This window comes from Flammeovirga pacifica, assembly GCF_000807855.2.
GTDB lineage: Bacteria > Bacteroidota > Bacteroidia > Cytophagales > Flammeovirgaceae > Flammeovirga > Flammeovirga pacifica.
On sequence record NZ_JRYR02000001.1, the window covers coordinates 2,224,039 to 2,281,709 of the forward strand.

42 protein-coding genes (2 of these 42 only partly in view) are annotated in these 57,671 nt (G+C 33.1%); 25 read left to right on the forward strand and 17 right to left on the reverse strand.

The annotated features are described in order from the left end of the window. Together NH26_RS08870 and NH26_RS08875 are read left to right on the forward strand one after the other, a co-directional pair. Window positions 1-363, forward strand: the end of a protein-coding gene (locus NH26_RS08870) for a diacylglycerol/lipid kinase family protein (protein ID WP_052431930.1). 528 nt of this gene lie to the left of the window's left edge; the window shows 363 of its 891 coding nt (coding positions 529-891); its start codon lies off the left edge, out of view; the stop codon is at window positions 361-363. A gap of 65 nt (window positions 364-428) precedes the next feature. Continuing rightward, window positions 429-1,073 (forward strand): phosphatase PAP2 family protein, encoded by a 645-nt coding sequence (locus tag NH26_RS08875; RefSeq protein WP_044221660.1) that lies wholly within the window; start codon window positions 429-431, stop codon window positions 1,071-1,073. Window positions 1,074-1,100: 27 nt separating this feature from the next. On the opposite strand, the gene NH26_RS08880 is transcribed toward NH26_RS08875, so the two are convergent. From NH26_RS08880 to NH26_RS08890, 3 genes are read right to left on the reverse strand one after another with little or no spacing between them, the layout of a single operon-like run. Beyond that, window positions 1,101-2,117: a transglutaminase domain-containing protein gene (locus tag NH26_RS08880; RefSeq protein ID WP_044221656.1), complete on the reverse strand. Its 1,017-nt coding sequence runs from the start codon at window positions 2,115-2,117 to the stop codon at window positions 1,101-1,103. Then, a complete protein-coding gene (locus NH26_RS08885) occupies window positions 2,117-2,812 on the reverse strand; it encodes a carboxypeptidase-like regulatory domain-containing protein (protein WP_044221653.1) in 696 nt (231 codons plus the stop codon). The genes NH26_RS08880 and NH26_RS08885 overlap by 1 nt, the downstream gene beginning before the upstream one ends. 53 nt (window positions 2,813-2,865) lie before the next feature. Beyond that, the gene (locus NH26_RS08890; protein WP_158021909.1) at window positions 2,866-4,740 is read right to left on the reverse strand and encodes an LTA synthase family protein; all 1,875 of its coding nucleotides are present in this window, start codon (window positions 4,738-4,740) and stop codon (window positions 2,866-2,868) included. A 197-nt stretch (window positions 4,741-4,937) separates the two neighbouring features. On the opposite strand from NH26_RS08890, the gene mfd reads away from it, so the two are divergent. The 6 genes from mfd to NH26_RS08920 all read left to right on the forward strand — a co-directional run bounded on the left by mfd (window position 4,938) and on the right by NH26_RS08920 (window position 15,704). Then, window positions 4,938-8,303 carry a transcription-repair coupling factor gene (gene mfd / locus NH26_RS08895; protein ID WP_084812111.1) on the forward strand — a complete coding sequence of 1,122 codons (3,366 nt, stop codon included), beginning with the start codon at window positions 4,938-4,940 and terminating at the stop codon, window positions 8,301-8,303. A gap of 155 nt (window positions 8,304-8,458) precedes the next feature. After that, a complete protein-coding gene (gene gldJ / locus NH26_RS08900; protein WP_044221647.1) occupies window positions 8,459-9,688 on the forward strand; it encodes a gliding motility lipoprotein GldJ in 1,230 nt (409 codons plus the stop codon). Window positions 9,689-9,916: 228 nt separating this feature from the next. Beyond that, on the forward strand, window positions 9,917-12,208 hold the full coding sequence (locus tag NH26_RS08905) for a Tex family protein (protein ID WP_044221644.1): 2,292 nt from the start codon (window positions 9,917-9,919) through the stop codon (window positions 12,206-12,208). Window positions 12,209-12,270: 62 nt separating this feature from the next. Further along, window positions 12,271-13,095, forward strand: coding sequence for a purine-nucleoside phosphorylase (locus tag NH26_RS08910; RefSeq protein ID WP_044221641.1), 825 nt, complete (start codon window positions 12,271-12,273; stop codon window positions 13,093-13,095). 132 nt (window positions 13,096-13,227) lie between these two features. Continuing rightward, window positions 13,228-14,151: a universal stress protein gene (locus tag NH26_RS08915; protein ID WP_044221639.1), complete on the forward strand. Its 924-nt coding sequence runs from the start codon at window positions 13,228-13,230 to the stop codon at window positions 14,149-14,151. Between the two features lie 236 nt (window positions 14,152-14,387). Next, complete coding sequence (locus NH26_RS08920) at window positions 14,388-15,704, forward strand: LruC domain-containing protein (RefSeq protein ID WP_044221636.1); 1,317 nt, start codon at window positions 14,388-14,390, stop codon at window positions 15,702-15,704. Between the two features lie 59 nt (window positions 15,705-15,763). On the opposite strand, the gene frr is transcribed toward NH26_RS08920, so the two are convergent. Beyond that, window positions 15,764-16,327, reverse strand: a complete 564-nt coding sequence (frr, locus tag NH26_RS08925; RefSeq protein ID WP_044221634.1) for a ribosome recycling factor — start codon at window positions 16,325-16,327, stop codon at window positions 15,764-15,766. Between the two features lie 85 nt (window positions 16,328-16,412). Then, a complete protein-coding gene (gene pyrH, locus NH26_RS08930; protein WP_044221631.1) occupies window positions 16,413-17,120 on the reverse strand; it encodes a UMP kinase in 708 nt (235 codons plus the stop codon). Window positions 17,121-17,252: 132 nt separating this feature from the next. Here pyrH and NH26_RS08935 point away from each other — a divergent pair, with 132 nt between their 5' ends. Then, window positions 17,253-18,902, forward strand: a complete 1,650-nt coding sequence (locus tag NH26_RS08935) for a M43 family zinc metalloprotease (RefSeq protein WP_044221627.1) — start codon at window positions 17,253-17,255, stop codon at window positions 18,900-18,902. 69 nt (window positions 18,903-18,971) lie between these two features. Here NH26_RS08935 and NH26_RS08940 read toward each other — a convergent pair whose 3' ends face one another. Continuing rightward, window positions 18,972-20,459 (reverse strand): MFS transporter, encoded by a 1,488-nt coding sequence (locus NH26_RS08940; RefSeq protein WP_044221624.1) that lies wholly within the window; start codon window positions 20,457-20,459, stop codon window positions 18,972-18,974. A 253-nt stretch (window positions 20,460-20,712) separates the two neighbouring features. Here NH26_RS08940 and NH26_RS08945 point away from each other — a divergent pair, with 253 nt between their 5' ends. The 4 genes from NH26_RS08945 (at window position 20,713) to ppk2 (ending at window position 26,655) form a co-directional block, all read left to right on the forward strand. Then, complete coding sequence (locus tag NH26_RS08945; RefSeq protein WP_044221621.1) at window positions 20,713-23,673, forward strand: sensor histidine kinase; 2,961 nt, start codon at window positions 20,713-20,715, stop codon at window positions 23,671-23,673. A gap of 186 nt (window positions 23,674-23,859) precedes the next feature. Next, complete coding sequence (locus NH26_RS08950) at window positions 23,860-24,480, forward strand: response regulator transcription factor (RefSeq protein ID WP_044221618.1); 621 nt, start codon at window positions 23,860-23,862, stop codon at window positions 24,478-24,480. Window positions 24,481-25,137: 657 nt separating this feature from the next. Continuing rightward, window positions 25,138-25,785 carry a ribonuclease H1 domain-containing protein gene (locus NH26_RS08955; protein ID WP_044221615.1) on the forward strand — a complete coding sequence of 216 codons (648 nt, stop codon included), beginning with the start codon at window positions 25,138-25,140 and terminating at the stop codon, window positions 25,783-25,785. A 66-nt stretch (window positions 25,786-25,851) separates the two neighbouring features. After that, on the forward strand, window positions 25,852-26,655 hold the full coding sequence (gene ppk2 / locus NH26_RS08960) for a polyphosphate kinase 2 (protein WP_044221612.1): 804 nt from the start codon (window positions 25,852-25,854) through the stop codon (window positions 26,653-26,655). A 109-nt stretch (window positions 26,656-26,764) separates the two neighbouring features. On the opposite strand, the gene NH26_RS08965 is transcribed toward ppk2, so the two are convergent. Next, window positions 26,765-27,967, reverse strand: coding sequence for a tetratricopeptide repeat protein (locus NH26_RS08965; protein WP_052431929.1), 1,203 nt, complete (start codon window positions 27,965-27,967; stop codon window positions 26,765-26,767). Between the two features lie 153 nt (window positions 27,968-28,120). Continuing rightward, complete coding sequence (locus NH26_RS08970; protein ID WP_044221609.1) at window positions 28,121-31,165, reverse strand: PD-(D/E)XK nuclease family protein; 3,045 nt, start codon at window positions 31,163-31,165, stop codon at window positions 28,121-28,123. Window positions 31,166-31,855: 690 nt separating this feature from the next. Between NH26_RS08970 and glgP the strand changes: the two genes are divergently transcribed. Together glgP and NH26_RS08980 are read left to right on the forward strand one after the other, a co-directional pair. Then, window positions 31,856-33,514: an alpha-glucan family phosphorylase gene (glgP, locus tag NH26_RS08975; protein WP_044221606.1), complete on the forward strand. Its 1,659-nt coding sequence runs from the start codon at window positions 31,856-31,858 to the stop codon at window positions 33,512-33,514. 104 nt (window positions 33,515-33,618) lie between these two features. Further along, window positions 33,619-33,966, forward strand: a complete 348-nt coding sequence (locus NH26_RS08980; protein ID WP_044221603.1) for a hypothetical protein — start codon at window positions 33,619-33,621, stop codon at window positions 33,964-33,966. Window positions 33,967-33,977: 11 nt separating this feature from the next. Here the strand turns inward: NH26_RS08980 and NH26_RS08985 are convergent, their stop codons facing one another. The 4 genes from NH26_RS08985 to NH26_RS09000 form a co-directional block, all read right to left on the reverse strand. Further along, window positions 33,978-34,919 (reverse strand): hypothetical protein, encoded by a 942-nt coding sequence (locus tag NH26_RS08985; RefSeq protein ID WP_044221600.1) that lies wholly within the window; start codon window positions 34,917-34,919, stop codon window positions 33,978-33,980. A 97-nt stretch (window positions 34,920-35,016) separates the two neighbouring features. Next, window positions 35,017-35,487, reverse strand: coding sequence for a peptidylprolyl isomerase (locus NH26_RS08990; RefSeq protein WP_044221597.1), 471 nt, complete (start codon window positions 35,485-35,487; stop codon window positions 35,017-35,019). 57 nt (window positions 35,488-35,544) lie between these two features. After that, window positions 35,545-38,787, reverse strand: coding sequence for a PAS domain-containing protein (locus NH26_RS08995; RefSeq protein WP_084812112.1), 3,243 nt, complete (start codon window positions 38,785-38,787; stop codon window positions 35,545-35,547). 62 nt (window positions 38,788-38,849) lie between these two features. Then, the gene (locus NH26_RS09000; RefSeq protein WP_044221594.1) at window positions 38,850-39,452 is read right to left on the reverse strand and encodes a thymidine kinase; all 603 of its coding nucleotides are present in this window, start codon (window positions 39,450-39,452) and stop codon (window positions 38,850-38,852) included. 252 nt (window positions 39,453-39,704) lie between these two features. On the opposite strand from NH26_RS09000, the gene miaA reads away from it, so the two are divergent. From miaA to NH26_RS09045, 9 genes are all read left to right on the forward strand, one after another. Then, window positions 39,705-40,616, forward strand: coding sequence for a tRNA (adenosine(37)-N6)-dimethylallyltransferase MiaA (gene miaA, locus NH26_RS09005; RefSeq protein ID WP_044221591.1), 912 nt, complete (start codon window positions 39,705-39,707; stop codon window positions 40,614-40,616). After that, window positions 40,600-42,123 carry a PAS domain-containing sensor histidine kinase gene (locus NH26_RS09010; RefSeq protein WP_044221589.1) on the forward strand — a complete coding sequence of 508 codons (1,524 nt, stop codon included), beginning with the start codon at window positions 40,600-40,602 and terminating at the stop codon, window positions 42,121-42,123. Before miaA ends, NH26_RS09010 begins: the two co-directional genes overlap by 17 nt. A 39-nt stretch (window positions 42,124-42,162) precedes the next feature. After that, window positions 42,163-42,447 (forward strand): response regulator, encoded by a 285-nt coding sequence (locus tag NH26_RS25735; RefSeq protein ID WP_242427313.1) that lies wholly within the window; start codon window positions 42,163-42,165, stop codon window positions 42,445-42,447. 152 nt (window positions 42,448-42,599) lie between these two features. Then, window positions 42,600-44,255: a sensor histidine kinase gene (locus NH26_RS09020; protein WP_044221586.1), complete on the forward strand. Its 1,656-nt coding sequence runs from the start codon at window positions 42,600-42,602 to the stop codon at window positions 44,253-44,255. A gap of 9 nt (window positions 44,256-44,264) precedes the next feature. After that, entirely contained in the window at window positions 44,265-45,317 is a 1,053-nt protein-coding gene (locus NH26_RS09025) for a response regulator (RefSeq protein ID WP_044221583.1), read from the forward strand. A 302-nt stretch (window positions 45,318-45,619) separates the two neighbouring features. Continuing rightward, a complete protein-coding gene (gene recQ / locus NH26_RS09030; RefSeq protein ID WP_044221581.1) occupies window positions 45,620-47,794 on the forward strand; it encodes a DNA helicase RecQ in 2,175 nt (724 codons plus the stop codon). A gap of 233 nt (window positions 47,795-48,027) precedes the next feature. Continuing rightward, window positions 48,028-48,762, forward strand: a complete 735-nt coding sequence (locus NH26_RS09035) for a hypothetical protein (protein ID WP_139262956.1) — start codon at window positions 48,028-48,030, stop codon at window positions 48,760-48,762. Between the two features lie 8 nt (window positions 48,763-48,770). Further along, complete coding sequence (locus NH26_RS09040) at window positions 48,771-49,895, forward strand: SPFH domain-containing protein (RefSeq protein ID WP_044221576.1); 1,125 nt, start codon at window positions 48,771-48,773, stop codon at window positions 49,893-49,895. 82 nt (window positions 49,896-49,977) lie between these two features. Then, complete coding sequence (locus tag NH26_RS09045) at window positions 49,978-50,349, forward strand: hypothetical protein (protein WP_139262958.1); 372 nt, start codon at window positions 49,978-49,980, stop codon at window positions 50,347-50,349. A gap of 149 nt (window positions 50,350-50,498) precedes the next feature. Here NH26_RS09045 and NH26_RS09050 read toward each other — a convergent pair whose 3' ends face one another. From NH26_RS09050 to NH26_RS09070, 5 genes are all read right to left on the reverse strand, one after another. Further along, the gene (locus NH26_RS09050) at window positions 50,499-52,628 is read right to left on the reverse strand and encodes a M3 family metallopeptidase (RefSeq protein WP_052431927.1); all 2,130 of its coding nucleotides are present in this window, start codon (window positions 52,626-52,628) and stop codon (window positions 50,499-50,501) included. Between the two features lie 40 nt (window positions 52,629-52,668). After that, window positions 52,669-53,565: an NAD kinase gene (locus tag NH26_RS09055; protein ID WP_044221570.1), complete on the reverse strand. Its 897-nt coding sequence runs from the start codon at window positions 53,563-53,565 to the stop codon at window positions 52,669-52,671. 2 nt (window positions 53,566-53,567) lie between these two features. Further along, window positions 53,568-54,239, reverse strand: coding sequence for a CBS domain-containing protein (locus NH26_RS09060; RefSeq protein ID WP_044221568.1), 672 nt, complete (start codon window positions 54,237-54,239; stop codon window positions 53,568-53,570). A 169-nt stretch (window positions 54,240-54,408) separates the two neighbouring features. Then, entirely contained in the window at window positions 54,409-55,164 is a 756-nt protein-coding gene (locus NH26_RS09065; protein ID WP_044221565.1) for an alpha/beta fold hydrolase, read from the reverse strand. A 109-nt stretch (window positions 55,165-55,273) separates the two neighbouring features. Next, the gene (locus tag NH26_RS09070) at window positions 55,274-57,202 is read right to left on the reverse strand and encodes a DUF885 family protein (protein WP_084812113.1); all 1,929 of its coding nucleotides are present in this window, start codon (window positions 57,200-57,202) and stop codon (window positions 55,274-55,276) included. Window positions 57,203-57,368: 166 nt separating this feature from the next. Between NH26_RS09070 and NH26_RS09075 the strand changes: the two genes are divergently transcribed. Continuing rightward, window positions 57,369-57,671: the 5' portion of a chorismate-binding protein gene (locus tag NH26_RS09075; RefSeq protein ID WP_052431926.1), read on the forward strand. 900 nt of this gene lie beyond the right edge of the window; the window shows 303 of its 1,203 coding nt (coding positions 1-303); the start codon lies at window positions 57,369-57,371; its stop codon lies beyond the right edge, outside the window.

The window sequence follows — 57,671 nt, forward strand, 5'->3', positions numbered from 1 at the left end:
GATGATTCATCCTCTGTAAATCAAAAAGCATTTGTACTTACTGTAGGCAATGCTGCACAATATGGAAATGAAGCTGTAATTGCACCAAATGCAAGAATAGGTGATGGAACTTTAGAATTAACCGCATTACCTCAACCTAATCTAATTAGAGGAGCAATATGGGGCATTCGATTATTCATGAAAAATATAGATAAAGATTCCTCTGTAAATACTTTTAGAGGAAAGGAAATCAAAATCAATAATACAGCTCAATCCGTGGACGGACATAGAGATGGAGAGCCTGATACGTGGGAATATCCTCTCCTATTTCAAGTGAAACAAGAAAATCAAATTACTGTTATCGCCAATTCTACATTGGTTTAACTGATTTTTTGACAAAAGATCGAAAAAGATAAATAACTTTGTTATCTAAATTGAACCCTATCAGTATGCAAGAAAATAAAGAATCAAAACTACTGCTCCTATCTGCCGCGGCAATGTTGATCCCTTTCATCCTATCCATTGTAACAAATGAGACTGCTACAGCTTGGTGTGTTCATTTCTTCAATGATATCAACACTCCATTTTGGAATAACTTTTTTGCCTATGCCACCCACCTTGGTGATGGTTTGGTATTGATTCCTTTGTTATTCATTCTACTTTGGCTTAAGAAAGAATATTGGACAGTATTAGTCATGGCTTCGGCAATACATGGTATTATTGTCTATCTCGTAAAAGAACAAATACTTAAAGGAACAGATTTCGCTCTTCGCCCTGCTGGGTTACACGGTTCTGAAGCCTTTAATCAAATATTAGAACATCATTTACATACCATAGACACGTTCCCATCAGGACACACAACTACTGCTTTTGTAGTAGGCGGTATGTTTATTCTGATGCTACCAAATTGGAAAGGTATCCTAATCGGGTTAGGGTTTGGTATCACAATAGCTATATCGAGAATGTATTTAGCACAACATTTCTTAGTAGATGTTTCTGCGGGTGCTATTGTCGGTCTGCTTACCGTTTGGTTCTCTTGGACGATCGCCAAAAAGAAAAATTGGCTAAGGTTAAAGCCTTGGGAAAAAGCTTAACGCAAAAGAAAAGCGTGGTTAGATAAACTAATCACGCTTTTGTTTTTTAGATGACTTGTAGTTTAATGTAGCTACAATCTCTTCTCCATAAAAAACATGAACATCATAATACCCCTTAAAAGGTAATTTTGATTTAATTATGATGTTATTCTTTGATGATGCTATAATTTCTGCTTTTAACAGATTCAATTCTTTACCATATCTTAAAGTCAGCTTCTCTGAGTTAATATTATCGCTAACTTTTAGAGTAATGTTAAACTCTTCGTTTTTCATCACTTGATTACTAAAAATAGAAGGACTTTCCACAAAGATCTGATTTGAAAAAGCAAAATGGTAATGTAAAGCCCTTTGGGTAAAATCATCAAATGTCAAATACTTATCTAAAAGTTGCCATTGTTGATCCATTGGAAAATGTGTTAATATAAATTGTTCTGGAGAAGACAAAAAGTATCCTTCATTGAATTTGAAAGTGAAAGTATACTCTTTGTTCTTAAAGTATCCACTTGCCCAAGTTGGATCAGATAAATACCATTGACCATCAAGTTTAACGGCGCTCCAAGAATGATTAGGAAGATTATCTTTAGTAAAAAAAACAGATTGAATACTTCTTCCAAAGCCATCAACGATAACACATTCAATATTTACCATCTGACACATTGATCTTAGTAAATAAGCATAACCTGTACAAACTGTTTTATTTTCATCTACTAAAATTTTGAATACTTTTTTCGCAAAACTATTATTCCATTCTATCAGCTTCTCTTCATCTTTAGAATACTTCATCCGCATCTGCTGATTTTTAGAATTACTAAAACGATCTCCCTCTATATTCGTACATATCCAATAAAAAATACTCCTATATTTATCTTTATCAGAGGATAAATCTTTGGTAAGATTTTGTGTAAGAGTGTAAAGTTCCGTCAGTTTACTTCCTTTATAGCTTAATGCAATACTATCTGCTTTATGATAATCGTTTAATTTACTATAAGTGGTTTGTGCATGAACTGAAAAAGAAAGAAAAAAGAATAAGATAAATATCCTCATTAAAAAATTGATTTGATTCTTTGCCAAAATGTTTTCGTGTTAGATGTATATATATCATCTACTGCTACATTACCCATTAAAACGCATGAATCCTCCTTCATTACAATTTGTAAATCATGTTTGAATGTTCGGGTTATTTTCTCTGTTTTAGTTTCATATCCAATGTATAGAAAAGATATAACATCTCCCTCTTTTAAAAAATCAATTTTAAATTTCCCATCAAGATTGGTTACTGCTCCCATTTTAGATCCTTCTTTGACAATGGTCACCCAAGGTATTGGTGCTCCACTTTCATCTTTCACAATTCCATTGACGAGTATATCATTTTTATTATTCTGACTAGTTTCAATATCCTTGTGTTCCGTTTTTTCTATGGGGACATCCGTTTGAGCTTTTGCGTCATACATAGGTAAAAGAGAAAGTAATGATATCACAGCCACTCCAGGAAACCATTTCTTTTTTGGAGATAATGGATCAATAAGAGAATAACTTTTTAGTTGATCCTCTTTAAAACGACCACAAACATTTCCTTCAGATTGTTCTAAATACTGAACTACCTGTTTGTCGGTCATACTAGTAAAATTCACTACTTCTTTTTGGCAATGACTACAAAAACCACCTTTCTTAGTCGGTTTAAAATTGGTTGGATCCTCGTGACAAGGAGTGTTGATAGTTAGCTTTATTCCTGTTTTCATAGTTCAATATAAATTAAAAAATAAGAAACTAGAAACCAGACAATATATTGTAACTATTTCCCGCCTGCTGTCATCCTATTATCAATCGCTCTCTCCGAGAACTCCTGCATAATGCCCTTTGCCAAATCTGCAAGTTGTTTTTCCTCTGTCAACCCTGTTCCTTTAAGATCATGCTCTTGCATACGATCCGTTTTAAAATTGTACATAAAGGTTACCTTTCCTCCATCAAAACCTAAAGTATAATCTCCTTCTGTTACCTGGAAAGTACCCGGATCTAAGAAGTTTACAGCAAAGTGTTTTCCGGTAGAATCAATAGATGAAGATCCGAAAGAAATATAATCTTGTTTTACTCCCAAGTAATCAATAATAGTAGGAAAAATATCAATTTGCTGGGTGATGGTAGAATCTATCCCTACAAAATTTTCATCGCCAGGGGTGTAATATATGATAGGAACTTTAAACAGACCAAGGCTTGTGGTATACTCCGGGTAATATACTTGATTGGTATGATCGGCAGTAATCACAAAAATAGTATTCTTAAACCAAGGCATTTTTGATGCGGTCTCGAAAAAACGTTTCAAAGCATAATCTGTATACTGCGTCCCTCTATTTAAAGGAAGTGGACCACCTTTGAAAGTATCTTCATATTGTTCTGGAATTTTAAAAGGATGATGAGACGACAAAGTAAATAAAGAACTTAAGAAAGGCTCTTCAAAAGTATTCATTGTCTCTGCATAATATTGCAGGAAAGGTTCATCCCAAATCCCCCAAGTACCATCAAAATCGTCATCATTATTGTACTCTGTCATTCCATAGTAGTCGTCATACCCTGCCACATTCATGAAGGCTTCAAATCCCATCGATCCATTAGGCGCTCCGTGAAAGAAAGCCGAATAATATCCTTCTTTTTTTAACACTGAAGCGATACTATTGATCGAATTAGTAGAATAATGTGATAATACAAAAGGCGAATAAAAGTTAGGAATACTAGCAATTACTGAAGGTAGAGCAGAAATTGATTTTCGACCATTGGCAAATGCATTTACATAAGCTTTAGAATGTTGGATCAAAGAGTCTGTGAACGGTGTATAACCAACATAATTTGGATCTAACGGATCTTGATTCATGGCTCCCACATACTCTCGACCAAAACTTTCAATCACAATAGTGACTACATTCATTCTTTTCTGAGCGGTACTATCATTAGGGTGATGGTACGCTGAATATATATTAGCCAATTCCTCTTTCGAGAAGAAGGTATGTTTATGAGCTGTTTTCTTATTGATTGTTCTCAGCATGGCAAAAGGAGTGTTCAAAACTACCGACATTTCAAGTGGCTTTTTGACAAACTCCCCAGCATTATTTAATGAGATTGGACGGGTTGTTCCATCAAAACCACCCCTTGCAGCACCTCCTAATAATGCAGCACTCACTAAAAATATAACTGTATGAATCATCGTATATCGTAAAACAGGTTGCTTTACTTTTGGTTTTTCTAACACCACGTTATTATAGGCAATAACAAAAAGAACCATTTGAATCACCCATAGTACAGTCATGTACCAATAATCCACAAAAAGGAAACGGACAAATAACGTCATCCCATTTCCCTCATTAGAGAACTCTTGAAAGATAGATGCTGTTGTCCTTTTAGAAGTAAATGTAAAGAAAATAGTATCGGCCAAATTCATTGCTAAAGTGATCGCATTCACTATAATCACAAAGTATTTGATCACCTTTTGATACGTATCATTATATCTTATTTGTGATGGAAAAAGACTCATTAGCACAAAAACAGCATTGGTGTAAATAGCTGCAGGTAAATCAAATTTAATTCCTCCAAGAAATAAAGTTTTGATATCTGCACCAGGAAAGTAAGTGCTATTAAAGAAGTAAAATATAAATCGTGCTGCAGAATAAAGGCTCAATATTAAAATGAACCTATAAAGGTTAACAAATAAAATACTACTTGTTTTAGTTTTTTGAGACATAATGTTGACTTAATCCAATCATATTAATGAACAATCAAAGTTAAAAAAAAAGAAATGAGAAAATCATACATTTTCTAAAACAACTCTTCTATTTTTGTCTTTACTGATAGTAATGTTGTTTTTATTTAATTTTCATGGGAGAATCACAAGACCTACATCAAATAGAATTAAAAGATTTAATTAAAGCTTATCAATCGGATAGTACAACTGGAATTTTACTTAATCAATTAAAAACTCCAGGTAGTGCATCTTATTTAAAAGGACTTAGTGGAAGTTTAGATGCCATCATCGCTTCTACGGTTTATAATAAGCTCAAAGGTTGTCATGTCTTCGTGATGCACGACGTTGAAGAGGCTATGTATTTTCTCAACGATTTACAGAACCTCCTTCCTAATAGCGATGTTCTATATTTCCCCTCTTCTTACAAAAGAGCTTTTGAGTTTACAGAAGTTGAAAATGCAAACATCCTGCAAAGGGCAGAAACGCTGAGTACGCTTAATGAAAAGAAAAACAAGGGAGCATTATTAGTTACTCACCCTCCAGCATTAACGGAGAAAGTGATTAACAAAAAATCATTAGTAGAAAACACTTACGTAGCTAGAGTTGGTGAAGACATCGATCAGAATTTTATTCGTGAATTACTTATCGAATATGGTTTTGAACCTACTGATTTTGTGTATGAGGCTGGTCAATTCGCAATTAGAGGCGGTATCATTGATATTTACTCTTTTGCTAACGAATTACCATTCCGTATCGAATTATTTGGTGATGAGATCGAAAGCATTAGAACCTTCGATCCAGTAACACAGTTATCTCAAGAAGATAAAGATGTAGCGCCTATTGTGCCGAATGTACATAATAAGCTGATGCAGGAAGTGAGAGAATCTTTACTCGACTTCCTTCCTGATGCCACTGTGTGGATCAAAGACTATGAATTATTGACAGATACAATCGAGCAATCTTTTGAGAAAGCATCTTCTAAATTTGAAGAAATATTAGAAGTTAGTGGTGGCACACAAGTCATCAACTCTCCTGAAGAATTATTCGAAACAAAGAAAGGGTTTGTCAAGAAGTTGTCTACATTAAATAGAATCCTATTTGGTAATAGAAAAGGCATAAGAAATGCAGAAACCATAACATTTGATGCCAAACCTCAGCCTAGTTTAAATAAAAACTTCCACCTATTAAGCGAAACGTTAGAGAAACAGCAATTAAGTGGTATTAGAAATATTATCGTATCAGATTTACCAAAGCAACTCGAACGTATTCAAACCATTTTTGATGAAATAAAACCCGACCTATTTGTTCAAGAACTAAACTTGAGCTTAAGAGGTGGTTTTATTGATTATCAAATGAATATCGCCTGCTTTACAGACCATCAGATTTTTGAGAGATTCCATGTAGCTAAATCAAAGAAAAAATTCTCCAAATCTAAATCAATGACCTTAAAAGAATTAAGGGAGTTGAAAGCAGGAGATTTTGTGGTACACATGGATCATGGTGTAGGGCGTTTTGCTGGTATGGAAAAAATTAAAGCCGGAGACAAAGAACAAGAAAGTATTCGATTGGTCTACCGTGACAATGATTTACTCTACTTAAGTTTACATGCTCTTCATAAAATATCAAAGTACTCCGGACAAGAAGGAAGGCAACCTACAGTTAGTAAACTAGGATCACCCGAATGGGAAAACAAAAAGAAAAAAGCCAAGAAAAGAGTTAAAGATATTGCAGCAGAACTTATCAGTTTATATGCCAAAAGAAGAGAATCTAAAGGCTATAAATTTGATGAAGACGGCTATTTACAAGCTGAGTTAGAATCATCTTTCCTCTATGAAGATACTCCCGATCAAGCAAAAGCAACGCAAGAAGTGAAAGAGGATATGGAAAAACCTTATCCAATGGATCGTTTAGTTTGTGGTGATGTAGGATTTGGTAAAACAGAAGTGGCTGTTCGTGCTGCTTTTAAAGCCGTTTGTGATAGTAAACAAGTCGCAATCTTGGTTCCTACGACCATTTTAGCCATGCAACATTACAAGACTTTTGTGCAAAGAATGGGAGACTTGCCTTGTAATGTAGATTATATCAATCGATTCAGAACAACGAAACAGATTAAAGAAACCCTCAAAAATGTAAAAGAGGGTAAAGTAGATATATTAATAGGTACTCATCGAATAACAAGTAAAGACGTTCAGTTTAAAGACTTGGGATTGATGATTATCGATGAAGAACAAAAGTTTGGTGTAAAAACGAAGGAGAAGTTGAAAGAAATGAGAGTAAATGTAGATGCTCTAACACTTACTGCTACTCCAATTCCTAGAACTTTACACTTTTCTTTGATGGGAGCTAGAGATTTATCAATAATTGAAACGCCCCCACCCAACCGTCAGCCTGTAACTACAAAGATTTCTACCTACAGTGATGAAATTATCAGAGATGCTGTACATAATGAGATAATGAGAGGTGGACAAGCATTTTTTGTACATAATAGAGTTGCCGATATTGAGCACTTTGCGAATAATATTATGCGATTGGTACCCGATGCCAGAGTCACTTATGCGCATGGACAAATGGACGGTCCTACTTTAGAAAAGATTATGCTTCGCTTTATACAAGGTGAATATGATGTTTTAATTTCTACTAATATCATTGAGTCGGGGTTAGATATTCCAAATGCCAATACCATTATTGTCAATCAAGCACACATGTTTGGCTTATCAGATTTACATCAAATGAGAGGGCGTGTTGGTCGATCAAATAAAAAAGCCTACTGTTATTTATTGACTCCTCCAACGATTGGTTTATCTACAGATGCTAGAAAAAGGTTATCAACATTAGAAGAATTTTCTGATTTAGGCGATGGCTTTAAAGTTGCTATGAGAGACCTTGATATTCGAGGAGCAGGTGATTTACTTGGCGGTGAACAATCAGGATTTATCAATGATCTTGGGTTTGATACTTTCAATCAAATTCTAGAAGAAGCGGTACAAGAAATTAAAGAAACTCAGTTTGCTGATTTATTTAAAGAAGAATTAGCAAACAAATCAGTAAAAGTAAATACGGTAATAGAAACTGATTTTGAAATTTTAATTCCTGACAACTATGTAAGTAGTATTTCAGAAAGATTGAATTTATACATGAGGGCAGATAAGCTCAAAAATGAAAAAGAGTTAGAAAAATTCATCAAAGACCTTCAAGATAGATTTGGTAGTATGCCACAACCGGTAAAAGATCTCTTAGAAACAGTACGTATGAGATGGACCGCCTCTAAGTTAGGCATGGAAAAACTGATCTTAAAAAATGAAAGTTTAAAAGCCTATTTATTAGAACATACACAAGCCGCTTATTATCAATCTGAAGAGTTTGGGAAAATTTTAATCTACGTTCAAACTCACCCTAAAAATTGTCAAATAAAAGAGACCAAAAAGCGTGTAATCATCAATATTGATGGAATAAGCAGTATAAATAACGCATTGCAACTTTTACAAAAATTAGACGAGTAACCACTTTTTTTTCAAAAAAATCTCAATGATCTGTTTTTTGGGTACAATTATTGAATCATGGTTTTCCGTAGACGTTTCATTTACATTTAGAAACGATTTTTAGGAACAACAATTACACCTTATTGGTGTGAAATAAAAATAGAGAATTATATATCATGAGCAAAAAGAATCTTCTTTACTTAGCTTCTGTGTTGATATCCGCACTACTAGTTTCGGGTTGTGCTAAGAGCTCCAAGCCTGACGCGAACAATCCAGGAGGCTACAGTACAATGACTGGTCAAGAGTACAATGGAAAAGCAGACAATACTTTTTCTGTAAGAGATTATAAGGGCATGCCTGAAGTACCTAACATGCGTTACATTGAGGGTGGTCGTTTTGTATTAGGTTCGTACGAGGAAGATTTAATGAAATCTCGTGACAATGTAGAAAGAACTGTATCAGTAGCTTCTTTCTGGATGGATGAAACAGAAGTTGCAAACGTTCACTGGTTAGAATACTTACACTACGTAAGCACTGACTCATCAGTATCAGGTATTTCTTATGAAGAAGCATTGCCAGATACAACAGTTTGGGCAGAGCAATTGGCATTCAATGATCAATACGTAGATCACTACTTACGTTACCCAGGTTTCCGTTTCCACCCAGTTGTTGGTGTGACATGGGCTCAAGCACAAAATTTCTGTGCATGGCGTACTACAGTAGTAAATAAAAACTTAGCCTTACAAAACGGTACTGACGAGGAAGCTGAGGCAGCTGAAAATGGCGAGCCTATTCCATTAGAGTCAGGTGTTGTTCTTCCAGCATTCCGTCTTCCAACAGAAGCAGAATGGGATTACGCAGCACAAGCATTGATCGGTCTTCAAGATATCGACGAAAACTATTCAGAGCGTCGTATTTACCCTTGGTCAGGTCACTCAGTTCGTAACCCTTACGGTGAGCACATGGGTGATATGATGGCAAACTTTAAACGTGGTCGTGGTGACTACGCTGGTATCGGTGGTAAATTAAATGATGGAGCAATGATTACATCATGGATTTATGACAACCCTCCAAACGACTTCGGTCTTTATAACATGGCGGGTAACGTATCAGAGTGGGTAGAAGATATTTACCGTCCTTTATCATATGGTGATATGGATGATTTAAACCCAGTTCGTAAGAATGACTATTTAGATGGTCCTGAACATGGTTATAACTATCAATCATATGGATATGTACGTCAGTACAACACGTTCATCTCGAACTCTATCCGTGTATATAAAGGTGGCTCTTGGAAAGATGTTGCCTATTGGATGGCAGCAGGTACTCGTCGTTTCTTAGATCAAGATTCAGCAACAGCAACTATCGGTTTCCGTTGTGCGATGATTAACCCAGGTGAAAATTAGAATTTACTCCTTTAAGGATTAACATAAAAAACCTCATTTCTTTAAAATAAGAAATGAGGTTTTTTTTATTCCTCAATCCAAACACTTATTTTTGATTGCTTACTGAAAAGCATAATTATACCTATTTTATGTATTTCGGTGCCTTCCGCCGAATCAAACTTTTTTGATATCAGCGACCCGATTCAAACCAAAAATTGGTGATTTTTTAAATAACACTTACCGTTTAAAATGGTGAACATTATACAAAAAGTAGCTCAATTATTGAGCATACCAGAAAGACAAGTAAATGCAACTCTTGAATTGTTGGACGATGGAGCAACAGTTCCATTTATCTCTCGATATAGAAAAGAAGTAACAGGTAGCCTAGATGAAGTACAAGTTGCTGACATCAGAGATAAAGCTCAAGCATTAAGAGAGCTTGAAAAAAGAAGAGAGGCTATTCTTAAAAGTATTGACGATCAAGGTAAACTTACTGATGATCTTAAAAATAAAGTTCTTGCAGCCGAAACAATGTCTGTTTTAGAAGATATTTATCTTCCTTATAAGCCTAAAAGAAAAACTAGAGCAAGTATTGCCAGAGAAAGAGGTCTTGAGCCTTTGGCAGATGTTATACTTTCTCCAGATTTAGGAGCAGATATAGAAGCTGAAGCTAAAAAATACATCAATCCAGAAAAAGAAGTGGAAGATGTAGACAAAGCATTAGCTGGAGCAAGAGATATTATTGCAGAACGCTTAAATGAAGATCAAGAAACTCGTGCAGAAATGCGTGAGCTCTTCATGAAAAAAGGTGCCTTTAAAGCTAGGGTTATTCCAGGTAAAGAAGAAGAAGGTGCAAAATATAAAGACTACTTCGATTGGACAGAATCTGTAGGAAGAGCCCCTTCTCATAGAGTATTAGCCATGAGAAGAGCAGAAAAGGAAATGATTATTTCTCTTGACTGTTCTCCAGAAGAAGAAGAGGCATTATTCCTTTTAGAAGATATACATATTGATAGAAGACTACCTTCTGCAGATCAAATTCAATTGGCTGTAAAAGATGCTTATAAGCGTTTATTAAAGCCATCGATGGAAAGTGAGTCAAGACTTACTTCAAAAAAATCTGCTGATGAAGATGCAATTGGTGTATTTGCTGAAAACTTAAGACAATTACTTCTTTCTGCTCCTTTAGGACAAAAAAGGGTTTTGGCTTTAGACCCTGGTTTTAGAACAGGTTGTAAAGTAGTTTGCTTAGACCGCCAAGGTAAATTATTAGAAGATGGTGTAATCTACCCGAATGAGCCTCAGAAACAAGTCGCTAAGTCGGCTTCTATGATTCAACATTTAGTAGAAAAACACAACATTGAAGCTATTGCTATCGGTAATGGTACTGCAAGTAGAGAAACAGAATCTTTTGCCAGAAACCTTGGTTTAAGTAATGTTCAGATTGTTGTAGTCAATGAAAGTGGTGCATCTATCTATTCTGCTTCTGAAGTAGCTAGAAATGAATTCCCTGATAAAGACGTTACCGTAAGAGGTGCCGTTTCTATTGGTAGACGTTTGATGGACCCTCTTGCAGAATTAGTGAAAATTGATGCTAAATCTATTGGAGTAGGTCAATACCAACACGATGTAGATCAAACCGCTTTAAAAGCTAGTTTAGATGATGTTGTGATGAGCTGTGTAAACGCAGTGGGTGTGGAAGTGAACACTGCCAGTAAAGAACTTCTTTCTTATGTTTCTGGTTTAGGACCAAGCATTGCTAAAAACATTGTTGATTTTAGAAATGAAAACGGGGCATTTACATCAAGAGCTCAATTGAAAAAAGTACCTCGATTAGGACCAAAAGCTTTTGAACAGTGTGCAGGTTTCCTTAGAATTAGAGATGCGAAAAATCCTTTAGATTCAAGTGCTGTTCACCCTGAAAGTTATGATATAGTTAAGAAAATGGCTGAAACTCTTGGCGTAAAAGTCAAAGATTTGATGTCGAATGATAAAATACATAACCAAATTAAATTAGACGATTATGTAACTGATTCTGTTGGTATCCCTACCCTAACCGACATTTTAAAAGAATTAGCAAAACCAGGTCGTGACCCTCGTGAACAATTTGAAGCTTTTGAATTTAAAGAAGGTGTAGAAAAGATTTCTGACTTAACTGTAGGCATGAAATTACCAGGTATTGTTACTAATATCACAAACTTTGGTGCTTTTGTAGATGTCGGGGTACATCAAGATGGATTAGTTCACCTTAGTCAAATGGCTGATCGTTACATTACAGATCCTAATGAAGTAGTTAAGGTACATCAAAAAGTACAAGTTGTTGTAACTGATGTAGATATTGCAAGAAAGAGAATTGCTTTATCTATGAAAGGACTTGATGGAGCAGGTGGTTCTTCACAACAAAGAAAACCACAATCTTCTTCCAATAGAAAACCTCAAGGAGGAGGCAATAACCGTCGTCCTCAACAACAAAAAGAAGAAAATTCAGAAAACTTATCTATGGCTGATAAATTAGCCATGTTAAAAAATAAGTTTAACTAATAAATCATTCACCCACGTCTTAATGGCGTGGGCTTTTTTCATCCTAAAAAAATATTCACTCCATGAGTTCATATAAAGAAAAAGTGGAAGGTTGTGTTCAACAAATCCAAACATTAATTGATGGTTTTCAGCCAGAAGTTGGAATTGTTTTAGGTACAGGTCTTGGCGGATTAGTCGATGAGTTTGACATTAAATATGATCTACCTTATGAGAAGTTGACAAATTTCCCTTTATCAACTGTTGAATCACATAAAGGTCGTTTGATATTCGGATATTTTAAAGGACGAAAAATTGTCGCAATGCAAGGTCGTTTTCATTACTATGAAGGCTATGATATGAAAACAGTCACCTTCCCTATCCGAGTAATGAAACTATTGGGTATAAAAGCATTGGTCATTTCAAATGCTGCAGGAGGTATCAACCCTAGCTTCAATAAAAGTGATTTGATGATACTGAATGACCATATCAACCTCATGCCTGAAAATCCTTTAACAGGACACAATGAAGCCGATTGGGGAGATAGATTCCCTGATATGTTTGAACCATATGATCCTAAATTAAGGGAATTGGCTCAAGAGGTAATCAAAGAACAACAATTACCCGTACATGAGGGTGTTTATGCTTCTGTAACTGGCCCTAACTTAGAAACTAAAGCCGAATATAAATACTTAGGTATTATTGGTGCGGATGTTGTAGGAATGTCAACGGTTCCTGAAGTGATTGTAGCTGTTCACATGAACTTACCTGTATTTGCTGTTTCTGTAGTAACTGATTTATGTTATGAAGGAGCATTAAAACCTGTCGAATTAGCTGAGATATTAGAGAATGCAAAAAATGCAGAACCTCATTTGTCTAAATTAATTGGAGGATTGATACAGAAAGTTTAACAATTTTGTGAATATTTACAAATAAGCATGTAAATTGCGAGAAACCTAATATTCAATTTTAAAGCATTACAGTAAATTAAGAAGTTCATCACCTATAATTCTTCTTTACTACTTATACCATAATCGTAAATCATGGATAAGACACAGACGGCACTTTTACCGCTAGACCTTACATATATTGATGATGCAATCATCAGTTATTCACTTAAAGCATCTCCTTTGTCTCAAGTGAAAAAGATTATCTTAATGCATGTGCTAAAAGATAATACTGAAAAAGACGAAGTAGAATACAAAGGAAAATTGCTATCACGTCATGATATGGCAGAAGCTAAAATGCGTGATCTAGTTGAAAAACATAAAGATTTAAACGATAGAAATATCGTTTTCGAAATTCATGTATCAGCTTCCAATGATCCTACATCAAAAATTCTTAAGTACTCCAAAAAGAAAAAAGTAGAGTTAATAATTGCAGGTAAGAAAAATATTGCTGAAGGTAGTGGTACTATTGCCCGACTTTTAACAAGATATGCTTTCTGTACTGTTCTCACTGTTTCTGAGAATCCTCAAGTTCCTATCAAAAAAGCTATTATTCCAATAGATTTTTCTGAAATGTCTAAAAGAGCAATGTCTGAAGGAATTGATGTGGCTAAGAAAAATAACATGGAATTAGTCATTCTTCATGTTTATGCGCTTCCAACTGGATATACCGCTTCAGGAAAAACACCTCAAGAATATGCTTCGGTACTTCAATTACATGCTGAGAAAAGATGTAAGAATTTCTTGAAACAATTTGACTTAGATGGTGTAAAATACAAAGAAAGGTTACATTTTGATTTGTATGGAAACAATGAAGCTAAAATTATTTCAAATATTTCTTTAGTGGAAGATGCTGACCTGATTGTTATGGGTTCAAGAGGACGATCAGCGCTAGCTGCTACATTTATAGGTAGTACTACGGAAAGCTTGATGAAACAACATAATACAACAGTTTCTACTTTAGTTGTTAAAGATAGAGTTAGAAACTTAGGCCTATTTGGTGCATTATTAGAAATGTAATAATAAAAGAGCATTGTGAGTAATATATAAACACAATGCTCTTTATATAATCCAATAAATTAATAATATCTTTTCATTAGGATATTATTTTTTTTATTTATACCCTTTTTTTCTTACATACCATTTAAAAAACAAATATTTGTAAAACTAATTCAAAAATATCTGTGTTGGGAAATTAGAAAAACCTTACGCATTATTTATAAACCGATGCCCGAAAATTATTAACCTAATAACCCATGATGAAATTTAGAATCTCAACTCTTTTATTCTTTTCTGTTTTCATATTTTTTGGAACTAGCTGTACCGAAACTATAGATGGCGGGGATACTCCTGATAACCAAAATTCTGGAGACACAGAAACTAGTTTCAGTGAAACGTCAATTCCAGAAGGATTTACATTTAAAACATCACAAGAATTAGTTTTACATGCTGATTTTGAAGGTATAGACGAGCAAGTATTATATGAATACATGTATGTTCTACCAAGCGGCGAAACAAGACATGTAGGTAAAATGATTAGTAACGATCAATCTTCTATGTCTTATGATATCAGATTACCAATTCATGTAAAAAATATACATGTTATAGCAAGAACATCTAATGGTGCTTATAAAATGCAAACAGGTATTACTGGTAATAATGTCTATGTCAACTTCAATTCTGAATCACCTACTTATTCTGACGCTAATTCTAATCAACGTGCAGCCGCTGTTGCTACTACAGATACAGATAACGATGGTGTAATAGATTCGAATGATGCTTACCCTAATGATGCTAACAAAGCATTTGATTCATACTACCCTGCCTATGATACAAAAGCTTCTTATGCATTTGAAGATTTATATCCCAACAAAGGAGATTATGATTTTAATGATGTTATAGTTGATTATAACTACCACTTCATTAGCAATGCAGCAGGAAATGTTGTTGAAATTATTATTGATTGTAATGGAGTACAAGTAGAGGCCGGTTTAGTTCACGGAGCAGCTATTGTTACACCATACCCTGAATCATATATATCAAGTGTAAGTGGTTATTACACCACAAATACTGTAGTAAATTTACATTCGAATGGATATGAAACTGGAAACGATCCTAATAACGCAGTAATATTATTATTTGATAATATGAATGATAGACTACAAGGTACATCTGGAGACATTACCATGACAGATGATATAGTTGTAACCATTGAATTATCTACTCCTGCAGATCCAAATGTACATTGGAACTTCAATCCGTTCATTTTCAGAACAAGTGATAGGTCAAAAGAAGTACATTTAGCGGGTCAAGATTACACAGACCATTTTGATACAGATTTACTTAATAGAAATGATGCTGACAATGGTTTCACAAACGATAGTAATCATCCTTGGGCTTTAGATATTCCTGAAGTATTTGAACCACCATTAGAAGGAATCGATATTACAAATGCCTATTTAAATTTCCAAGCATTTGCAGAATCAGGTGGAGCAACAAATACAGACTGGTATTTAGATGTTGACGGTTATAGAAACGACAGTGATATTTCAAACAGTGTAAACCTAGAATAAAAAAAACACCCATTCATAAATAATGAATGGGTGTTTTTTTTTTAGAAAATTTTCATTGACTATACAGTCATGATATCTTTTTCTTTATTTACAAAGATTTCATCAATCTTCTTAGTATAAGCATTGATTAAATCTTGTACAGAACCCTCAGCATCTTTAACAGCATCTTCAGAAGCACCGTCTTTTAATAGCTTTTTCAAGCCATCGTTAGTGTCCTTACGAGCATTTCTAAGACTGATTTTTCCTTTTTCAATTTCGCCTTTTACTTTCTTTACAAGCTCACGTCTTCTGTCCTCAGTTAATGGAGGCATGTTAATTCTAACTTGCTCACCATCGTTTACAGGATTAACACCAAGATCAGAATCACGAATAGATTTTTCGATTATAGCAAGCATATTTTTCTCCCATGGCTTGATCACTACTGAATAAGCATCAGGAGTAGAAGTAGAAGCCACTTGACTGATAGGAGTTGGAGAACCATAGTAATCTACAGTTAAACCGTCTAACATAGATGCAGAAGCTTTACCAGCTCGAATTTTAGACAATTCATATTCAGTGTGCTTGATTGCATTGTCCATCATTTCTTTAGCATCTTCAAGATACATTCCTATTTCTTCTTCCATTTTTTTATTTTTTTGATTAAAGATTAATCTGTTATTCAAATATAATGTGCATAGTGAAGATATCACTATGTTTAAGGTCTTTTAATTATAAGGAAACAATTGTTCCTACATCTTCTCCAGACATTAATTGATATAAATTATTTGGTTTATTCATATCAAAAACTACGATTGGTAAATCATTTTCTTTACATAGCGTAAATGCTGTAAGGTCCATGATTTTCAAATTTTTGCTTAATGCTTCATCAAACGTTAATTCGTCAATTTTAGTAGCAGTAGGATCTTTTTCTGGATCGGCTGTATAAATACCATCCACACGAGTACCTTTTAATACTACATCAGCATCAATTTCAATTGCTCTTAAAGAAGCTGCAGAATCTGTGGTAAAATAAGGATTACCTGTTCCAGCACCAAAAATAACTACACGTCCTTTTTCTAAATGGCGTACAGCTCTTCTTCTTATAAATGGTTCACAAACTTGATCCATTTGTATACCAGACATCAATCTTGTATATACCCCTTCGCCTTCTAAAGCACTTTGTAGGGCCATACCGTTGATTACTGTAGCTAACATTCCCATGTGATCACCTTGTACTCGATCGATACCCATTCTCCCAGCTTGCATGCCACGGAAAATGTTACCAGCACCAATTACAATGGCAACTTCCACTTTTTCGTCTACTACTTTTTTAATCTCTTTTGCGTATTGTTCCAGACGTGAAGGATCAATACCGTATTGTTGCTCGCCCATCAAGGCTTCACCACTTAATTTCAGCAGTACTCTGTTATATTTCATATATGGCTAATTGAAGTTTTGCAAATATATAAAAGTCAAAGAAATGATGGAATAAAATGTGTACTATATCTAAAAACTTATCATATTGCAATACAGAAATATAGCATTTTTTAATTGATTTAACGTTGAGATATGTTATCAAAAAATAAATTCATACTGACAATCATTGTCATTTTACTTCAAATTAACTTTAGTACGGCTCAAGAAAAGACCACATTTAGACGTTGTGGTAATTACTTAGCCAATCCTAATCATGACCCTGCTTTACCTAAGATTGCCTCTGCATTGAGATATCAAAATGTGAGTAGAACAGAGAAATCTAATCTACCTGCAATTGTTCATGTTATTTATACCAATCCTAATTATTCAATTGGTGTAGGTAATAATATAAGTTATGAGCAAATCGCTTCACAGTTTATGGCTTCTAATATTGATCTTATCAAAAAAAATAAAAATAGATCACAAACTTTAGAAGAATTTATTTGGGATGCATCTAGTTTAGATGTTGAAATCAAAAGAGCATTGTACGATCCTAATGGTAACGTACTTAACGAAGAAGGAGTTCATCGTTTTTATCGAGACCCTGGTGCTAAAGGATACTTTTCTACTTCTGAAGTTGAAACTATCATTGCAAATAATATTTGGGATCCTACAAAATACTTAAACATATGGGTAACCGCTTTACCGGATGGTTACTTAGGTTATGCATTTTTTCCTAATATCCTTTCTTTAAGTGGACTAGATGAAGTAAATACATCTGAAATTGCTACTAGTGAAAAAGATGGTGTTGTCATAGATTACCGTTATTTTGGTGCAGATGGTATAGATGAATTTAATGGTAGATATTCTATGAATAAACCTTATCATCTTGGAAGAACATTAACGCACGAGTTAGGCCATTATTTAGGAATTTTACATCCTTGGGGAGTAGGTAGTGCAAGTGCTAATTGTTCTAAAACTGATTATTGTGATGATACCCCCAAAGTAAGTGGCACCCATCAAGACCCTGAAAATTTCAGTTATTGTGATGAGAATAGTGAGTTTCACACAAAGTATTTATGCGATACAGCCAATTATTCTTCAGCTCAGTACCAAAACTTCATGGATTATACTAATGATTCTTGTATGACGATGTTTACTTTTGATCAAAAAGCAAGAGTAGATACCGTATTAGTTGCTGCAGTTTCTAGAAGTACATTAAATGCCAACGCTCCTAATGCAGAAGTTCATATTGATGATAATGACGTTATTGCAGGAAGTGATGGTGTAAATAAAATAGTATGGACAGTACCATCTGAAGGTACACAAGAAATTACAGGTTATATTCTAGAAAGGTCTGTTGATGATCAAGGATTTAATTATGTTAGTCCTATTTTGGCTTCTACTACAAGAAGCTATTCAGACTTTCTACCTAGTTTAGAATACTTAAATAAAAAAGTATCTTACAGGGTGTATGCAGTCAATAAAAATGGTTTTTCAAGAGAATCTAATATAATAGTTATAGAAGGAGGCATTGTTGGAATAAAACCTATTAAAAAAGCCTCGTTTGTTGTATATCCTAACCCCACAAAAGGAGTTTTCACGATGGATATAACAGACTTTGTTAGTGCATCTGCAGTGATAGAGATTTATAATACCTCTGGTAGTTTAGTAAAATCTATAAACCTTGACAAAGGATTACAATCTATCGAAATACATTTAGACAATATGCCTAACGGCACTTACTTTATTCGATTAAGTAGTGATTTAGGAGTTTTTAATCAGAGAATAATCAAACAATAGAAATTATCTGATGTAACAAAAAAGGGAAGTAACCGAAATTACTTCCCTTTTTTGATGTTATACTATATATTAATGATGACCTCCGCCTGTATTTGCTGAAGTGGCATTATCATTCCCCTTCTTTTCTCTTACAGTCAACCATAAAATAGTTGAAACAAGTAATGTTATTGTACAAATAAGGAATAGTATACCTTTATCGTCATATGAATTAACTAGTTGCCCAATTTTAAAACTGGAAACTAACTGGGGAGCAACAACAGACAAATTAAAGATGCCCATGTATAATCCCATTTTTGATTTATCCACTCTTTCAGACATGATGGCAAATGAAATTGAAATAATTGAAGCCCAACCTACTCCAATCACAACCATAAAGAAATACAGCAAGTATTCACTATCTTTTCCTACTAAACTATAAACTCCAAAATACCCTAATGTCATTATTGCTAAAGAAATCGTATGAGTTTTTACCTGACCTATTTTTTTAACTAGTGGATTGATGATTAAGGACGGAAAAATTGCCCCTACAAGGTTTAACACTAGAAAAGATACAGCTACAATTTTACCAATATTATTTTTTAATACTTCTGCTACTTCCTGGTCCATTTCAAAGCCCATTACATTAACTTTTGCAAAAGCCAACATATAAACAAACATTGATTGAACACCTATCCAAGTAAACGAATGTGCAAATAATATTTTTTGAAATTCAAGCTTGTCTTTTTCAACATTTCTAGAAGCTAATATTACTTGAATTCCTGCTACGAGAGTAATTACCAAACACCCTATCTCAATATAAATATTGGATGGAGGTAAGTCTAATACTTTTGCTACAATAACATAAAAAGCATAAATCAGGAATCCATAGAGTGGCTTAATCACATCCATAATTTCTAAGAAAGATGCTTTAGATTGTTCTTCTCCATCATTCGTAGAAGTTAATTTTTTGGGTTCTTCAATAAAGAATAATGGAAAAACAGAAAATGCAAACACTATAAAAATACCAGAATAAATTAACACATAGTTGTCAAAAAATGCACCTATAGCATATGCTAAAACACCAAATGTACCGGAGATTGTTTGCATCCAAGTATATCCATTTGTTCTTTTTTCTCCTTCTGGAGTAACGTCAGCAATGATTGATCTTGTAGGGTTAAAACTTACATTTATGGCTAAATCAAATGTTAAAGCGATAGCAATAGCGATACCAACAGTAGCACCTTCCTGCCCCAATGCCTTACCAATTATATCCATATTAGGAATTGCTAGTAACATGATTGATGTCAAAACACCTCCTATTAAAATGAAAGGCCTTCTTCGCCCTCCCCAAAACCATACTTTATCAGATAATAATCCTGCTATTGGTTGTGCTATTATTCCTGCTAATGGGCCTGCTGCCCAAACAATACCAATTTCTTCAAGGTGAAATCCATATTTCTCACTTAGAATCCAACTCAAAGCAGAAATTTGGATAGAAAGTGCAAACCCCATAGCAGTAGCGGGTAAACTTAAGATAGTATAAAATGAGGACTTTAGTTTCTTTTGAATTTCCAGCATACTTATAGTGATTTAATCGTTTATTTCATTTTCATTTTTAACTTTATAATTCGCTTGATTTCTTAGAAAATCATTACTCTACTTGATCAAAAGATAGTAGCAATTTTTTAAATTTTAAATCAAGACACAGACAAATATATACGAGTTAAGGTATGATTTAGGTGATTTTTAGCACTTAATAAATTTTAAATCAATAAATTTATTCCTCAACGGGTTGCAGACTTAATGTTCTACAAAAAAAAATGTTGGTAGCATGCCAAATAAATATAAATTTCACTTCTTACTTCTTTCACTTCTAATTACTTATCAAGTTTTTGGACAAAAACCTAATGTGCACCATTGGACGACAAAAGATGGACTTCCTCATAACTTTCTTTACCATATGATCGAAAAGGATAATAAGATATGGATAGGTACAGATGATGGAATGAGCGTATTTAATGGTAAGACTTTCAAAACTTATAGTACAAAAGATGGTCTACAATCACCTTATGTGATAGGCTTTAATACTACACCTTCGGATTCGTTATATATTTTTACGTGGAAAGGCGGAATACATGTTTTGAATCAAGAAAACGACAGTATTTTTACTTACCCTCACCTTCAGAATGTCGGTGCTAATAAACTTCACCGAGGAATTGTTCACAATACTAATATCTATGGATGGCAATGGAATATTGGCTATTATATAGATGATATAACAAGGAAAGGATATGAACTAAAACCTTATTCAAAACAAAAAAATGGAAGGAAGGAATTATTCCTTGCAGTAAATAAAAAACTACCTAGTTATTTAATTCCAACCAACTACCATTCTCCGATAAGTTTTGGGTGCTACAAAGACAAAGTGTTGGTGATGGGAATGAGTACTCAAGGATTAAGGTTGATAGAAGGTACTAAAATAAAGGGGGATTTATTTAAAAAGACATTAGGCAAAGAATATATTTCTTGTATTAAAGAAACATATGATGGAGGGTTATTAGTTGGTTGTAAAGGGAAAATTTTAAAATTATCTGAAAAGGGAAAATTATTAGAGACCTACCCCGTAGAAAAAGATAGTTTTGTCTCAAATCTTTATGGGTTAAAAAATGGAGATATAGTATGTTCCACAAATAAATCTCTTAATCATCAAGTGGGTGTCTATATTGATAAGTCTACTAAAAAAAGTATCAACTTAGATAAATATGTAGAATCTAAATCTTCGAACTCTTCTATTTTTGTCGATTCAAGTGATAGAATTTGGATTGGTACTCAGGGTGATGGATTATTTATGGTGAATAATATTGATTTTAAATTCATAGGTATTGAGGATCTCTCCATTCCACATATATTATCTATCAATCAAAAAAATGATTCTATTCTAATGTTTTCTACGACCAACCAAGTCATAGAATACAACATGAATACTGATCATCTTTTTGAAAAATTAAGCAACATCAGAGCTATTATTAATAAGATAAATAACCGTACATTATATAGTTATTCTAGAGGGTCATACTTTGAAAATAAGGATTCTATCAATATAGGTTACAGTAAATATGAAGGAGAGAACTATAGTGGTTTGTGGTTTAGTGAAGAAGATACTATTAAAGTTTTTGATAAGTCATTTAATCTAAAAAGAGCATTTCATAAGTTCCCTGAAGGAAAAATAACACAACCTAAAATTGTTAAAGCGATTGTTTCTGATTCTATTTTATGGGTAGCTACAAAAGGTGCTTTAAGTCTTTATGAACATGATGACAATACTAAACTTACCAAAAAGAAGGTTTGGGTAGATGAATTTGCCTCAGGGGAAAGAATACAAGACATCTTATTAGACAAACCCAATAATTGTATTTGGATTGCAACCAATTATAATTTACACTCTCTCCAATTAAATGATGTATTTAATCGTACTATTAAGGTTTTTGATGGTATGGAAAATGTGAGGTGCACAAAAATATTTAAAGATCATTTCAGTCAACTATGGGTAGGAACATCTGAAGGCTTAAGTTTGATATCAGATAATAAGTTGATTCGAAAATACAATATCTCGTCTGGTTTAATCAGTAACTACATCACAACTATTTTTGAAACGTCAAATAATACCATTTGGATCGGTACCTATCAGGGTATAATGTCTATACCAAATAGACAAAGAAGTACTCCTATTCCTCCGCCTATTATAAAATTTACAGAAGAGGTCTATTATTCACATAGTAAATTCAATAGTATCAAGATTCCAATGGAAGCAGATGTATTAGAAGAAATGGAATCACTAGTATTACAATACAAACTTAGTGAGTCTGGAGATTGGATTGATTTTCAATATACTGAACTTTTAAACATTACGAATAATACGCCAGGAGAATACAAATTATATATAAGAGGTAAAACCATTGGTTCAAATTGGAGTAAAGCAGACGAAGCTACCTTAATTATAAAAGGATATTTTTGGGAACACCTCCTTTTCAAAATTGGAGTAATGGTACTTTTAATAATTGGTATCTCTTACTACTCTTACCTCAGAATTAAAACTGAAAAAGGAAAATCTGATGAATTACAAGAAATTTTAGATTCTAAAAATAAAGCAGAAAAGAAACTACAAATAGTAAGAAAAGAAATTGCCCAAGACTTTCATGATGAAATGGGTAATAAACTTGCATCAATTACGGTTCTAGCTGATTTAGCATCTATGAAATTAAAAGGGAAAGATAAGGATACAGAGAAAATTTTAAATAGAATTGAATCTCAATCTAAATCGCTTTACAATGGAACAAGAGACTTTATATGGTCTATTGATGCTAAAAATGATGTATTAGGAATTGTCTTTGACCACATCAAAGACTTTGGTGATGAATTCTTTGAGGATCTACAAATTAGGTTTCACGCTAAAAAAGATGTTCATCAAAAAATTGAAAAACAAATATTACCCCACTCATGGAGTTTACAAATGATTTTCATTTTTAAAGAAGCGATGACTAACATTGCCAAATATGCTCATCCAGAACATGTTCATTTTTCTCTTATTCAAGATGATAATATTATAAAAATTAGTATCACTGATGATGGAAAAGGTTTTGACATTGAAAACGTTAATTTGGGAAATGGCATCAAAAACATGAAATCAAGAATAAAAAAAATGAAAAATAGTGTGTTAGACATAGACTCCCAAGAAGGCATAGGGACCACAGTATCAATTACTTTTAGTCACAACCTAACCTCCCTACCCTAAAAACTACCCTTATGGGTAGTACGTCATATTGTTAAAACGAGTACTTTTGAAGTAATGAATCGTTAAGCAGTACAAATCCGGACTATAACCCTCAACTGAGTTGGGGAACTCATTCTTATTGTTGAAATTCAAAGAAGAGGTGACAATTATAATTGAATCATCTCTTTTTTTTTTGTACCTAGCATTATGAAGAAGATTATCATCGTAGAAGATAATAAGGATGTTCAAGAAGCATTTCAATTACTTATAGAGACTCAAACTTCTAATTATGAAGTGGTGAATGCCTATGGTACCTGTGAAGATGCTATCAATAACCTTGAAGTAGACTTACCCGACATTGTTCTTATGGATATCGATTTACCAGGAATGAATGGTATTGAAGGTACACGAAATATAAGACAAACCTTACCTAGAACAGATATTTTGATTATTTCAGTACATGAAAATAGTCAATACGTATTTGACGCTCTCTGCGCCGGTGCTACTGGCTATATTACTAAAAACAGTAATCATACTCAATTATTAAGAGCATTAGATGAGGTTTCTGCTGGAGGTGCTCCTATGAGTACTCAAATTGCGAAATTAGTGGTTAAATCTTTTAGACGAGAAAGTGAATCACCCCTTACAAATCGAGAAACAGATGTCTTAAATTTATTAGCTGAAGGTAAATCATATATGGATATAGCCGATCAGATTTCTGTTTCAAAAGATACCGTTAAATTTCATATCAAAAATATCTATCTTAAGCTTCAAGTTTCCAACAAAATTGAAGCTGTTACAAAAGCAAAAAGTGAAGGTTTTATTTAAACCAAAAAAAATAAAGCAATAAAAAAAGTCTAGAGTTTCGATTCTAGACTTTTTTTAACTTGTAGTAAATCAAATTACTTAGCTGCGAATTCAGCTTTGATTGCTTCAACATCAACTTTTTTGATTACTGGCTTAGCGCTTAAACGTTGGATAGTTGTAACACGCTGAAGTGCGATCGTCTTGTTTCTTCTAGACTTTCTAATAAGTTTTGTATATCCCATGATTATATTTTATTAAAATCAATTACAATATTAAGGTCACAATCCTTGAATTATGAGCGTGCAAATTTAAGTTATATCTATTTATTCTTCAAGTTTTTTTTAAACTGATATTAAAAATGATGTTCTTTTTTTTATTAATTGATCTAAATAGACACTGTAAATCAACATTTTCTTTAATTTTAATATTTGTTATTCTACTTTTTTCTAATATTTTGGTATCAGAAAACATGAAAAATACTTTCTATTTTTTAGTACTTGAGAACCAAATACGACTATCAAATAGGCTAGTAGAAAATTATAAGTTTGTTCACATTTTGTAATTAAGTCTTGAGTATTGTCTAAATTGATCTATTTTTATTATTAAATCACATCAATCTTATAAATGATTTGTGATCAATAATAGGTTATTCTTAAATTCAAAGATTAATCAAAAATTATGGCAGGAAGTAAGAAGAAAAAATTTTACGTTGTGTGGGCTGGAGGAACTCCCGGAGTATATACAACATGGGCAGAGTGCCAAAAACATGTACAAGGTGTAAAAGGAGCAAAATATAAATCATTTGATTCTTTGAAAGAGGCTGAAGTAGCTTTTAAAGGGAACCCTGCCGAATATATAGTAAAGAAAAAAGCGGGAGAAAAACCGAAAAAAATATATGACCCTTCGGTTGGTTTACCCATCATGAATAATAGCTTAGCAGTAGATGCTGCTTGTTCTGGAGCTAGAGGACCAATGGAATATAGAGGTGTTTGGTTAGAAACTGGTCAACAACTCTTTATTCAAGGACCTTATGAAGATGGTACAAACAATATTGGTGAGTTTTTAGGTATAGTACATGCTTTGGCATATCTAAAACAACATAAATACGATCAAACAATTGTCTATACTGATAGCCGTACTGCTATGAAATGGGTCAGAGATAAAAAGATCAAAACAACACTCGATAAAAACGAAAAAAACGCTCAACTATTTGTTATGATTGATAGAGCAATTAAATGGTTAGAGACAAATACATACATGAACCCCATTAGAAAATGGGAGACCAAACATTGGGGGGAAATCCCTGCCGACTTTGGTAGAAAATAGACTTATCTTTTTCATCACCTTTACAAGGTATAGGTGATCAACTACACCTCAAAAATTAACATAACCATGGACAAAAACGAGAAATACACTAAAAAAGGAAAATTACAAAAAGACTATTATGAAGGAGAATTAGAGCAACTTCAAACCGAATTGGTAAAGATGCAAGAGTGGGTAAAGAAAGAAGGGTTGAAAGTAGTCGTTATTTTTGAAGGTAGAGATGCTGCTGGAAAAGGTGGAGTAATTAAAAGGATTACAGAAAAACTAAATCCGCGTGTAGCTAAAATTGTAGCACTAGGTGTACCTACCGAAAAAGAAAAATCTCAGTGGTATTTCCAAAGGTATGTGCCTCATCTTCCTGCTGCAGGAGAAATTGTTTTATTCGATAGAAGTTGGTACAATAGAGCTGGTGTAGAGCATGTAATGGGATTTTGTACTGACGATCAATATCAAGAATTCTTGAGAACCTGCCCTGAATTTGAAAGAATGTTGATTCGTTCTGGTATTATTCTTATTAAATATTGGTTCTCTGTTTCTGATGAAGAACAAGAAAAACGTTTTGCTGAACGTATCAATTCTTCTATTAAACGCTGGAAGTTCTCCGAAATGGACTTAGAATCAAGAGCAAAGTGGGTCGAGTACTCTAAAGCAAAAGATAATATGTTTGCCTATACAGATACCAAACAATCGCCTTGGTTTGTTGTAAAAGCAGATGATAAGAAAAAAGCTCGATTAAACTGTATTAGCCACTTCTTATCGAAAGTTCCTTATAAAGAAATCAAATATAAAAAGATTGATTTACCTACAATAAACAAAGAAGGATATGTTCGTCCTCCGTTAGATGAGCAAACCTTTGTTGATGACAAATACTAAAATAAGTTGTTATCCAGATATTTTCCATATATAGTAAAAAGAAAGCGTTAAAAGTAGTTGATCTACTCTTAACGCTTTTTAGTGAACCTCTCATTATTTTAATGATAGACTATTTATTTTTTCTATCCTGTTTCTTACGTTTCTTATTTTCCTTTCTAAAAGCTTTTGCTTCAGTTAAAAGATCTTTTCGACCCACAGCATAAAGTTGAATTTTTGAATAATACTCCTCTGCTTTTTCATATTCTTTCTGCTTCTTCGCATCTCTTGCTAAAGCCGCTAATGAATAATGATAATATCCAGATCCAAAGTCCTTGATTTCCTCTACGTATTCTACTGCTTTTTTGAAATAAAACTCTGCGGATTCCCTATCACCTAAATAATCTCTATAATAGGATCCTAAGAAAAATGCAGCATAACGTCCACTCATTTCTTCATACCCTGTCTGTCGCTCTTCTACCCTATCGTATAAAGACTTACATACTGTAAATAACAATGGATAGCGACCACTGTAGTATAACAGGCGAGCATAATACCTGTGGAAATATGGGTTATTAGGGTATTTATTATGAAGATAATCTGCTATTTGTAAAGCTCTAATCATCTTCCCCCCATTGGAAGAATGTACTTTCATTAAATAGTACATTGCTTCTATTCGAGTATAAAAAGCTTCTTTACCGCAGGTTTCTAATTGTTCTATACCTAATTCCTTATCTCCACTATCAAACATCCAGAGAACTGGACGTAACATTTTGTAATTATCCTTAATCCATTCTACATAATAATTGTATAGACCGTCTCCATAAAGTAATTCAGGAGTCAAATCAGTCTGAGGCATCTCTTTAAGTTTATCAAAATAACTTAATGCTTTACGCACCGAGAAAGTAGCTTTGGTCCAATGATGTCTTTCCCCATGTAATCTACCTTCAAAAGCCCAAGTACCTGCTAAAATAAACAGTGCCTCTTGATTCTTTTTATCTTCTTTATACATTTGTTCCGCGTAATAAATAGCAGAATCCATGTAAGCAAAAAAGGTATCATCATGTGTATTGTTCTCTATATTGGGAACAATTTTCCACCATTCTGAAAGACCTAAAAGAAAATAAGGTAATGGGTGCTTTGGATAATGACTCCTTAACCAGTGAAATTGACCTTCTGCAATTTTAAATTCGAAATTATACATGGCATCAATACCAGAAGTAATTTCTAATTGAACAGTAAGATTGGTCATAAGCATATCTACCTCATCTAATTTAGGAAGTCTTGCTTGTGCATTTACTTCTTTACAATTAGTGAGTGATAAAAGGAATATCAATATGCTTATTAATGTATACCTCAAGGCTTAATTTCAAATTGAAGAATAATTTTTGGCAGTAGTCTCAAAAAAGACAACTCAATTTATACCCTTTAAATTACAGTTAGGTAGTGTCACATCCTTTCTATAAGATATTTTAAGTTTTTTTACAATTCAAATTACATCTTCAAGGGCACTTTCTGTGTCGAGCAAATTTTCTGACCAAAGTTGAAGCCACTTTTCCGTTTTAGGTATAAAATCAATTTCTTCTCCATTTAAAGTACCATCCATCTTACAAGAGATCAAACCATCATTGATTTTTCTAAAGAAATAAAACCCAGAATCGATCTCTATATTGAAATCTATAGTTGGAATTTTCTCATCTATTAATACCTTATTACACTCGGATATCATGGAGTGAAAATCTTTATTTTGGGGATTTTTTATGGCCGCTTTGGTTAAATAACTATACAATGATAATTGTAATGCCTTTGCGTAGGCATTATCTTCCATAAAAACGGACCACTCTTTAGGCTTCATCTTATTTGGATCAAAACCTCCAGATTTATAATCTACAATTCTCAATTTCCCATCTAAAACATCAATTCTATCTGCCATACCAGACAATCTTAAGGTCACCTTCTCTCCATCTACTTCAAAATGAATAGTATTACTGATATATTCTTCTAATCTAACTATTCCAAATGCCTTTGATTCTGATGCTTCTAATTCTTCTATCTGCTTTCTAAAAAATCGGATAATAATATTTTCAGCAACTGCTTTGAGTAATAAATTTTGACCTTTGAGCAGCTCTACTTTTTCTTTCACAGCGGCATCATCTATTAGTTGAAGAATAAAAGCTTTATCATTGATGGCTTTTTCAAAATCTTCAATTCTTAAAACAAACGATGGCTGAACTTCAGGTTTTTCATAAATATCTTTCAGCCCTGCCATTCTTCTTAATCCCCATTCCATTGCAGTATGAATTAGGTTACCAAAGCTTCTATTATCTAAATCTTCTTCAATATCTTCCTTCTCTACTAATCCGATTACTTTTTGATCAATAAAAGTAAGAGGGTTTCTGATGTAAGAACTTATTGATGATGGGCTGATGCCTTTTTGCAGCCTCTCCAATATTTTCTTTTTAAGCCCATCAGATTTTGAAATAGAAATAGCTTCTGACATGGTTTTATCAGCTTTCGCTAACAACCAAGCTTCTTGATGCTTCTCTATGGGTAAAACTCTAAAACTTGGTTCTTCCAACATTTCTTCTTTTACCTGCAATAAAAGGCGACTCATCTCCCCTACATCACTCCCTGCATTTGCATCTAAATAACTAAACATTAAATGGTCCGCTCTATGAAATAATCTATAGAAAGTATAAGCAAAAGCAGCATTTTTATCTTTGTACGTAGGTAGTCCAAATTCACTTCTAATATCAAACGGAATGATGGCTTCGACAGCTTTTTTAGTGGGTAACATTCCTTCGTTACAAGTTAGAATCAAAACATTTTTAAAATCGAGTGCTCTACTTTCTAACATACCCATAATCTGTAGTGGGGCTATTGGAACTCCTGTAAAAGGTACCTTAGTACCTCTTAATAGTTCCAATAATAATGTTCTAAAAATCCCTAAAGGCAATTCACTTTCTACTTTAAAGAAGTTAGGTAAAACCCTGTTTAAGTGTTTAAGATGATCGAACAGTATACTTAATAACTCTTCTTCATAACTGTAAATAGAGTCAGAAATTTTTATTTCTTCATTTCCTGAAGGATTGATCGTAGATTTCATCATCTTCAATAAAGCATTGATTAGATCGATGAAACTTTTGATATAATCTTTATAGTTTTTTCCCCAAGGTTTAAAAACAACAGAAAAAATCTCTAAATCTCCAGATTTTTCAACTAAGTAATCTAAAGGTACATTGATATAATTTTTATTGACTAAGTCATCTAAGATATCTCCAACAATAATATCTATCTCTCTGTAATTACTATTAAAAAATGGATGTCTTAAGATGTTCTGAACAGATTTAAAATAAGCGACATACTGTCCGTCTTTATAAGTCACTCTTTCTTTCATTTGAAAGATTTCTCTGATCAAATCAAATAGTGGTGTTTTTTCGAAGCTAACACCCATGGTTATATTGGTGTGCTCAGCTAATGTTTTTCCATCAGAAAAAGTGATGTTAGGTAATGATTTTAATAAAGCGGGTAATAAACTCTCATCAGGTAATAAAATTGCTGTATGATTAAGTGTTTGGATAAAATCCTCTTTACTTTCTTCAGAATCCAGTAAAGAAGTAAGCCACTCACCAGCAAATTTAACTTCACCCACGGTAGAACTTACTGATTTAAAACCTACTTTTTTATCATGAGAATTGAATTGATCAATTGCATAGTGAGGATGTTGAGCACCGAATCCTTTGACATATTTTCTTAGGTAATATCCTGCCTCGTGATTTTTAAATTTATCAAGGTATCTTTTATCAGCATCAAAATAAACTTGAGCTTTACTTAAGTTATTTAGTTTTTCAACAATGTCTTGTTCTACACCACTCATCTGAGAAAAACCAGCAAAAATAACTTTATCAATCTCAAATTCCTCCATTCGTTCTTCCAAGTGATCCAAAGCCTCTCGGAATAATATTCCTCCATAAGCCATCCCTTTAGATAAAAGTGATTTTCTAAAATCAGAATATGAATTGGATAACCTTTGCCAAAAGACTAAAAATTCTGTCATAGAAGTTTTTCCATCCTTCCAATTCTTTTTTAAATCGTCTTTTTCCTCGTCTCCTAAATCTTTTGCCCAGTTTTCTAACAGTTTGACTTCATTTAAATGTTCAAACATTTTCTTTACCTCTTTTTCATCGAGGTTATTGTCGATCATATTAAATTCCGACAACAATGATTTTCCTAAATGGATAAAGTCTTCAATCTTTAACTCCTTGTCATCTTTTTTATAAGTATGAAAAAGTTCAAAAAGTAGAGTGACATTATCCGCTTTCAGTAGTTTAGAAAACAATTCTGCAAAACCCTCCATCGATAAAATTTGGGGAGCAATAGTCAGTTGATCAATAACACTTCCGAAATACTGTTTGAAATACATACATGCTCTACGAGAAGGTAGCACTACAATAATTCGATTTAATTCGTTTTTATGCTGTTGATAAACACTTCTTGCTACTTCTAATAAAAAAGGGGACGGATAGGTTTTCATATATTATGGTAGGGTATATACTTTTTTTACGAGAATTGAAGCATCGAAAATAAGAGGAAAAAATATAATAATTAGAGTGTAGCAAAATAAATTTCAAGAAAAAAAAAACCTTTACAACTTTTGTTCGTAAATTGATTAGAGATTCACTTAATAATCCACTCACGCTATGAACTTCTATACTTTATTTACATCCTTATTATTAATTATAGCATCTTTTATTTTGTTACCCATATTCAAAGGGTTTCAGTTCATATTATTAAATTTATGGAGAGGGATATCATGGACTGTCATGACTTTCTTTGCAATAATTATTGGTTTGGTTTTTCAGTATAGAAAGTTGAAAGCGAATTTCATCACCCAAAAAACAGTTAATGTCTTGGTAAAACAATAAAGTTTAAGGAAATAAATATTTATTATCAGTCTTTAAAAATTTTTAGATTGTTATTTAAAATTTACTATTTCTAATTTTTTTTTGTTTAAAAATGCAAAAAAATAAATAATTTAGTTAGAACGTTAACATTTCACCGATTTTGCAATCGGTTTCTGAAAACGTTTCTTAAAATGGTGATCTACATCATAATATTAGACAAATAAATTATAAAAATTGCGGTCAGTATTTAGAATTGTCTAATTGACGTCAATTCTTGATCTCATGAAAAAATAATACTTTAAATAAATCAATTTAATCATATGTCACGTTTCGAAGAAAACTTCAAACACCCTTACGCTTACGATCCCAAATATAAAAAGCGTGTTGCTTATTTCTGTATGGAATTTGCTATTGACCAACCTTTCAAGATCTACTCTGGTGGTTTAGGTTTCTTAGCAGGTTCACACATGCGTTCTAGTTACGAACTTAACCAAAACTTTATCGGAATTGGTATTCTTTGGAAGTACGGTTACTACGACCAAGTACGTAAAGGAAACCAAGAAATGGATGCCCTTTTCCAAGAAAAAATTAATAACTTCTTAGAAGACACAAATATTAAATTTACTATCGAAGTAAATGGTCACCCAGTTTGGGTAACTGCAAAGTATTTGCGTCCTGACGTATTCAAGACAGTACCAATGTTCTTCTTGACTACTGACCTTCCTGAAAATGATTACTTATCACAATCAATTTCTCACCGTCTTTATGACGCTGATGCTTCTGCAAAAGTAGCTCAATATATGTTATTGGGTCTTGGTGGAGCAAAATTGTTAGATGAGTTAGAATATAACGCTGAAGTTTACCACTTCAACGAGGCTCATGCCCTTCCTGCTGCGTTCCATTTAACGAACAAGTACAATAAGGACATGGACAAAGTGAAAGAAAAATTAGTTTTCACTACTCACACTCCTGAAGAAGCTGGTAACGAAAAGCACGATATCCACTTCCTTAATAAATTAGGCTACTTTAATGGTATTCCATTAGACGAAGTTAGAAGAATCACTGGTATCCAAAATGATACTTTTGATCACTCACTAGCTTGTTTACGTCTAGCTAGAGTAGCTAACGGTGTATCTAAATTACACGGTGAAGTATCAAATGACATGTGGAACAAGTACGATAATATTTGTCGTATCACTTCTATCACCAACGCTCAAAACAGAACTTATTGGGCTGATGATCAATTGTACTCAGCGCTTCATAAAGAAGATGATGATAAATTGATCGAGCGTAAGAGATACTTAAAATCAAAATTATTTGAAACTGTTGCTGACCAAACTGGTAAATTGATGGACCCTAAAGTCCTTACAATTGTTTGGGCTCGTCGTTTCGCTGCTTATAAGCGTGCTGATTTGATCACAAGAAACAAAGAGCGTTTCAACAGAATCATGAACAACCCTGATCGTCCTATTCAAATTATTTGGGCAGGTAAACCTTATCCAATGGATTATGGTGCTGTATCAGTATTTAACCAATTAGTACACCTTTCTAAAGACTATGGTAACATGGCTGTTTTAGTGGGTTATGAATTAAAGCTTTCTCGTAAGTTAAAGCAAGGTTCAGATGTATGGTTGAACAACCCTCGTGTACCTCGTGAGGCTTCTGGTACTTCAGGTATGACATCAGCAATGAACGGTGGTATTAACCTTTCTACTGATGATGGTTGGATTCCTGAATTTGCTAACGGTGAGAACTCATTCGTTCTTCCTCTAGCTAACTTAGAAGCTCCAATTCATGAGCAAGATGAGCAAGATTTAAATAGCTTATTAGATATCGTTGAGAACGAAATCATCCCTATGTACTACGACAAGCCAGAAGACTGGACTGAAAGGGTGAAAAACTCAATGAGAGACGTTCTTCCTTACTTCGATGCTAACCGTATGGCATTGCAGTATTATGAGAAATTATACAATGAGTAAAACAAATAGGTAAATACCTATTTACTATACAATTGTTATTTTATGAAGCGAGTCTAATATATTTAGGCTCGCTTTTTTTATATTCGCACCCCAAAGTAATTTTTATGAGAATTATCTTTAACAATACTATTCCATTTAAAGGTTTTATAGCTATGGCTGTTTATCCTTTTGTTTTTGTAAGGTCAGAATATAAAACTTATCAACATTCAGAAGAATGGAATAGAATGATTCGTCATGAAAAGATTCACTTTGCACAACAAAAAGAACTATTGTTGATAACTTTTTATTTTATCTACTTTATTCACTTTGTTTTTCTATTTGTTATTCACAAAAATGTGGATAAAGCTTATAGATCCATTTGTTTTGAAAGAGAAGCATATCAAAATGAAAAAAACCGTTCCTACTTATCAACAAGGAAACGGTTTTCTTGGTTGAAATATCTAAAAAGATAAATTCAAAAAATCTATTTATTGCTAGGTTGCTCTAAATTAAATTTAAAGTTGGTATAAGCATCAGTTGAAATACCTAACCTCTTAGCAGGTTCAAAATCAAATTTCTGAAGGTATTTATTTACAATTTCTAATGCTTCCTTTTCACTTTCAGAATTAGGCTGATCAGAGTACTGCATTTTAGCATGAACACCTTCTCCTTCTTTATTTACAAATACCTTTATATAGACGTATTTCTTATTATTATCACTTAGTATTTTATTTACTTTAGCTCTTACTTTTTTATAAAGCGGATAATTTTTTATGTAAGGATATACAAATTGATCTTTATAAGAAAATGTTTGTTGATCAGACTCTCTAGTAGCCACTCCTTTTTGTAAAGAACCATCTTCTCTGTAAAATTCTTTATAAGAAACTTTGAGTTCATCATTATATCCAGTCCACTCTCCAACTTTATGAAAATCAGACAATTTACCTCCATATAAATTATTAGTCACTTCTGATCTCCATTCTAATCTCCCTACTCCACTTTCTGCTATCTGTTCTCCTTTTTCGTTCCAAGCATTTAGGTATTTTTCATTTTTATATCCTCCAATCAAAATAAGTTCAGACCTTTTTATACCATTATTATAAAATGTTTCTACAAAAACATCTTTTTTAGAGATATCATAATGATAAATTCGAGAGACTTTTCCATTCCGGAAATATTCATAAAATTCATTGATATATCGTCCAGTCTGAATATTATCCTTATACCCTTTAGTGATTAAAACATTATTATTAGTATAAGATTTTATTTCAAAAAGTGACACTCCCTTTAGGTCAACTTTCTGTGATGTATAAAAAGTTTTAGCTTCATTCTCAGCACACACATTTCCCCATTTATCGAGGTAGACTTTATTTTGAGCAGATAATAAAATTGGGAAGCAAAAAGTTAGTAATAAAATTCTCAACATTACTTTAAATTGGTTTAACTTAAAATGTATAAAAAGTAAAAGCAATTATGAATTACTTCATAATTGCTTTTATACTAAAATTATATCAAATGTTTGATTATAATTTTTTTAGTTCACCTAATTCAGCATCACCATCTTCTCTGATGATCTCAATAGATAAAATTTTATCGTTAGGACGGATTTCGTCAACTACTTCAACTCCTTCAACTACTTTACCGAAACAAGTATGATTACGGTCTAAGTGAGAAGTTTGAGCACGGCTATGGCAAATAAAGAATTGTGATCCACCAGTGTTTCTACCAGCATGTGCCATAGAAAGAACTCCACGGTCGTGATATTGGTTGTCTCCATCCAATTCACAAGCAATTCTGTAACCTGGTCCACCTGCACCTGTACCATCAGGACATCCACCTTGGATTACGAAATTAGGGATCACTCTGTGGAAAGTTAAACCATCGTAGTAATTGTGCTCTGCAAGCTCTACGAAGTTAGCCACTGTATTAGGAGCATCATTTAAGTAGAAATCTACTTTCATTTCTCCCTTATCTGTTTTAATGATCGCTTTCATATCAATAATTTTTGAAGATTTAATTTAAGGTGATGCAAAGGTAATTAATATTTTGACTTATGCATGATTGGGTCTCAATGGAGTCAAGTTAATTAATGATGAAACCACTACTTTTTCTTGATCCGATTCCCTTTCTACTGAATTTCCTTTTTCAAGCATCAGCAGTCTAGTTTTATCATTTAATGTAATTACATAAGTTTCATAATACATTTTCCCGTTCTTCACCGCTTCTTCAATATTCTTCATAGATGAGTTATATCTATCTAAATCTTTTTCATCTATGAAATTCATCAAATCAATATCTTCTCCGAAATAGTTCTTCCAAGAACCACTGCGATGCACTATTTCTTTAGGGTTTTCAAGATTTCTATAGATCACTGGGTTAGGTACTTTCTCTACTCCATGATCCAAGGTTTCTTCAAATTCTAATTTAGATGCAATACTACAAATGGCATATACCTTACCAGTGGCATTCACCATTGGGAATTTTACACATTTAAATTTACTTCCATCTTCTCTTGTATCCACAAATGAAATTTCAGTCTCTTGTTCTGAAATGGCCTCGTCGAGTTCCCAAATCTCAGCTCCTTTTTCTGGGCCGAATATTTCTACATCCGTTTTTCCAATAATGTCAAAATCAACATCAATAGCAGATAAGAATGTTTGATCTGCTAAAATGTATCTACCATCTAAATCTTTCAAATACACTTCAGCATCATACGTATCAAAAATTGCTTTCATCTGACGTCTTGATTCTACCAACTCGTTTTCTCTTTCCTTACTGTCGGTAATATCATGGAACATAACTGTTGCCCCAACAATAGATCCGTCTTCAGATGAAATCGGGTAATATCTAGTATCCATTATGCGCTTATTATTTCCAAATTGGAAAGACATCACATCATTGAATACTTCTCCTTCTAATACTCTACGAATATTGGTATGGTAGTGCTCCCTATTTTCGGGTCTAACCATATCTAAGATCACTGTTTCTCCTTCAATAATTTCTAGACCTCTGCTATTTAGAGCCTTTTTAATAGAATTATTAGCCAGAGTAACCACCATTTTTTGATCTACTGCTAAGACAAAATCTTTTGTTACATCTAAGAAGGCTTTTAAGTTGGCTTCTCTTAGTGATAATAAAGCTTTTGATTCTTCTAGATCTATGTTTGATGAAATATCATTTATGGCTCCAGCAAAACGTATGGCCACCCCATTTTCGTTATGTTTAACAGCTCCAGAAACATGGAACCATCTGTAAGAGCCATCTTTTAATCTTAACTGAACATTCAACTGATTTGGTGCTATTCCTAAGTGGTCAGCAATTAGTCCTTGGAAAATCTTTTGAGAAGATTCTCTTTGTCCTGGGTGAATATTTTGTTGGAAAGCTTCAAAAGAGTTTTCTAATTCTCCCTCTTCGTAACCTAATAGTTCTTCAAATCTTGGAGACCACCAGAATAATGTAGAATTATCCAACTCTCCATTTTTTAAGACAGCATCCCAAATACCCTCAGTAGTTCCTTGTAGTGCTAAATCAAAACGTTCTAATGTTTTTTCTAGCTCAATTGTTCTTTCTTTTACTTGATTTTGAAGATTAGTTCTCAAATTTTCCAATTCGATCTGACGTCTTTCCATCTCTTCCTGAGTAGCTTGTAACTCCTCATAATTCTGACGCATCTCTTCTTCTTGACTCTTAAGGTGATCTCTTTGTTCTTGAGAAGACATTAAAAGTTCTTTCGTTCTTTCATTATTTTTTGCTGTTCTTAAAGTAGAAGCAATTGATTCTGCTACTTTCTCAACAAACTCTACTTCGAAACTATCTATTTCTCTAAACGATGCTATTTCTAAAACACCTTCAACAGCATCATTAATTTTTAATGGAACAATTAATACCGCTCTAGGCGTTGAATCACCTAGACCTGAAGTAATTTCAATGTATCCTTTTGGTACATCATTAAGGTAAATTGTTTCACCTAAAAGGTAAGATTGACCTAATAAACCTTCTGCAAATCGACCATCAATATGAATTTTCTTTTCTATAATACGTTTTCTCTCAAATGCATAAGTTGCTTCGAGGTTTAAGTATTTTTCTCCATCTTCAGATTCCTCTAAAAAGAATAATTCACCTTGGTTCGCATTTAAATATCTTACCAGTTCTGTTACAATAGAATTAGATAGCTTTTTGATATCGCTATATTTTCTAAGAATATCACCGAAGTGAGCCATTCCTTTTGTAATCCAATTACGCTTTTCGTCTTCATCAGCTACATTTTTCAAACGATCTCTCATTTGAACTAGTGCATTACCTAGCATATCATGAGTACCTGCAGGTTGGAACTGTGCTTCAAAATTTCCTTCACCAATATTTAAGGCAAAGGCAGAGGCTTTATCCAAGTTCTGTCGAAGTCGGTTGGATGAAGTAATGATATCATTCATTTCATCATTCGTCTCTTCAATGTTCTCACCTAAATCACCTACAGAAAGTCGGTCTAACTGATTAATTGGTTTCTGAAGGGAGGTATTTAAGGTTCGAATTACTAATAATGAAGAACCGATGGCTAGAATAGCAAAAAAGGCGGTTACGAAGGCAATAGATGAATTGGCACTTTCAATATCCTCGTTAATTCTTTTTACATCATCCAACATGGCTTTTTGCTGTTGTTGTGATAATGGACCAAGATACTCTCGGATTTCTGCCTTTAATGGAGATATATTATTAAGTAGATAATCTACAATGTATTCATCTACTTCTACTTTCTTTTTAAAGCTTTCAAGTTTTAACCTTAGAGTTAGAGAATCCAACTCTTCAATATCTTCTTGTATTGCGGCAAAATCTGTAAGGTGTTGCTCAAAATATAATTCTAAGTCATCTTGCCCGTGTTTGTATTCTTTTAATAGAATACCTAGACCGTCAATAGCTCTTCGATCTTGAGAAGTCAGCTGCTTTCCTAGAATTTCTAATTTTTCCCAAGCAGGTAAGATATCAGTATCCCAAAGTGAATTTCTTTCATCTTTGTAACTATCATCTTTTGTCAAAAAATAACCTCTTTGGGCAGCTGAAACTCTATCGAGGCCAGCATTTATTCGTGAAGTCATGACAGTGATAGGGTTCCTTGTTTGAATAACCCTATCACCTACATCACTTACTAAGTTATTTTGATAGACTACAAAAATTGTGAAAGCCATCAAAATCATAAGATAGGAAGTGGTTAAGAGTACATTCCTACCTTGTATAGTCCTAAAACTAAAATAACGTATTAATTGACGTTTAAAATTATCTGTATCAATTCTATTTCTCATCGAGAAGTCTATTTTTCAGCTAGATAACTCAGAGATATCAGCCTAATCTGACTCCCTGAAAATCAAGAATCTGAAGCGCGGTCGTTCATTCCACTTTGATAGCATTTTCTACATCTTGCTTCGTAAGAATCTGTTTCTCCTAAAAGAACTTGTTCTTTAGATGCAGACAATCTATAGGAATATAACGCCGGTTCACCACATTTCACACAAATAGCGTGCAACTTTGTAACATATTCTGCAATTGCCATTAATTGTGGCATCGGTTCGAAAGGATTCCCTTGAAAATCCATATCTAAACCACATACAATTATACGGTGTCCTTTGTTGGCTAAATTAACACAAACATCTACTAATGTTTGGTCAAAAAACTGTGCCTCATCAATAGCTATAACTTCATTTTTACCAACATATTGTGTAATCTCTCCAGCAGTTTTCACAGGAGTCGAAATAATTGAGTTGGAATTGTGTGAAACCACATTTTCTTCGTGGTAACGGGTATCTACAGCAGGTTTAAATATATGAACAGTTTGCTTAGCAATAGTCGCTCTATTTACTCTTCTGATCAGCTCTTCGGTTTTACCCGAAAACATTGATCCACATACAACTTCAATCCAGCCTATTGCTCTATCATCAGAGCGGTCATTAAATCTAGGTTCTACAAACATTATGATACAATTAACTATGTTAGTCTGCAAAGGTACACTTTTGTAAATACGAATTGCTACATCTCAATCGTAAAAATTGCTTATAATATTTAATTCCTTTTTTTGATTAATAGGACAAGAATTATTGAAACTCAATACACTGCTATTTAAAATTTACAACACTTTTTAATTCAAATTTGATATTTTGTAGTGACCAACCTTTCAAGGGATTTGTTAACTTTGTGTGTAATTAAGAAGTATTGGAGTAATAATATGTCTGAGCAAAAAAAAGTATTAATTGTAGTTGTTGGTCCTACCGCTGTAGGAAAAACTGATTTTTGTGTAAAATTAGGTCAAGAATTAAAAACAGAGGTAGTATATGCCGATTCGAGACAGTTTTACAAGGAAATGCAAATTGGTACTGCTCGACCAACAAAAGAAGAAATGAAAGATGTTCCTCATCATTTTGTAGGACACCTTTCTATAAATCAAGAATATAGTTTTGGGCATTATGAAAAAGACACTCTTCTATTATTAGACGAATTATTTCAAAAACATCGTTGTGTAATCTTATCAGGTGGATCAGGTATGTACGTGGATGCCGTCTGTAAAGGAATAGATCCGATGCCCAGTAGTCAAGAAGAAATACGAAATAAGTTGAATACTCTATTTAAAGAAAAAGGGATCATTCCTCTTTTAGAAACTTTAAAAGAGAAAGACCCTGAGTATTATGATAAGGTCGATCGAGCGAATTCACAAAGAATAATTCGAGCATTAGAAGTGATGGAAATTACCGGCACAACTTACAGTAGTTTAAGAAATAAAACTGCTGTGCAACGTCCTTTTGAAATAATCACTATTGGTTTAGATAGAGATAGAAAAGAACTATACGATAGAATTAACTTAAGAATGGACCTTATGCTTGAAAATGGTCTTCTTGATGAAGTGGAAAGATTAAAAAACTATAGGCAACATAATGCATTACAAACTGTGGGTTACAGAGAAATTTTTGATTTTTGGGATCAAAAATTTGATTGGCCAACAACAGTAGAGTTACTTAAACGAAATAGCAGAAGGTACGCAAAAAAACAATTAAGTTGGTTCAGAAGAAATCCAGATACTCATTGGGTACACCCAAATCAATTAAAAGACGTCATCAAATACATAAATGAAAAAATCGACTAGTCAACCATCTTTTTTTTTTAAAGAAGGAGATCCATTATCCGCTTTATTTACAGCAGCATCAGAAGGTATTATCATTTGTAATAATAAAGGAATAATTACTTCTGTAAACCCTATGGGTGAAAAAATATTTGGGTACGAGCAAGGGGAAATGAATCAACAACCTATTGAGATACTAGTTCCTAATAGTTTGAAAAAAACGCACGTTTCCTTTAGAGATAGTTTAATCCAAAATCCTAAAATGAGGACTAAAGGGGATGGTAAAGAGTTTCAAGCACAGAAAAAAGATGGGTCAACATTTTTTGTTGAAATATCAATTAGTCCTTTAGAAGTAGAAGGGAAACGTTATTTCACTGCATTTATCAATGATGTTTCTAAAAGGAAAATTGCTGAAAAAGAAGTCATAGAACAAAGACAGCTACTAGAATACTATGCAGATTATGCTCCTGCAGCAATCGCCATGCTCGATTTAGATTTTAAGTACCTTGTTGCTAGTTCCAGATGGAAAAAAACTATTTTAAATGAAAAGAAAGAATGGGTTGATGTCATAGGAATGAATATTTCCCATGATCCTCATTTTAAAGAGGAATGGAAACGTATTTTTGCAGAGGTAATTAAAGGCAATAAATCTGGAGTTCAGCTAGATTATATCAATAGAAATGGTGAAGGAAATATTTGCCTTGAGTGGGAAGCACATCCGTGGTACAATAATGAAAGAGAAATAAGTGGTATTATCATTTTTGCTGAGGACGTGACAACTCGAATTGAAAATGAGAAAAAAGTAGCACAATACCTCCAAGAACTTATTTCAAAAAATAGAGAATTAGAAGACTTTGCTTATGTGAGTTCTCATGATCTCCAAGAACCGCTACGCAAGATACGTGCGTTTGGTGATCGTCTTCAGAAGAAAGAAAAAGAGAACTTATCTGAAAAAGGACAAGATTATATCGAAAGAATGTTGAGTTCTGCAGAAAGAATGCAACAACTTATCTCCGATTTATTACGCTTTTCTAGAATTTCTTCAAAAGCCAAACCATTTGGAGAAATCGACTTAAATCAAATATTAAATGATGTCATTTCAGATTTAGAAATTGCTATCAATGAGGCTGAAGCAACGATTAATTACCCTCAACTTCCTTGTATAAAAGGCGATGCAACACAAATGAGACAGTTATTTCAAAATCTGATCTCTAATGCCATCAAATTTAGAAAAGAGAATGTGCCTCCAATTATTGACATCTCATTTTCTAAAGATGAAAGTGACGAAAATTGTATCCATATTGATATTTCTGATAATGGTATTGGGTTCGATCAAAAATATAGTGATCGAATTTTTCAGATTTTTCAACGCTTGGAAGGTAGAAAGTACAACGGTTCTGGTATTGGTTTAGCAATTTGTAAAAAAATATCTCAAAGACATGGTGGAGATATTAAAGCGAGTAGTGAAATCAATAAAGGAACAACTTTCCATATCACATTAAGAACAGATAGTAATAACAACTCTTTATAAACTAACATCACAACTTTCAAAATGAACAAATACCCCTCGATGAATATAATCTGTGCAGAAGATGATCCAGACGATCGATTAATAACAGAAGAAGCTTTTGAAGAATGTAACATGAATGGTACTCTCAATTTTGTTGAAAACGGAGAGGATTTGATGCGTTACCTTCAAAGGAAAGGTCAATATGAGAACTTGAGAAGTACAGATCTTCCCGATCTTATTTTATTAGATTTAAATATGCCAAAAAAAGATGGGAAAGATTGTATTTTAGAGATCAAAAACGATCCCCTTCTCAAAAATATCCCAATAGTAGTTTTAACAACTTAAAATGATGAGGAAGATGTGGTAAAAACTTATAACTTAGGGGTTAGCTCGTTTATTACTAAACCAGTGAAGTTTGATACCATGGTAGATATTCTTAAAACAATTAACCACTATTGGTTCAATACCGTTCGTTTACCAAAATTAAGCCATTAAAGATGCCATTCTCTAATGTATTTGAACAACAGCACACCACAGTAAAAGTGCTATTAATCGATGATGATGAAGATGATTACATCATTACCGAAGACATATTAGAAGAAGTTCCCTTTCGTGAATATCAATTAGATTGGGCGCCTAATTATGATGAAGCTATTGAAAAAATCATAAAAGGAGAGCACGATGTATATATTGTTGACTATTTACTAGGAGCAAAAAGTGGTTTAGATCTAATTATCGAATCACTTGAAAAAACGGGGAAACATTTACCATTTATTCTATTAACCGGGCAAGGTGATGTAAAAGTGGATGAAGAAGCTATGAATGCTGGTGCTTCTGATTATCTAGTGAAAGGATTAATGACGTATCAACAGTTAGAAAGAGCCATACGTCATAGTATATCACATAGTTCACACATCAATAGAATTAATGAGTTAAACGAACAATTAGAACAAAGAGTACAAGACCGAACGAGGCAATTAGATAAAGCAATCAAGACATTACAACGTTCGAATGAAGATCTCGAGCTTCAGATATCTGAAAGAAAAAAAGCAGAAGAAGAGCTCATGAGAAGTCAGGTTATTTATAAAATTATAGCTCAAAACTTCCCCTATGGTATTGTAGCCGTTCTTGATGAAAATTTACATTATTTGTTTGCCGATGGTAAAGGATTTAAAGATTTAGAACTTGACTCTAAAAAAATTATTGGAGCAAGATTCTTTCAATTTTTGTCTAAAAATGACCCTGAAAGAGCGGAAGTCTATCAGAAAAAATTTGAATTAACAAAAGAGGTCATTACCAATGGAGAAGAGATAATTTTTGAGTTTGATTACAAAAACATTAAATACTCTGTAATTATTGTTCCTATCAAGAATAGCCGTCAGCAGACCAAGCAATTATTGGTAGTAATGCTTAATATTACACAGCAAAGAAAAGCAGAGAAAGAGATTCTAAAATCACTTAACAAAGAGCGTCAGTTAAACGAATTAAAAAGTAGATTTGTTTCTATGGCCTCTCATGAATTTAGAACTCCATTAAGTACGATTTTGTCTTCTGTTTCACTCATTTCTAGATATACATCTGAAGAACAATCAGAAAAAAGAGGGAAACATATTAAAAGAATCAAATCAAGCGTTAACAATCTTACACAAATCTTGAATGATTTCCTTTCTATTAGTAAATTGGAAGAAGGAAAGGCAAAAGTGCATAATTCCACTATTCAGATATCTAGTTTTATAGAAAATATTTGTGATGAGATGATTCCTGTAAAAAAACAGGGGCAACAAATAAATATTTCGCATAAAGGTGATGACATCATAAAATCTGATCCACAGATTCTAAAGAATATCATTATTAATTTATTATCGAATGCCATTAAGTACTCTAGAAGTGGTGAAAGCATTTGGGTAAATTCTGAAGTAAACGAAGATACTTTATATATTAGCATAAAAGATGAAGGAATGGGAATCCCAGAGAAAGATCAAGTTCATTTATTTGATCGATTCTTTCGTGCTGAAAACGCCATCAATATTCAGGGTACCGGCCTAGGATTAAATATCGTAAGCAAATATCTTGAAATGTTAAATGGTGCAATTACATTTGAATCAAAAGAGGAAGTAGGTACTACCTTCACTATATCAATACCGAAAAATTAGTAAATAAATATGAAAAAGATACTTCTGATCGAAGACAATCCTGAGATGAGAGAAAATACCTCAGAAATCTTAGAATTATCAAATTATGAAGTTGTTACAGCTGAAAACGGAAAATTAGGCGTTGAAAAAGCGAGAGCAAGCAGCCCTGATTTGATCATTTGTGATATCATGATGCCAGAATTAGATGGATACGGTGTTTTATTTGCTTTGAGCAAAGATCCAAATACAGCTAGTATCCCATTTATTTTCTTAACAGCTAAAGCAGAAAAAACTGACTTTAGAAAAGGTATGAGTCATGGTGCAGATGACTATATTTCTAAACCTTTTGATGATGTTGAGCTTTTAGATGCCATTGAAAGCCGTTTGAAAAAAAGCGATACTGTAAAGAAACGCTATGAACAATCTGCAGACGGTTTTGATACATTTATTAGTGATGCAAGAGGAATGAGTAACTTGGAGAAGCTTTCTGAAAATAGAAAGTCTCGTTCTTACAAGAAAAAGAGTGTTCTTTTCTATGAAGGTGATCACCCTAATGCATTACTTCAAATTGTAAGCGGTAAAGTTAAAACATACAAAACCAATGAAGATGGTAAAGAATATATCACAGGTATTCATGGTGCAGGTGATTTCTTAGGGTATGTTGCCCTTTTAAAAGATGTTCCTTACCCAGACTCTGCAATGGTTTTAGAAGAATGTGAAATCACTATGATTCCTAAGGAAGATTTCTTCTCTTTAATTCATAATAACAGAGACGTTTCTCATTCTTTTATCAAATTATTGACTAAAGAAGTAATTGAACAAGAAGAGAAATTACTGAAGCTTGCTTATGGATCTGTAAGACAACGTGTAGCTGAAGTATTACTTCAATTAGACAAAAGATATCAACAAGGTCCTAACGAAAGAATGTCGATTACAAGAGATGATTTAGCAAAAATTGTAGGTACAGCTAAAGAAACTCTTATTCGTACACTTTCTGATTTTAAAGACGAGCGTCTTATCGAAATTAAGGATAAAAATATTACTATTATTGATTTGGCTAAATTGGAAAGATTAAGCCATTAAGACCACATTAGGTTTTTAACATTCTTTATTGAATAAATAGGTCTATAATACCAGGGTTTAAAGGAAATATTCTTTAAACCCTGTTTTTTTATGTATTTATATTTCAATTTGTTAACATTTCAAAAAAAAGTATTTACATTCATGTATTGCATTCAGTTATGAAAACTAATAGTGTTTTTGTATATTCATATGCGGTAAGAAAGAAGTTAATCTAATAACTACTACTTCCAACATAAATAGGATTTTAATTCTGTTATCAAATCGTACTAATGATTTGATAATTATTGATACTTATAAGTTTTATGGCAGGTACTAAGGTACAATCAACAATAAAAGACAAACTAAAAGAAGTATTTGGCTACAATCAGTTTAGGGGCAACCAAGAAGTGATTATTAACCATATACTTGATAGGAAAAATACGTTTGTCATAATGCCTACAGGAGCGGGAAAATCTCTTTGTTATCAACTACCCGCTTTAATGCAAGAAGGGACAGCTATTGTTATATCACCTCTAATTGCTTTGATGAAGAACCAAGTGGATCAGCTTCAAGCTTTAGGTGTGGATGCTAGTTTCCTGAATTCTACATTATCAAAAAGCGAAGCAAACAAGGTAAAAAAATCAACTCTTGAAGGAAAAACTAAACTACTATATGTTGCACCAGAGTCTTTAACAAAAGAAGACAACATCAAGTTATTACAAAAATCTAATATCTCTTTTATAGCTATTGATGAAGCACACTGTATTTCAGAATGGGGGCATGACTTCCGTCCGGAGTATAGGAGAATAAAGCAAATTATTGAAGCTATTGGAGATTTACCAATCATTGCTTTAACAGCTACAGCAACACCAAAAGTACGTGCTGACATACAGAAAAACTTAAAAATGGAAGATGCTAATATCTTCTTATCTTCTTTCCATAGAGATAATCTGTATTATGAGGTACACCCTAAAAAAGATCCGAAAGTACAGCTTATTAAGTTTGTTCGTCAGCATCAAAATAAATCGGGTATTGTGTATTGCCTTAGCCGTAAAAAGGTAGAAGAGGTAGCCGAATTTTTAAAAATAAATGGTGTAAATGCACAGCCTTATCATGCCGGTATGGAATCTGGTACAAGAATGGCCAATCAGGATGCATTCTTGAACGAAGACTGTGACGTTATTGTTGCAACCATTGCTTTCGGTATGGGTATTGACAAACCTGATGTTAGGTTTGTAGTACATTATGATGCTCCTAAATCTTTAGAGGGTTACTACCAAGAAACAGGTAGAGCAGGTAGAGATGGTTTAGAATCTTACTGTATGATGCTATACAGTCCTGAAGATGTTGCAAAGCTAGAAAAATTCCATAAAGATAAATCCGTTACAGAGAGAGAAAATGTCCATATTTTACTACAAGAAATAAGCTATTACGCTAATTCTTCTGTATGTAGAACAAGACAACTCCTTCACTATTTCGGAGAGAAAGTTGATCATAATTGTAAACATTGTGACAACTGTAAAACCAAACACGATACTTTTAATGCTAAAGATAAAATACTGCTTGCAATACAAGCTACTTTAGAGTCTGAAGAGCGTTTTGGAATCAATCATATTTGTGATATTATCACTGCTACTCCTTCTGACTATGTCAATAGTTATGGTCATAACGAATTAAAAAGTTATGGTCAGGGTAAAAGTGAAGACAATAAGTATTGGGAATCAATCATCAGACAATCGATGATTCATGGTTTCTTGACTAAAGATGTTGATAATGTCACTATCATTAAAGTCACAGAAAAAGGTTTAGACTTTCAAAAAACCTCTTTCGATATTGATTTCACTCAAGATTATCAATGGCCAAGTGAATTAGAAGCACTCAATGAGGAAGCTGTTGTTACCAATACTTTTGATAAAGAGTTATTTGATATACTCAAAGCAAAAAGAAAAAAATTAGCACATCAAAAAGGTATTCCACCTTATGCTATTTTCCAAGAACCCTCTTTAGAGGAGATGGCAACAACTTATCCTACAAACACCGAAGAATTAATGCAAATTAATGGTGTGGGTGCAGGTAAAGCTAAAAAGTTTGGTAAACCTTTTGTCGATATTATTGCTGATTATGTAGAACAAAATGAAATTACTACGGCTAAAGATGTTGTAGTAAAATCTACAGTCAACAAATCGAAATCTAAGATTACGATTATTCAGCATATTGATAGAAAACAAGATATAGAAGATATTGCAGAGACTCTGAAAATATCTTTTGATGACGTTCTTGATGAAATAGAGAATATCTGTGATTCAGGTACAAAGTTAAATCTTGATTATTACATTGAGACTATCATGGATGATGAAAGAATAGATGAAATCTATGACTATTTCATGTCTGCTGAATCAGATTCTATAGATGATGCTTTTGATGAACTCGATGAAGATATCGGTGATGATGAGATTCGATTGGTTAGGATTAAATTCCTTTCTGAGGTAGCGAATTAATTCAAAATTTAATAAGCAATACAAAAAAACAGTTTTATTTATTAGGAATAAAACTGTTTTTTTATAATGAAAAATTTAAATAATAATTTTTAAACTTACTTTTTTTTTAACATATTTATAAGATAGAGATAACTACTAATTATGATAAACATCTATTAAGATCAAAAAAACTAAGCAAACATATTAGTTCTTATCGAAACAATTTTTTTTATACATTTTTTATATATATACATATGTTACGTAACGTTGTAATCTCTTTATTCGCCTGTATACTTCTAATGAGATGTATGTCTGTAGAGGACGAACAAGAAAGCTGGAAACAAGCTATTGCAGATGCCGGAAAAGTTAGTGAAAAATATCCTTCACTAAAAGTTGCCATTGATAAACAAATTGGAGTAGCAAACCTTGCATGGGACAAAGCCCTAAAAGTAGAGGATGAGACCGCTAAAATTTTAGCTATGAAAGCCGCTCGTACTCTAATCACTAATGGAACCCCTATCATTACAGTTAAAAACTACGAATCAAACATTGAGGATTTAGAAGACGAAATTGATAAAATCAAAAGAAGATTTAATCAAGATGAATTTACTGAAGAAACTCAACAATTACTAGCAGCTGCTCGTCCTGTTTTAGTGAATGCTAAGTTTGTTCCTAATGACTCTGAAGTTACAGAACTTCATGAAGCATTAGTTGCTCAAAATAGATTATTAGAACATAATATTAAACTTTTAGATGTGCATTACGAATCTGTTATGGAAATTCGTGATCTAAAAGAGAAAAAAGAAAAAGCAGAAAGAGAAGCTTTGAAGAAAGAAGAAGAAGCTAAGAATCCTTCTACTGTTTCTGAAGTATCTTCAACTGCCGCACCCGCTGCAAAGAAAGAAGTAAAAATGGTGAAGTGTAGAAAATGTGGTTCTAAATCACCTTCTACTACTTCAAAATGTAAAAGCTGTGGAGCTAAAATCTAAATTATATTATGGGATTATTTGATCGTTTTAAAAATCAATTGATCGACATTATCGAATGGGAAGATCAAACACATGACACTATGGTGTACAAGTTTGATAGAGAAGATAATGAGATCAAAACTGGAGCGAAACTTATTGTTCGTGAAAGTCAATCAGCCGTTTTTGTTGACAAAGGACAATTTGCTGATGTATTTACACCTGGAACTTATACTCTGACTACTGACAACCTTCCTATCCTAAGTAATTTAATGGGATGGAAATATGGTTTTGATAGTCCTTACAAGGCAGAAGTATACTTTTGTAATACAAAGCGTTTTACTGATATGGGCTGGGGAACTCCTAATCCAATCATTATGCGTGATGCAGAATTTGGAGCAATTAGAGTGAGAGCTTTTGGTAATTATGCTATTCGTATAAAAGATCCTAAGGTATTCTTATCTGAAATTGCAAGTACTCACGAAGAATTCTCTACTGAAGATATAGAAGATCAATTAAGAAGCTTTATCATATCTGGTTTTTCAGATGCATTAGCTGAAGCAAGAATACCTCTTCTAGATTTAGCAGCTAAATATGATGAGTTATCTGATTTCTGTAACAAAAAAATCACGACTAAATTCCATCAATATGGTTTAGAATTACTTGATTTTGTTGTAGAAAATATCTCATTACCTGAGGAAGTTGAAGAAATGCTTGATAAAAAATCAAGTATGAATATCTTAGGTAATAACATGAACCAATTCAATCAGATGCAAGCTGGTATTGCTCTTGAAAATGCCTCAGAAACTGAAGGCGGAAGTGGTATGTCAGAAGGTATGGGAATGGGTATGGGCTTTGGAATGGCTAGTAATATGGCAAATAATATGTTCCAACAAAACCAACAACAACAACCTGTAGGAGGACAAACACCTCCACCTCCTCCACCACAAACAATGTTTCATGTTATTGTAAACGGAGCACAAGCTGGACCTTTTGCTTTACAGCAATTACAAAGTATGGTGGCTCAAAATCAATTAACAAGAGAGACAATGGTATGGAAAGACGGAATGCCACAATGGACACAGGCTGGAAATGTTTCTGAATTATCGCAGTTATTTGGAAGTACACCACCACCTCCTCCTCCTCCAATGCCATAAATTTAAAATTATTATTTATCATTTAGCAATACATATTATATGTCTTGCTAAATGATATTTCTTACATAAAAATATCTTATTAATGAAAGCATTTAAATTATTTTTAGCTATCTGTCTTACTTTCTGTTTTACAACAATGGTTCAAGCACAAGACAAAGCAAAGAATACAAAAACAACGAAAACTACTACAACAGCAACTCAAAAAAAGCCTACAGCTGATGTAAAGAAAACTACTTCTTCTAAAACAGAAGTAAAAAAAGGAGCAACCACTTCTAAAACAACAAAAACATCTTCAACAACAAGTACTAAAAAAGCTACTAAATCATCTAGTACAACTAAGAAAAGTACTTCTAATAAAGCGACAGTGCAATGCTCATCAAAAACAAAAGCCGGAGCAAGATGTAAAAATAAAACATCGAATAAAACGGGGAAATGTCATGTACATTCCAAATAATTGCACTTCATACCAATAAAAAAGCTCCAGAAAGTCTATTTCTGGAGCTTTTTTATTTATGCTAATATTCTCATTACTCTTTATGAGAAATATATCTATCACCCATTTTTATAAATAATAAGATCAAGTAATCTACTGAGTGAAAACTCCTACATAAAACCTCTATCTCTCATTAGTGCTTTATAATCGGCATCACGACCTCTAAACATTCTGTAAGCCTCTGCAGGATCAATTGAGTTTCTAGGTGCAAATAAGTACTTCACTAATTTCTCAGCAATTTGCTTATCATAGTAGCCTTGAGGCGACTCTTCAAATAACTCTGCTGCATCAGAAGTCAATACATCTGCCCATAAATAACCATAATACGCTGCAGCATAACCTTCACCAGAAAATACGTGACCAAATTGAGTCGATCTATGACGCATCACAATTTCTTTTGGCATGCCTAATTGATCTAAAGTTTCCTTTTCAAACTTCACAGGATCTATATTACTAGGATCTGTTGTATGATATTTCATATCCATTAAAGCAGATGCTAAGTATTCCGTTGTAGAAAAACCTTGATTAAAAGTAGCTGCTGCCTTAATCTTCTTGACTAACTCTTTTGGCATAGGTTTACCCGTTTTTACATTGGTCAAGAAACCGTTGATTACTTTATCTGTAGGTAACCATCTTTCCAATAATTGAGATTGGAACTCTGTATAATCTCTTACACCACTATTTGATTTTGGATATTTTACATTTGCAGATAAGAAATGTAATGCGTGACCAAATTCATGGAAAAACGTTTCTGCATCTGACCAAGAAACTAATGATACTTCTCCTAGAGCAGGTTTGATAAAGTTAGAGTTATTAGATGCTAGAACAATTGTTTTACCTTCATAAGATGTAAAGCTTCTATATGTTGTTGCCCATGCACCTGAACGCTTACCCTTTCTTGCATATGGATCTAAATACCATAAACCTATTAATTCGCCATCCGCTTTATTATGTACTTCCCAAACTCTTACGTCTTCATGGAATACTGGTACTTTTCCTTTCGGTAGTGCTTTAAATTCAAAGCCAAATAGTTCTCCAGCTACCATAAACATTCCTTCACGAAGTTTTTCTAATTGTAGGTATTGTTTTACCTCATCAGAATCTAAATCGTACTTGGCTTTCCTAACTTTCTCTGCATAATATCTATAATCCCATGGTTCGATAGTTATTTTATGTCCAAGCTTATTAGCAACAGCTTGCATATCTTTTACTTCCTTATGAACTGTTTTTACAGAAGCTTCCCATACTTTCTCCATCAAATCCATTGCATTTGCTGGGTTCTTAGCCATTCTGTCTTGCAGCCTCCAAGAAGCATAATTATCGTAACCCATCAATTTCACCCTCTCATCTCTTAATTTAAGAATCTGAGCAATAATTTTATTGTTATCGTGCTTATCTCTATTGTCACCTCTCTTAATGTAGTTAGTCCACACTTCTTTTCTTATTTCTCTTTCATCTGAATAAGTTAAGAAAGGCTCCATAAATGATCGTGTATTTAACACTGCATACTTTCCTTTTTCACCTCTTTCCTCAGCTTGTTTTGCAGCTGATTTCACAAATGATTCAGGTAAACCGCTTAATTGCTTATCAGAAATATATACAACATAATCTTCTTCATCTGCTAAAACATTATTAGAAAAATCAGAATATAAAGTTGATAATTCTTTATCTATTGCAGCATATCTTTTTTTCTTTTCAGCATCTAAATCAGCCCCTCTCATTACAAAACCAGTGTAATAAAGATCTACAATTCTTTGTGCTTCTTTTTCTAAAGGTGTTGTTTTGCTGTCTTCGTGTACCTTTTTAATTCTTTGATATAGCTTATCATTTTGATTAATCTTAGAAGAATAATCTGAAATGATTGGCGCCAAATCTTTAGCTATCTGACGTAATTCAGGTGAAGACATATTAGATCTCCAGATTCCCATGTAAGTAAATGCTCTATCCAAAGGTTCTCCAGATTTTTCCATAGCTACAATCGTGTTATCGAAAGTTGCTGGTGCTGGATTATTAGAGATTGTTTCAATTTCAGTAAGATGAAGTTCAATCCCTTTGACAATAGCATTTTTTAAATCTGAGATCTGCATTTCATCGAAAGCAGGAGTACCACCGTAGGCCCCTTTCCATTCTTTTAATAGCATATTCTCGTATGATGTTGATTTGTTGTCTGTTTTATTACAACCAAAAAGGCAGAGTAATAAAGAAGACATTCCAATAATTGAAAGGAACGTATTTCTCATTTTTAAGTTTATATATGGTTAATTAAAATATAGTATTCGTTTAACTCATAGGGTTTCTATTGTCCAACCCCCAGTTTAGCTTTTTTCTTAAAGTATCAAGGAACTTCTCTCCTCCTCCTACATTGACTAGTTTTGCTTTAAAAGGACATTTCTTAACGGCTAATTCAATAGATGCATCCACTGCTTCAGACCTAGAATCTAAAGACACTAAAAAGTTTTTACTCCTACCCTCTATTTCGAATGATATGACACTTTTATCCGAAATGATAAGAGGTCTTACATTTAAGTTATGAGGACAAACAGGTGATATAATAAAATTTTCAGAACCTGGAATTACTACAGGGCCTCCAACACTTAAAGAATATCCAGTAGAACCTGAAGGTGTGGAGACAATTAGACCATCGGCCCAATAAGAATTTAGGTACTCTCCATTGAGGTAAGTATGCACTACAATCATTGATGAAGTGTCTCTTTTTAGAATCGTAAATTCGTTAAGTCCAAATTTGATTCCTCCAAAAAGGTCCTCTCTATCACTTACTAGTGTTAACATCGTTCTTTCTTCAATTGAAAAGAAACCATTGATAAGAGCATCTAACGTATTCGAAAAATTTTCTCTTTGAATGGAAGCCAGAAAACCCAATCGTCCTGCATTCACACCAACAATTGGTATCTCTAACTCTTGAACATAAGTTAGTGCTTGTAGTAATGTACCATCACCTCCAATAGAGATCATGAAATCTACCCCTCGTAACTGTTCGGTAGAATTAAAAACAGGAACCGAATTACATAATTCAGGTTCAATATTTTCAAGGTATAAAGCCAATCCATCAGAGATCATCAGTTCAAATTCTTTTCTATTAAGAATTTCATTGATGGCACTCATCAAAAATCCACTTCTTTCTTTTTCAAGTTTACGGCTATGTAAAGCTATTTTCATGTTTAAAGTTCTAGATATCGCATTAGATTATCTAAACGGCCTTGACTATCATCTTTTCCTTCAGCAAAAGCAGAAGAATAAATCACGTTTAAACTAAAACGTTCAAATGTAGCCAAAACAGCCTCTACTTTCATTGTATTAAGTTTTAAAGTAACGATCACCATTTGAGGATCATTATTATCAACTTCAACAAAAGAGCTTAATATTTTTACGTTATTGGTTTCCACCCATCGGCTTAAGTCTTCTAAAGAATATTGTATAGCTTCAATTCTTAGCGCCACAATAGAGCCTTCGATTTGATCTGCATGCAATCGAGCCACTTTTTCCATCATATCTTTTACGATAATGGTTCCGTGGTATTTCTCTTCTTTGTCAATTACAGGAATGATTTCTACATCATACTCGTCAACAATTCTTAAGCAGTCGTATAAATGGGTTGAAGGTAAGACTGAAACATCTTCGTTTGATAATGGTAATTTCACAGATTTAACTCCTTGACTTAGATCTAAATCAAAAAAGTCTTGCTCCATAACCATACCTATATACTTATTATTTTTAAGTACAGGTAAAGATAGAATGTTGTTTTCTTCGTAATAAGAAAAAACACATTCTAATGCGGTATCTGGTTGTATGGTTGGCAATGTAGTTGTCAACAGATCTTTTGCTAATTGCATATCATCTAAATGTTTGATGAAAAGATATGTATATATAAACAATTTGGGAGGTAAATATGTTGAAAAAAATCAACATTTACCTCCCAAATCGATTGTGTTTTCACACAAATTCACCCAAATGTGTCAAATTCAGAGAAAATGAGTAGGTTTCTCTAAACTTACGTTATTGTTAGTTATTTCTCAAGAAATCATCCACTAACATGTTAAATCTATTTGGGTGTTCCATCATTGGTGCGTGACAACACTTGTCTATAAAGTGTAATTGTGAGTTAGGAATCGATCGATTAAACTCATGTCCTGCAGATGGAGGTGTAATTGTATCATTTAAACCCCATATCAATTGAGTAGGGCATTTAATATCTTTTAATTCACTTCGTAGGTTATGCTTTTGTGCAGACCTTGCATAATATACAATTCTCAAACACTTCGCATTATCAGAAGTTACTTCGTAACATTCGTCTACTAATTCTTTTGAAGCTACTTTAGGGTCATAGAAAGTGTAAGCAACACGGTCTTTAATAAAGTCATATGATCCTCTTTTAGGATAAGACAACCCCATTCCCGATTCGTACAAACCTGAAGAACCTGTTAATATTAATTTCTTTACTTTATCAGCATTAGCCAAAGTATACATTAATGCAACATGACCACCTAAACTATTACCTAAAAGAGAGAATTCCTTCAATTCGAAGTCATTGACAAATTTTTCTGTGTACGCAACAAGTCCTTCCAAATTTGATTCATTTCTTGGTGAATCATAAATTGGCAACATTGGAATTAACACACGATATCTACCTGAAAAGTAACTTAATACATCAGACCAGTTACTTAACGCTCCAAATAATCCGTGTAGGAGTATTAGTATTTCCCCTTCACCCTCATCGATGTATTTAAAACCGTGTTTTTCTCGGACAGTTAAACTCATATCTTATTTTATTGCAATATTCATTGTAAAAATACGAGCAAAGATACAATTAAATTTTTAGCATTAGTAACTTATTGAGAGTTGTTAATTAACAATAAAGTACAACATCCTATAACTTTTTACCATACAGCATTGTATCAAAGCTCGACAAGGTCAATGACCCTTCAGAAAAGAGACTCTTTAAACGACTTCTACCCTCCTGACTATCAATAGACAAACCCTTGTTTTTATAATATTTATCTGATAAGAACATACCAAAACCTGAAGCAGAATATTTACCTGGTAAGGCAGTACATTCTTCAACAACACGTTCGGCATCTACTAAATTTAATGCAGAATTTTCACTTACATACATTAATGCTTCATTTTTTGTCCATAAAAAATGATGAACACCTAGATCACACCACATTAATAATGCGTTATTTAACCTCCAGAAGTAGTATAAAACTCTTTCTTCTTGAGACGTTTTAGAATAATAAGTTGTGAGATAAATATTTTTCCAAAACTCTAAGCAATATGGTAACTTTAATTCTCTTCTGAAAAGGGGTAATTTATTATTAAGGATTCTTCTATTTGACCATTCATGCGCTGCATATGTTGCAATAGCATAAGGCCCCATCATGTATTCCTCGTAATCACTTAAATGTTGATTTATATAGACATTACCTTGTCTACTATTATCAAAACTCCCCTCGAAATAAAAAGGTTCATAAGAGACATTTTTAATATATTCAGGAAAATAGTTGACATTAATTTGCACCTTATCGTTCATCATCCTAGGAGACTTGTTGTATTCTTCTAAAAAGCTAACGATTGAATTTCTGGTCTTATCTAAAGGATATTTTCTAGAATAATGGTAGAATCTATCTTGTAATGATCCTTTAGGTATTTCTAAAGAATCAAGTAAGTTATTCAATTTCTGTTTCTCCTCCCTTACCATTTTCTTCGCCAAATAATTTAGATTTCTTGGTCGATACTCTACTTCTATCTCTTCTTTATTTAACCCTAAATGATATTGTAAAAGATGCCTGTAATAATTATCACCTTCTTTACCAAAACGCATTAAAGTAATCTCTTCTTCTGCTTGAAGTTCTAATTCATCTATTGTTCTTTTTAGTGCATCAAATGATGGAATCACTGCACCTTCAATTGCTTTTTTTGCTCTATATTTTAATTCAGGAAATTGTCCTTTTACATTCTCATCATCCAGTTTTTCTAACTTTTGAATGAAATCAACATATAAAATATTATCGTTTAATGGTACTGCCAAAAAAGATTCTAGCTGTCTACTGATCTGCTTTAAAGTACTTTTAGGAGGTAAAGCCTGACCATCATTGATATTAAGATGATGAATAGATTCTTCTAAACTCTCAAAGGGTCTTCTAAAGAGAATACCTTTTGCTGTTAATTGATCTTCTCGGGTAGTTGGAAAAAGGGGTTTTCCAGAAATAAGCTCTGCCACTTTATCTTGAATCTCTTCCAATCTACTTATATAATTGTAAGCTTGATTTACATTATCGATAGTATGACTATTGATCATAAATAATGGCAACTGAACTTGAATACCGGAAACATGATCAATCGGATATTTCACATTTTTATAAATCCAACGATCTAAGATGCTTACATCCATTATAAACTCAAAAGTTCCTCTAGATAATTCCTCATCATGATCTAAACCTTGCTGATCATACCTATTTAGAAATTCTAATTCACCTTTCAAGTATTCAAAATCTCTTTCACTTTGAATGGTTGATTCATTATTTAAATGTCCTTCTAAAGTTTCTGGAGCATAAGGCCATTTAAATGCTTTGGTTTTGGTTAATAATTCGGGGTGACTTAATGTATATTCATAAAAGAATCTATCTAATAGTGTATACATTTTTGATGGTCTGAAATACCAATTATTTAGTACATCTCCAATCATCCAAAAAATACATCCAAAAAATATTATACGCAGATATAAACCCCATTTTTGCTTAAAATGGCTCTTCAATTTTTGAGCAATGTAGGTTCTATATATCTTATTGTATTTCATTCTTTAGTAAAAAAATATTATTCTTACTTTTTCATATGTTAGCAGGATGTAACAACAAAAAAAGTTGAAATACCTCTACATTTGCAAATACTAGGCTAATAAATACTAACATTACACAACTTATTCATTGATAATAAGTTATTTAATTAAACTTCGCACCTAAGATTTGAAAAGAAAAGAACCACAAATAGATCATATTGAGTTAGAGAGTTTATCTTTCGAACATCTTTTAGCTGTTGCATTAGAGAGCGGTCAACCTTTTGCTGCCTGGAAAATGCCACAAGAAAATACACAAAGTATTGTTGTATCCTTACAAAAAGATGCATTAAAAGTCTCAGCAGATTTAGAGGATCTCCCTAACGGATTCTTGGCACATCCTTTTCAGACTAAAGATAATCAAGCTTACTTAATTCCTGCGGATATTTATTATACCACAGAGATGGATCATATTGATTTTTCGAATTCATAT

Coding starts and splice junctions, on each gene's coding strand:
- NH26_RS08905 (WP_044221644.1), top strand. CDS start 9,917: ATGGTGAACATTATACAAAAAGTAGCTCAATTATTGAGCATACCAGAA.
- NH26_RS09010 (WP_044221589.1), top strand. CDS start 40,600: ATGAAAAAATCGACTAGTCAACCATCTTTTTTTTTTAAAGAAGGAGAT.
- NH26_RS09035 (WP_139262956.1), top strand. CDS start 48,028: ATGTTACGTAACGTTGTAATCTCTTTATTCGCCTGTATACTTCTAATG.
- NH26_RS08995 (WP_084812112.1), bottom strand. CDS start 38,787: ATGAGAAATAGAATTGATACAGATAATTTTAAACGTCAATTAATACGT.
- NH26_RS09070 (WP_084812113.1), bottom strand. CDS start 57,202: ATGAAATACAATAAGATATATAGAACCTACATTGCTCAAAAATTGAAG.
- frr (WP_044221634.1), bottom strand. CDS start 16,327: ATGGAAGAAGAAATAGGAATGTATCTTGAAGATGCTAAAGAAATGATG.
- NH26_RS08880 (WP_044221656.1), bottom strand. CDS start 2,117: ATGAGGATATTTATCTTATTCTTTTTTCTTTCTTTTTCAGTTCATGCA.
- NH26_RS09060 (WP_044221568.1), bottom strand. CDS start 54,239: ATGCAATTAGCAAAAGATCTGTTGACAACTACATTGCCAACCATACAA.
- ppk2 (WP_044221612.1), top strand. CDS start 25,852: ATGGACAAAAACGAGAAATACACTAAAAAAGGAAAATTACAAAAAGAC.
- NH26_RS09065 (WP_044221565.1), bottom strand. CDS start 55,164: ATGAGTTTAACTGTCCGAGAAAAACACGGTTTTAAATACATCGATGAG.
- NH26_RS08970 (WP_044221609.1), bottom strand. CDS start 31,165: ATGAAAACCTATCCGTCCCCTTTTTTATTAGAAGTAGCAAGAAGTGTT.
- NH26_RS08920 (WP_044221636.1), top strand. CDS start 14,388: ATGATGAAATTTAGAATCTCAACTCTTTTATTCTTTTCTGTTTTCATA.
- NH26_RS08910 (WP_044221641.1), top strand. CDS start 12,271: ATGAGTTCATATAAAGAAAAAGTGGAAGGTTGTGTTCAACAAATCCAA.
- NH26_RS08945 (WP_044221621.1), top strand. CDS start 20,713: ATGCCAAATAAATATAAATTTCACTTCTTACTTCTTTCACTTCTAATT.
- NH26_RS09000 (WP_044221594.1), bottom strand. CDS start 39,452: ATGTTTGTAGAACCTAGATTTAATGACCGCTCTGATGATAGAGCAATA.
- NH26_RS08940 (WP_044221624.1), bottom strand. CDS start 20,459: ATGCTGGAAATTCAAAAGAAACTAAAGTCCTCATTTTATACTATCTTA.
- NH26_RS08990 (WP_044221597.1), bottom strand. CDS start 35,487: ATGAAAGCGATCATTAAAACAGATAAGGGAGAAATGAAAGTAGATTTC.
- NH26_RS09055 (WP_044221570.1), bottom strand. CDS start 53,565: ATGAAAATAGCTTTACATAGCCGTAAACTTGAAAAAGAAAGAAGTGGA.
- NH26_RS08985 (WP_044221600.1), bottom strand. CDS start 34,919: ATGTTGAGAATTTTATTACTAACTTTTTGCTTCCCAATTTTATTATCT.
- NH26_RS08875 (WP_044221660.1), top strand. CDS start 429: ATGCAAGAAAATAAAGAATCAAAACTACTGCTCCTATCTGCCGCGGCA.
- recQ (WP_044221581.1), top strand. CDS start 45,620: ATGGCAGGTACTAAGGTACAATCAACAATAAAAGACAAACTAAAAGAA.
- NH26_RS08885 (WP_044221653.1), bottom strand. CDS start 2,812: ATGAAAACAGGAATAAAGCTAACTATCAACACTCCTTGTCACGAGGAT.
- pyrH (WP_044221631.1), bottom strand. CDS start 17,120: ATGAAATATAACAGAGTACTGCTGAAATTAAGTGGTGAAGCCTTGATG.
- NH26_RS08950 (WP_044221618.1), top strand. CDS start 23,860: ATGAAGAAGATTATCATCGTAGAAGATAATAAGGATGTTCAAGAAGCA.
- NH26_RS09040 (WP_044221576.1), top strand. CDS start 48,771: ATGGGATTATTTGATCGTTTTAAAAATCAATTGATCGACATTATCGAA.
- NH26_RS09025 (WP_044221583.1), top strand. CDS start 44,265: ATGAAAAAGATACTTCTGATCGAAGACAATCCTGAGATGAGAGAAAAT.
- NH26_RS09050 (WP_052431927.1), bottom strand. CDS start 52,628: ATGAGAAATACGTTCCTTTCAATTATTGGAATGTCTTCTTTATTACTC.
- NH26_RS08955 (WP_044221615.1), top strand. CDS start 25,138: ATGGCAGGAAGTAAGAAGAAAAAATTTTACGTTGTGTGGGCTGGAGGA.
- NH26_RS25735 (WP_242427313.1), top strand. CDS start 42,163: ATGAATATAATCTGTGCAGAAGATGATCCAGACGATCGATTAATAACA.
- gldJ (WP_044221647.1), top strand. CDS start 8,459: ATGAGCAAAAAGAATCTTCTTTACTTAGCTTCTGTGTTGATATCCGCA.
- miaA (WP_044221591.1), top strand. CDS start 39,705: ATGTCTGAGCAAAAAAAAGTATTAATTGTAGTTGTTGGTCCTACCGCT.
- NH26_RS08935 (WP_044221627.1), top strand. CDS start 17,253: ATGTTATCAAAAAATAAATTCATACTGACAATCATTGTCATTTTACTT.
- mfd (WP_084812111.1), top strand. CDS start 4,938: ATGGGAGAATCACAAGACCTACATCAAATAGAATTAAAAGATTTAATT.
- NH26_RS09020 (WP_044221586.1), top strand. CDS start 42,600: ATGCCATTCTCTAATGTATTTGAACAACAGCACACCACAGTAAAAGTG.
- NH26_RS09045 (WP_139262958.1), top strand. CDS start 49,978: ATGAAAGCATTTAAATTATTTTTAGCTATCTGTCTTACTTTCTGTTTT.
- glgP (WP_044221606.1), top strand. CDS start 31,856: ATGTCACGTTTCGAAGAAAACTTCAAACACCCTTACGCTTACGATCCC.
- NH26_RS08915 (WP_044221639.1), top strand. CDS start 13,228: ATGGATAAGACACAGACGGCACTTTTACCGCTAGACCTTACATATATT.
- NH26_RS08980 (WP_044221603.1), top strand. CDS start 33,619: ATGAGAATTATCTTTAACAATACTATTCCATTTAAAGGTTTTATAGCT.